General features: G+C 66.2%; 51 protein-coding genes (1 of these 51 running past the window's edge). 26 read left to right on the top strand and 25 right to left on the bottom strand.

The annotated features are described in order from the left end of the window. From tsaE to trxA, 6 genes are all read left to right on the top strand, one after another. On the top strand, positions 1–349 hold the 3' portion of the coding sequence (gene tsaE, locus AAC050_RS11550) for a tRNA (adenosine(37)-N6)-threonylcarbamoyltransferase complex ATPase subunit type 1 TsaE (protein WP_339915238.1). Its footprint begins 122 nt before the window's first position; 349 of the gene's 471 nt are visible here — the last part of the coding sequence; its start codon lies off the left edge, out of view; its stop codon occupies positions 347–349. After that, positions 342–1,430, top strand: coding sequence for an N-acetylmuramate/N-acetylglucosamine kinase AmgK (gene amgK / locus AAC050_RS11545; RefSeq protein WP_339915237.1), 1,089 nt, complete (start codon positions 342–344; stop codon positions 1,428–1,430). The genes tsaE and amgK overlap by 8 nt, the downstream gene beginning before the upstream one ends. Continuing rightward, a complete protein-coding gene (gene murU, locus AAC050_RS11540; protein ID WP_339915236.1) occupies positions 1,427–2,143 on the top strand; it encodes an N-acetylmuramate alpha-1-phosphate uridylyltransferase MurU in 717 nt (238 codons plus the stop codon). Before amgK ends, murU begins: the two co-directional genes overlap by 4 nt. Positions 2,144–2,195: 52 nt before the next feature. Then, positions 2,196–5,264, top strand: a complete 3,069-nt coding sequence (gene addB / locus AAC050_RS11535) for a double-strand break repair protein AddB (protein WP_339915235.1) — start codon at positions 2,196–2,198, stop codon at positions 5,262–5,264. After that, positions 5,261–8,749 (top strand): double-strand break repair helicase AddA, encoded by a 3,489-nt coding sequence (addA, locus tag AAC050_RS11530; protein ID WP_339915234.1) that lies wholly within the window; start codon positions 5,261–5,263, stop codon positions 8,747–8,749. The genes addB and addA overlap by 4 nt, the downstream gene beginning before the upstream one ends. 106 nt (positions 8,750–8,855) lie before the next feature. Beyond that, positions 8,856–9,185 (top strand): thioredoxin, encoded by a 330-nt coding sequence (trxA, locus tag AAC050_RS11525; RefSeq protein ID WP_339915233.1) that lies wholly within the window; start codon positions 8,856–8,858, stop codon positions 9,183–9,185. 70 nt (positions 9,186–9,255) lie between these two features. Here trxA and AAC050_RS11520 read toward each other — a convergent pair whose 3' ends face one another. The 11 genes from AAC050_RS11520 to AAC050_RS11470 all read right to left on the bottom strand — a co-directional run bounded on the left by AAC050_RS11520 (position 9,256) and on the right by AAC050_RS11470 (position 18,271). Continuing rightward, positions 9,256–10,542 (bottom strand): folylpolyglutamate synthase/dihydrofolate synthase family protein, encoded by a 1,287-nt coding sequence (locus AAC050_RS11520; protein WP_339915232.1) that lies wholly within the window; start codon positions 10,540–10,542, stop codon positions 9,256–9,258. Between the two features lie 8 nt (positions 10,543–10,550). Continuing rightward, positions 10,551–11,456, bottom strand: a complete 906-nt coding sequence (locus tag AAC050_RS11515; protein WP_339915231.1) for an acetyl-CoA carboxylase carboxyltransferase subunit beta — start codon at positions 11,454–11,456, stop codon at positions 10,551–10,553. A 10-nt stretch (positions 11,457–11,466) separates the two neighbouring features. Then, positions 11,467–12,297: a tryptophan synthase subunit alpha gene (gene trpA, locus AAC050_RS11510; protein ID WP_339915230.1), complete on the bottom strand. Its 831-nt coding sequence runs from the start codon at positions 12,295–12,297 to the stop codon at positions 11,467–11,469. Further along, positions 12,294–12,725, bottom strand: a complete 432-nt coding sequence (locus tag AAC050_RS11505; protein ID WP_339915229.1) for a hypothetical protein — start codon at positions 12,723–12,725, stop codon at positions 12,294–12,296. The genes trpA and AAC050_RS11505 overlap by 4 nt, the downstream gene beginning before the upstream one ends. A gap of 18 nt (positions 12,726–12,743) precedes the next feature. Then, positions 12,744–13,958 (bottom strand): tryptophan synthase subunit beta, encoded by a 1,215-nt coding sequence (trpB, locus tag AAC050_RS11500; RefSeq protein WP_339915228.1) that lies wholly within the window; start codon positions 13,956–13,958, stop codon positions 12,744–12,746. A 38-nt stretch (positions 13,959–13,996) separates the two neighbouring features. After that, the gene (locus tag AAC050_RS11495) at positions 13,997–14,626 is read right to left on the bottom strand and encodes a phosphoribosylanthranilate isomerase (RefSeq protein ID WP_339915227.1); all 630 of its coding nucleotides are present in this window, start codon (positions 14,624–14,626) and stop codon (positions 13,997–13,999) included. After that, positions 14,623–15,036: a type II toxin-antitoxin system VapC family toxin gene (locus AAC050_RS11490; protein ID WP_339915226.1), complete on the bottom strand. Its 414-nt coding sequence runs from the start codon at positions 15,034–15,036 to the stop codon at positions 14,623–14,625. Before AAC050_RS11490 ends, AAC050_RS11495 begins: the two co-directional genes overlap by 4 nt. Next, complete coding sequence (locus AAC050_RS11485) at positions 15,033–15,278, bottom strand: type II toxin-antitoxin system prevent-host-death family antitoxin (protein ID WP_339915225.1); 246 nt, start codon at positions 15,276–15,278, stop codon at positions 15,033–15,035. The genes AAC050_RS11490 and AAC050_RS11485 overlap by 4 nt, the downstream gene beginning before the upstream one ends. Before the next feature lie 36 nt (positions 15,279–15,314). Further along, positions 15,315–16,004, bottom strand: a complete 690-nt coding sequence (locus tag AAC050_RS11480; RefSeq protein WP_339915224.1) for a pseudouridine synthase — start codon at positions 16,002–16,004, stop codon at positions 15,315–15,317. A 77-nt stretch (positions 16,005–16,081) separates the two neighbouring features. Beyond that, positions 16,082–16,984: a methyltransferase gene (locus tag AAC050_RS11475; protein WP_339915223.1), complete on the bottom strand. Its 903-nt coding sequence runs from the start codon at positions 16,982–16,984 to the stop codon at positions 16,082–16,084. 99 nt (positions 16,985–17,083) lie between these two features. After that, entirely contained in the window at positions 17,084–18,271 is a 1,188-nt protein-coding gene (locus tag AAC050_RS11470) for an acetyl-CoA C-acetyltransferase (RefSeq protein WP_339915222.1), read from the bottom strand. Between the two features lie 151 nt (positions 18,272–18,422). On the opposite strand from AAC050_RS11470, the gene AAC050_RS11465 reads away from it, so the two are divergent. The 3 genes from AAC050_RS11465 to AAC050_RS11455 all read left to right on the top strand — a co-directional run bounded on the left by AAC050_RS11465 (position 18,423) and on the right by AAC050_RS11455 (position 20,197). After that, complete coding sequence (locus AAC050_RS11465) at positions 18,423–19,130, top strand: hemolysin III family protein (RefSeq protein WP_339915221.1); 708 nt, start codon at positions 18,423–18,425, stop codon at positions 19,128–19,130. Positions 19,131–19,223: 93 nt separating this feature from the next. Further along, a complete protein-coding gene (gene phaR / locus AAC050_RS11460) occupies positions 19,224–19,841 on the top strand; it encodes a polyhydroxyalkanoate synthesis repressor PhaR (RefSeq protein WP_339915220.1) in 618 nt (205 codons plus the stop codon). Continuing rightward, a complete protein-coding gene (locus AAC050_RS11455; RefSeq protein WP_339915219.1) occupies positions 19,838–20,197 on the top strand; it encodes a hypothetical protein in 360 nt (119 codons plus the stop codon). Before phaR ends, AAC050_RS11455 begins: the two co-directional genes overlap by 4 nt. A 147-nt stretch (positions 20,198–20,344) precedes the next feature. On the opposite strand, the gene AAC050_RS11450 is transcribed toward AAC050_RS11455, so the two are convergent. Next, positions 20,345–20,770: a hypothetical protein gene (locus AAC050_RS11450; protein WP_339915218.1), complete on the bottom strand. Its 426-nt coding sequence runs from the start codon at positions 20,768–20,770 to the stop codon at positions 20,345–20,347. Between the two features lie 101 nt (positions 20,771–20,871). Then, positions 20,872–21,612, bottom strand: a complete 741-nt coding sequence (locus AAC050_RS11445; protein WP_339915217.1) for a glycosyltransferase family 2 protein — start codon at positions 21,610–21,612, stop codon at positions 20,872–20,874. A gap of 123 nt (positions 21,613–21,735) precedes the next feature. Between AAC050_RS11445 and AAC050_RS11440 the strand changes: the two genes are divergently transcribed. The 3 genes from AAC050_RS11440 (at position 21,736) to AAC050_RS11430 (ending at position 25,525) form a co-directional block, all read left to right on the top strand. Next, the gene (locus AAC050_RS11440; RefSeq protein ID WP_339915216.1) at positions 21,736–23,415 is read left to right on the top strand and encodes a glycosyltransferase family 39 protein; all 1,680 of its coding nucleotides are present in this window, start codon (positions 21,736–21,738) and stop codon (positions 23,413–23,415) included. Further along, complete coding sequence (locus tag AAC050_RS11435) at positions 23,412–24,326, top strand: hydroxymethylglutaryl-CoA lyase (protein WP_339915215.1); 915 nt, start codon at positions 23,412–23,414, stop codon at positions 24,324–24,326. The genes AAC050_RS11440 and AAC050_RS11435 overlap by 4 nt, the downstream gene beginning before the upstream one ends. 113 nt (positions 24,327–24,439) lie before the next feature. Next, positions 24,440–25,525, top strand: coding sequence for a glycosyltransferase family 1 protein (locus AAC050_RS11430; protein ID WP_339915265.1), 1,086 nt, complete (start codon positions 24,440–24,442; stop codon positions 25,523–25,525). Positions 25,526–25,607: 82 nt separating this feature from the next. Here the strand turns inward: AAC050_RS11430 and AAC050_RS11425 are convergent, their stop codons facing one another. The 6 genes from AAC050_RS11425 to AAC050_RS11400 form a co-directional block, all read right to left on the bottom strand. Continuing rightward, on the bottom strand, positions 25,608–26,825 hold the full coding sequence (locus AAC050_RS11425) for a porin (RefSeq protein WP_339915214.1): 1,218 nt from the start codon (positions 26,823–26,825) through the stop codon (positions 25,608–25,610). Positions 26,826–27,078: 253 nt separating this feature from the next. Continuing rightward, on the bottom strand, positions 27,079–28,137 hold the full coding sequence (locus tag AAC050_RS11420) for a substrate-binding domain-containing protein (RefSeq protein ID WP_339915213.1): 1,059 nt from the start codon (positions 28,135–28,137) through the stop codon (positions 27,079–27,081). 78 nt (positions 28,138–28,215) lie between these two features. Continuing rightward, positions 28,216–28,959, bottom strand: a complete 744-nt coding sequence (gene phnE / locus AAC050_RS11415) for a phosphonate ABC transporter, permease protein PhnE (RefSeq protein ID WP_339915264.1) — start codon at positions 28,957–28,959, stop codon at positions 28,216–28,218. A gap of 98 nt (positions 28,960–29,057) precedes the next feature. Further along, positions 29,058–30,062 carry a phosphate/phosphite/phosphonate ABC transporter substrate-binding protein gene (gene phnD / locus AAC050_RS11410; protein WP_339915212.1) on the bottom strand — a complete coding sequence of 335 codons (1,005 nt, stop codon included), beginning with the start codon at positions 30,060–30,062 and terminating at the stop codon, positions 29,058–29,060. Then, the gene (gene phnC, locus AAC050_RS11405; RefSeq protein ID WP_339915211.1) at positions 30,059–30,856 is read right to left on the bottom strand and encodes a phosphonate ABC transporter ATP-binding protein; all 798 of its coding nucleotides are present in this window, start codon (positions 30,854–30,856) and stop codon (positions 30,059–30,061) included. Before phnC ends, phnD begins: the two co-directional genes overlap by 4 nt. Before the next feature lie 108 nt (positions 30,857–30,964). Continuing rightward, positions 30,965–32,194, bottom strand: coding sequence for a DUF2254 domain-containing protein (locus tag AAC050_RS11400; RefSeq protein ID WP_339915210.1), 1,230 nt, complete (start codon positions 32,192–32,194; stop codon positions 30,965–30,967). A 235-nt stretch (positions 32,195–32,429) separates the two neighbouring features. On the opposite strand from AAC050_RS11400, the gene AAC050_RS11395 reads away from it, so the two are divergent. The 4 genes from AAC050_RS11395 to AAC050_RS11380 all read left to right on the top strand — a co-directional run bounded on the left by AAC050_RS11395 (position 32,430) and on the right by AAC050_RS11380 (position 36,299). Beyond that, the gene (locus tag AAC050_RS11395) at positions 32,430–33,692 is read left to right on the top strand and encodes a type III PLP-dependent enzyme (protein WP_339915209.1); all 1,263 of its coding nucleotides are present in this window, start codon (positions 32,430–32,432) and stop codon (positions 33,690–33,692) included. Between the two features lie 117 nt (positions 33,693–33,809). Next, a complete protein-coding gene (locus AAC050_RS11390) occupies positions 33,810–34,865 on the top strand; it encodes a deoxyhypusine synthase (protein ID WP_339915208.1) in 1,056 nt (351 codons plus the stop codon). A 178-nt stretch (positions 34,866–35,043) separates the two neighbouring features. Further along, entirely contained in the window at positions 35,044–35,499 is a 456-nt protein-coding gene (locus AAC050_RS11385; RefSeq protein WP_339915207.1) for a hypothetical protein, read from the top strand. Continuing rightward, positions 35,499–36,299: a PA-phosphatase gene (locus tag AAC050_RS11380; RefSeq protein ID WP_339915263.1), complete on the top strand. Its 801-nt coding sequence runs from the start codon at positions 35,499–35,501 to the stop codon at positions 36,297–36,299. The genes AAC050_RS11385 and AAC050_RS11380 overlap by 1 nt, the downstream gene beginning before the upstream one ends. 7 nt (positions 36,300–36,306) lie before the next feature. On the opposite strand, the gene aguB is transcribed toward AAC050_RS11380, so the two are convergent. The 5 genes from aguB to AAC050_RS11355 all read right to left on the bottom strand — a co-directional run bounded on the left by aguB (position 36,307) and on the right by AAC050_RS11355 (position 42,741). Further along, the gene (gene aguB / locus AAC050_RS11375; protein WP_339915206.1) at positions 36,307–37,176 is read right to left on the bottom strand and encodes an N-carbamoylputrescine amidase; all 870 of its coding nucleotides are present in this window, start codon (positions 37,174–37,176) and stop codon (positions 36,307–36,309) included. After that, positions 37,176–38,186, bottom strand: a complete 1,011-nt coding sequence (locus tag AAC050_RS11370; RefSeq protein ID WP_339915205.1) for an agmatine deiminase family protein — start codon at positions 38,184–38,186, stop codon at positions 37,176–37,178. The genes aguB and AAC050_RS11370 overlap by 1 nt, the downstream gene beginning before the upstream one ends. A 164-nt stretch (positions 38,187–38,350) precedes the next feature. Further along, positions 38,351–40,714, bottom strand: a complete 2,364-nt coding sequence (locus AAC050_RS11365; protein ID WP_339915204.1) for a TonB-dependent receptor — start codon at positions 40,712–40,714, stop codon at positions 38,351–38,353. A gap of 158 nt (positions 40,715–40,872) precedes the next feature. Continuing rightward, complete coding sequence (gene msrA, locus AAC050_RS11360) at positions 40,873–41,514, bottom strand: peptide-methionine (S)-S-oxide reductase MsrA (RefSeq protein WP_339915203.1); 642 nt, start codon at positions 41,512–41,514, stop codon at positions 40,873–40,875. A 69-nt stretch (positions 41,515–41,583) separates the two neighbouring features. Next, on the bottom strand, positions 41,584–42,741 hold the full coding sequence (locus tag AAC050_RS11355) for a capsular biosynthesis protein (protein WP_339915202.1): 1,158 nt from the start codon (positions 42,739–42,741) through the stop codon (positions 41,584–41,586). A 248-nt stretch (positions 42,742–42,989) separates the two neighbouring features. On the opposite strand from AAC050_RS11355, the gene AAC050_RS11350 reads away from it, so the two are divergent. From AAC050_RS11350 to AAC050_RS11330, 5 genes are read left to right on the top strand one after another with little or no spacing between them, the layout of a single operon-like run. Continuing rightward, a complete protein-coding gene (locus AAC050_RS11350; RefSeq protein WP_339915201.1) occupies positions 42,990–43,829 on the top strand; it encodes an ABC transporter permease in 840 nt (279 codons plus the stop codon). Between the two features lie 27 nt (positions 43,830–43,856). After that, on the top strand, positions 43,857–45,023 hold the full coding sequence (locus AAC050_RS11345; protein ID WP_339915200.1) for a chain-length determining protein: 1,167 nt from the start codon (positions 43,857–43,859) through the stop codon (positions 45,021–45,023). Further along, the gene (locus AAC050_RS11340; protein ID WP_339915199.1) at positions 45,023–45,694 is read left to right on the top strand and encodes an ABC transporter ATP-binding protein; all 672 of its coding nucleotides are present in this window, start codon (positions 45,023–45,025) and stop codon (positions 45,692–45,694) included. The genes AAC050_RS11345 and AAC050_RS11340 overlap by 1 nt, the downstream gene beginning before the upstream one ends. Before the next feature lie 8 nt (positions 45,695–45,702). Continuing rightward, positions 45,703–46,119 (top strand): hypothetical protein, encoded by a 417-nt coding sequence (locus AAC050_RS11335; protein ID WP_339915198.1) that lies wholly within the window; start codon positions 45,703–45,705, stop codon positions 46,117–46,119. Positions 46,120–46,147: 28 nt separating this feature from the next. Continuing rightward, positions 46,148–48,487 (top strand): glycosyltransferase, encoded by a 2,340-nt coding sequence (locus AAC050_RS11330; protein WP_339915197.1) that lies wholly within the window; start codon positions 46,148–46,150, stop codon positions 48,485–48,487. A 33-nt stretch (positions 48,488–48,520) separates the two neighbouring features. On the opposite strand, the gene AAC050_RS11325 is transcribed toward AAC050_RS11330, so the two are convergent. After that, the gene (locus tag AAC050_RS11325; RefSeq protein WP_339915196.1) at positions 48,521–52,462 is read right to left on the bottom strand and encodes a M10 family metallopeptidase C-terminal domain-containing protein; all 3,942 of its coding nucleotides are present in this window, start codon (positions 52,460–52,462) and stop codon (positions 48,521–48,523) included. 210 nt (positions 52,463–52,672) lie between these two features. Here AAC050_RS11325 and argB point away from each other — a divergent pair, with 210 nt between their 5' ends. The 5 genes from argB to AAC050_RS11300 all read left to right on the top strand — a co-directional run bounded on the left by argB (position 52,673) and on the right by AAC050_RS11300 (position 57,611). Beyond that, on the top strand, positions 52,673–53,596 hold the full coding sequence (argB, locus tag AAC050_RS11320) for an acetylglutamate kinase (protein ID WP_339915195.1): 924 nt from the start codon (positions 52,673–52,675) through the stop codon (positions 53,594–53,596). Further along, the gene (locus tag AAC050_RS11315; RefSeq protein ID WP_339915194.1) at positions 53,593–54,306 is read left to right on the top strand and encodes a pyrimidine 5'-nucleotidase; all 714 of its coding nucleotides are present in this window, start codon (positions 53,593–53,595) and stop codon (positions 54,304–54,306) included. The genes argB and AAC050_RS11315 overlap by 4 nt, the downstream gene beginning before the upstream one ends. Then, complete coding sequence (gene dapD, locus AAC050_RS11310) at positions 54,303–55,175, top strand: 2,3,4,5-tetrahydropyridine-2,6-dicarboxylate N-succinyltransferase (RefSeq protein ID WP_339915193.1); 873 nt, start codon at positions 54,303–54,305, stop codon at positions 55,173–55,175. The genes AAC050_RS11315 and dapD overlap by 4 nt, the downstream gene beginning before the upstream one ends. A 51-nt stretch (positions 55,176–55,226) precedes the next feature. After that, positions 55,227–57,095 (top strand): DNA helicase RecQ, encoded by a 1,869-nt coding sequence (gene recQ / locus AAC050_RS11305; protein WP_339915192.1) that lies wholly within the window; start codon positions 55,227–55,229, stop codon positions 57,093–57,095. Positions 57,096–57,170: 75 nt separating this feature from the next. Then, positions 57,171–57,611 carry a surface-adhesin E family protein gene (locus tag AAC050_RS11300; protein WP_339915191.1) on the top strand — a complete coding sequence of 147 codons (441 nt, stop codon included), beginning with the start codon at positions 57,171–57,173 and terminating at the stop codon, positions 57,609–57,611. The last annotated feature ends 60 nt before the right edge of the window (positions 57,612–57,671 follow it).

Genomic DNA, 57,671 nt, shown 5'->3' with positions numbered 1-57,671 from the left:
GGCCCGCGGTCTGATCCGGGCCCTGACCACGCCGGACGAGGACGTGCCCTCGCCCACCTTCACCCTGGTCCAGTTCTACGACAGCGATCCGCCGGTGGCTCATTTCGACCTCTACCGCCTGACCCGGCCCGACGAGGCCTTCGAGATCGGTCTGGACGAGGCGCTGGACGAGGGTTGTGCCCTGATCGAATGGCCCGAACGGCTCGGCGAGGATCCCGCCCGCCAGCTGGGCCCCGACCGCCTGACCATCACCCTGTCCGAACAGAACCTCGACGGTGTCGACGGTCGCCTTGCGACCGTTTCCGGCGCAGGCTCATGGGAAGCCAAGCTCACCGATGTCCATGTCTGACCGCGAACACCAGCGTCTCGACTTCCTCAAGGCGTCCGGCCTCGCGGCTGCCGCGCGCGCGCCCCTGCCCGGCGACGCCTCGACCCGCCGCTACGAGCGGCTGACCACCCCGACCGGCACCTCGCTGATGCTGATGGACCAGCCGCCCGCCGCCGAGAGCGCACCGTGCGATCCCGCATGGTCGCCGGAGCGCCGTCGGGCCGAGGGGTGGAACGCCGTGGCCCGGCTGTCGGCCGGTCGCATCGAGGCCTTCGCCGCCGTCGCCGCCCATCTGCGCTCTCTGGATCTGTCGGCTCCTGACATCATTGCCCTCGACGCCCCCGCCGGTCTGGCTGTGCTCGAGGATTTCGGCGACGACCTGTTCGCCCACGCTATCGACCGGGGCATCGACGAGGCCCCCCTCTATCTGACCGCCGTCGAGACCCTGGCCCGCATCCATGCCGCCCCGACCCCGGACGTCCTGAAAGGTCCCGCCGGGGACTGGCCGTTGTTGCCCTATGACGAGACCGCCCTGCAGGGCGGGGCCGATCTGTTCGTCGACTGGCTGCCGAAACTCGATCCGGCCCTGACATTCGACAGCGCCACCGTGGCCGGATGGCATGCCGCCTGGGCCCCGGTCGTCGCCGCCGGAGCTGCCGGGGCCACGGTCATGGCCCACCGCGACTATCACGCCGAGAACCTGATCTGGCTGCCGGGGCGCGCCGGTCCGGCCCGGGCCGGGATGATCGATTTCCAGGACTCTGTCCGTGCCCATCCCTCCTGGGACCTGCACTCCCTGCTGCAGGACGCGCGCCGCGATGTCTCGCCCGCCCTCGAGCGACTGGCACTGGACCACTATTTCGCCCTGCGCCCTGAGGTCGACCGCGCCCCCTTCATGCAGGCCTATGCCGGTCTGGCGGCCCTGAACGAGGCTCGCATCCTCGGCATTTTCGCCCGGCTGATCGCTCGCGACGGCAAGCCCCGCTACCGCGCCTTCATGCCGCGCATGTGGGCCCATCTGAACGCCAATCTGAAGGCCCCCGGACTGGACGGCGTCGCCGCCTGGTTCGACCGCCACGTGCCGGAGGCCAGCCGCCGATGACCGCTCCCACCACGGCCATGGTCCTCGCCGCCGGCCTCGGCACCCGCATGCGCCCGCTGACCAACGACCGACCCAAGGCGATGGTCGAGTTGGCCGGACAATCCCTGATCGACCATGTACTGGACCGGCTGGCCGGAGCCGGGATCGACCGGGCCGTGGTCAATGTTCACTGGTTCGCCGACCGGCTGGAAGCGCATCTGGCGGTACGCGGACGCGGCCCGGCCATCGTCATCTCCGACGAGCGCGCCGACCTGCTGGAGACCGGTGGCGGGCTGAAGAAGGCCGCCCCCCTGCTCGGCCCCGATCCGGTGTTCGTGGCCAATATCGACAGTGTCTGGACCGACAACGGCGACGCCCTGGGCGATCTGGCCCGATTGTGGGACCCGGCACGGATGGACGCGGTCCTGCTGCTGGCCCGGCGCGAGGGATCGATCGGCTTCGAGGGCGGCGGCGACTTCTTCCTCGCCGACGACGGCCGCCTGACCTTCCGCGGCGACGCGGCTGAAGCGCCCTTCGCCTATATGGGCGTGCACATCACCCGGCCCGACTATGCCGACGCCGGCCCCGACGGACCCTTCTCCCTCAGTCCGCTGTGGCGTGCCTCGGCCGCTGCCGGCCGGCTGTTCGGCTGCGTGCTGGACGGCGACTGGATGCATGTCGGCGACCCGCAGGCCCGCGACGCCGCCGAGGCCAAACTGGCTGGAACGGCATGATGATCGCGCGCCTCAAACAGGGAGACGCCGCGCGTCGACCGATAGGCGCACCATGACCGCCGCCTTTGATCCCTTCGCCCCTGCCGGGCCCCGCTGGTACGCGATCCCCGCGCACCGGCCCTTTCTCGAGGATCTGGCCGCCGGGGTTCTGGCCTGGCTGGGCGAGCATCCGCCCGAGACCCTGTCCGACGCCACCATCCTGCTGCCCAACCGCCGCGCTGCCCGCGCCTTCACCACGGCCCTGTCGCGGCTCGGTGGTGACCGTCCCGTGCTGCTGCCCCAGGTCCGCCCCCTCGGCGATCTGGAAGAGGACGAGGCCCCCTTCGCCCCCGGCGAACTGGGCCTGGACCTGCCCCCGGCCATCAACCCGCTGGCCCGGCGCTTCGAGTTGGCGCGTCTCGTCGCAGCCCACGACCCCCGGGCAGCGACCTCGCCCCTGCATGCGTTGGAAATGGCTGACGCTCTCGGCGCATTCCTCGACTCCTGCCAGATCGAGGAAGTTTCCGACCTCGGCCTCGTCTCCAGCCTCGCCGGGGCCGATCTGGCCCAGCACTGGATTGAATCCGCCGCCTTCCTGGCCATCGCCGTAGACCAGTGGCCCGCCCGCCTGGCCACGCTGGGCCTGATGGATCCCGCCGCGCGCCGCACCGCCCTTCTGCGCCGGCTCGCCGAGACCTGGGATTCCCGGCCGCCGACCCACCCCCTGATCGTGGCCGGGTCGACCGGCACGGCCCCGGCGGCGGCGGCCGTTATCGGTGCCGCCGCCCGCGCCCCGCAGGGTTGCGTCGTCCTGCCCGGACTGGACCTGGACCTGTCACTCGATGCCTGGAACGCGGTGGACGAACAGCATCCCCAGGGGGCGTTGAAACGGCTCCTGGAACGGCACGACATTGCCCGCGACCGGGTGTCGGTCTGGGGACCGGACGGGGCCGCCGAGCCCTCGGCCCGCCGTCGCCTGATCGCCGAGGCCCTGACCCCGCCCAAGGCGACCGCCGACTGGCGCGACACCATAGACGCCATGGCCCGTGAGCCGGGCAACCCTGTCGTCGAGGGTCTCGATGGCCTGACTCTGATCTCGGCCCGCGCCGAGGAAGAGGCTGCCGCCGTCGCCGCCGTCCTGATGCGAGAGGCACTGGAGACGTCGGGCAAGACCACCGCCCTGGTCACCCCCGACCCTCTGTTCGCCCGCCGCGTTCAGGCCCGGTTATCGCGCTGGGGCCTGGAGGCCGACTCCTCGGCCGGCTCGCCCCTGTCGATCACGCCGGTCGGCGTCCTGCTGGCCCTGATGGCCGATTTGGTCGGGGAACCGTTCAGTGGCGCGACCCTGCTGGCCCTGCTCAAACATCCCGTGGTCCGTCTCGGTCTCGACGACCGCGCCCTGGCCGATCAGACACGGATGCTGGAGCTGCACGGCCTGCGCGGTCCCCACCCCGCCGGCTGGGCTGCCATCGAACGTCACTTGGCGCGCGCGCGCCTTCCCCGTTTCGAGCGTCCCCGCTCCGATGCCTGGCTGACCCAGATCGACGAGGGCGAGGCCCTGCTGACCCCGCTACGCGCCGCTCTGGATCCGTGGCTGGAGCTGTTCGCCGCAGGCCCGACGGCTGTCGACGCTGCCGCGACCGCCATGGTCCACGCCATCGAGCGAGTGGCCAGCGACAAGAGCGGTGCCACCGATGGTGCCTGGCGCGGGGCCGAAGGCGAGGCGGCGGCGCGGATGCTGTCCGGCCTGATCGCCGACGGGGCCAGCCTGCAGCCACTGTCGGGCCCGGACTTCGCCCGCCTGATTTCCGGCCTGCTGGCCAACGAGGTCGTGCGAACAGGCGGGGCGGCCCATCCACGCCTTTTCATCCTCGGGGCCATCGAAGCGCGGCTGGCTCGCGCGGACCGCATGATTCTGGCCGGTATGGAGGAGGGCGTCTGGCCGCGCGGCGCGCCGATCGACCCCTTCCTGTCGCGCCCGATGCGCAAGACCCTGGGCCTGCCCCCGCCCGAGCGCCGCATCGGTCTGTCGGCCCACGACTTCGCCCAGTCGGCCTGCGCCCCTGAAGTCATTCTGCTGCACACAGAGCGGCGCGGCGGCCAGCCCTCGGTCAAGTCACGCTGGCTGTGGCGGCTGGAAACCCTGGTCGGTGGTGCCGGCCACGCCCTGCCCGGCCGTGCCGATATCCTGGCCATGGCCCGCGCGCTCGACGCTGCCGAGGTCACCCCGCCTCCGTCCCTGCTGCCCGCGCCCCGCCCGGCCCCGATTCCGCCTGTGCACCTGCGCCCCCGCCGCCTGTCGGTGACACGGATCGAGGAATGGGTGCGCGACCCCTACGCCACCTATGCCCGCTTCATCCTCGGACTGGAGGCCCTGCCCCGCCCCGACGAACGTGTCGACGCCCGGCTGCGTGGCACCGCCATCCACGCTGCCCTGGAACAGTTTGCCGTGACCTGGCCGACGCTGGCCCCCGCCACGGCCGAGGAGACCTTCATCGACCTGTATCTGGATCAGTTGCGCGACGGCGGCATGCCGGACGCCGCTCTCGCCCGCGAGGTTGTGCTGGCCCGCAACGTCGCCGCCTGGGCCGTCGGATTCGAGACACAAAGGCGGGCCGACGGGGCTGTCATCCTGATCGAACAGCGCGGCGTCATGGAGATCGACGCCCCGCGCGAACCGTTCCGCCTCAGCGCTCGCGCGGACCGGCTGGAGTTGCACGACGGCATGCTGACCGTGATGGACTTCAAGACCGGCATGGCACCGAGCTGGAAACAGGTCCGCACCGGTTTCTCGCCCCAGCTTTCCCTGACTGCCGCCATCGCCCGCGCAGGCGGCTTTCCCGGCCTCGGCACACCGGAGCCGGGGCAACTGCTCTATGTCACGGTGACGGGACGCCGTCCGCCCGCGACCGAGGTCGACCGCAGCGGCGACGCCCAGAAAAAGGACGCCCAACCGATCGCCACCACCATCGACGACGCCGTGGAGGGGCTGAACCGCCTGATTGCGACCTATGAACAGGCCGATCAGGCCTATGTCTCGCGCGCGGCACCGCAGTTCGCCCAGCGCGCTTTTTCTGACTATGACCACTTGGCGCGGGTGCGCGAATGGTCCGTAGCCGACGAAGCGGAGGGCCCGGAATGACCACCGCCCAGGCCCGCGCCGCCGATCCCGCCATCAATGCCTTCGTCATGGCCAACGCCGGCTCGGGCAAGACCACCACCCTGGTCGATCGGGTGGCGCGCCTGCTGCTGGACGGGTCCAAGCCCGACGCCATCCTGTGCCTGACCTTCACCAAGGCTGCGGCGGCCGAAATGCAGCGCCGCCTTTACCAGCGCCTCGGGGCCTGGGCCGTGGCCACCGATGATGCGCTGCGCGAGGACCTCGGCAAGCTCGAGGCCCGCTCGCCCGCAGCCTATGACCGCGCCGGTCTGTCGCGAGCCCGCGCGCTGTTCGCCCGCGCGCTGGAGACTCCCGGCGGGTTGAAGATCCAGACCATCCACGCCTTCTGCGAACAGCTGCTGCGCCGGTTCCCGATTGAAGCCGGGGTATCGCCCGGCTTCCGCGTCATCGACGACACAGAGGCGACCGCCGTCTCGGCCATCGCCCGCGAGGCCCTGGCCCGCGCCTCGTTGAGCGAGGCCTGGCCGGCCCTGTCCGATGCTTATGCGGCCATGAGCGAGACCCTGCATCATGAGGCCTTCGAGGCTATGTTCGGCGTGTTCGAGGCAAGGCGTGCGGCCCTCGCGGCCTATGTCGAACACGCCGAAAACGAGGGCGGCCTCGCCGATTTCGTCGCGCGCTCGGTCGGTTTCGAGGATGCCGCCGAGGCCGACGCCGAGACCCTCGAGGCCGAGGCTGCCGACCCGGCCGCGATCGACGCGGACCGTTGGCTGTGGGCCGCCGGTGCCCTCGACCGCGCCAAGGCCGCAGGCGACCGGGACAAGGCGCGCCAGATCCACAACTTCATTGAGACCGTCCGCTTGGGCGAGGGCCGTTTCACCGACCTCACCGCCATCCTTCTGACCAAGGAAGGCTCCGCAGCGGCCTGGTGCGTCAGGAGCGCGGCGGTGAAGGCGGAACCCGGCCTGTCAGACTGGCTGGTAGAGCAGCAGGACCGGGTGGTCGCAGCGGCCCAGCGCCTGCGCGCGGCCCATGTCGCCACAGAGACGATCCACGCCCTGACTCTGGCCGGGACCTATGCCCAGGCCTATGCGGCGGCCAAGACCGCGACCGGCGCGCTCGACTTCGCCGATCTGATCGCCCGCGCCCGCGCCCTGTTGACCGACGGTCCCGGTGCGGCCTGGGTGCTGTACAAGCTGGACGGCGGCGTCGATCACCTGCTGATCGACGAGGCCCAGGACACCTCGCCAGAGCAGTGGGCCATCGCCCGCGCCCTGACCGAGGAATTCTTCGCCGGTGCGGGGGCGCGTGAGGACGGTCGCGAACGCACCATCTTCGTCGTCGGCGATGAGAAACAGTCGATCTTTTCTTTCCAGGGCGCGGCACCGGAGCGGCTGCTGGCCGAAAGCCAGACCTATCGCCGTCTGGCCGAGGCCGCCGGACGGTCCTTCGAAACGGTCGAACTGCTGCAATCCTGGCGCTCGACACCCGAGGTGCTGGCTTTCGTCGACCAGGTCTTTGCCGTGCCCGACCACGCCCGCGCGCTAAGCCCGGGCCGGGGCGAGATCGGCGATCGGGTCGATGTCGTCGTGCGCCACACAGCCGGACGGGCCGACGGCCCCGGTAGCGTGGATCTGTGGCCTGAAGAAAAGGAGGATCCCGCCGAGGACCGCCGCGCCTGGGACGACCCTCTGGACGCCGGAGCCGGTCAGGGAGCGCGCCGCCGGGTGGCCGAGAGGATCGTCGCCGAGGTCCGGGACATCGTGGAGTCGGGCCAGGGCGTCCACGCCAAGAACGCAACCGACCGCACCGCCTGGCGGCCCGCCGACTGGGGCGACGTGCTGATCCTCGTCAAGAAACGCGGCCCGATGTTCGAGGAGATCCTGCGTGCCCTGAAACGGTCCGGCGTCCCTGTCGCGGGGGCCGACCGGCTGAAACTGGCCGAACATCCGGTGTTCGAGGACCTGCTGGCCCTCGGCCGTGCGGCCCTCTACCCCGAGGATGATCTGACGCTGGCGGGCCTGCTGCGCAGCCCCTTGTGTGATGTCAATGAACAGGGGCTGTTCGACCTGGCCCAGGGCCGTGCCGGAACGTTGTGGCGCGCCCTCACAGCCCGCGCGGACGAGCGGCCGGAATGGACGGCGGCGCGCATTTTGGTGCGATGGTTCCGGGCCGAGTCCCGGGTCCGCACACCCTTCGATCTCTACGCCCGCCTGCTGAACCATCGCGACGCGCGCGGGCTGACGGTGCGCCAGCGCTTCATGACCCGGCTGGGTGGCGAGGCGGCCGACGCCCTCGATGCCTTCCTCGATCAGGCGCGGACGGCCGAGGGGCGCGGCGTCACCGACCTGGAGCGGTTCTGCGCCGATCTGGCGGCCATCGACCAGACGGTCAAACGCGAGATGGACGAGCCACGCGGCGAGGTCCGGGTCATGACCGCCCACTCGTCCAAAGGGCTGGAGGCCCCCATCGTCATCCTGCCGGACACCATCTTCGCCGAGCCCAAGGGCGACGCCCTGCTGGAAACCGCCGATGGCGGCTTCCTGTGGTGCGGTGCATCCGAGCGCGACTGCGATGCGTCGGCGCTGGCCCGCGAAGCGCGCAAGACGCGCAACGAAGAGGAGTCGCTGCGCCTGCTCTATGTCGGCCTGACCCGCGCGCGCGACCGGCTGATCATCGGCGGCCGGATCGCCTCGAATCGCAAGATCGAGAACGCCCGCGCCTGGTGGGGCCCGGTGTTCGACGCCTTTGGCGGCCTTGACGGAGTGCGGGAAATCGAGACGGCTTCCGGCCCGGCCCGTCGTTTCGGCGCGAACCCTGTCCGTCTGGCCCGCCCGGCCATTACGACCTCCGTCGCAGCCGCGCTGCCCGCCTGGTTGACCACGGAACCGGCACGTGAGGACGCGGACCGGCGTTTGGTACCCTCGCGCATGGACGAGACCGTGCGCATCCCCGCTCCCTCGCCCCTGGCCACAACCGCCGGACCGGGCGCACCGCTGGGCCGGTTCCGCCGCGGCGACCTGATCCACCGGCTGCTGGAGCGCCTGCCCGAGATCGACCCGGCCGCCCGGCCCGATGCCGCCGTGCGCATGCTGGCCCGCGAACCCGATCTCGACGCGGCCCAGCGCGAGGACATGATCGCCGCCGCCTTCAGAGTGCTGGACGATGCCCGTTTCGCGCCTGTTTTCGGCCCCGGCTCGCGCCCCGAGGTGGCTCTGAGCGGTTCGGCCCCCGCCCTGCCGCCAGGCGTATCCATCTCCGGCCGGATCGACCGGCTGGTCATCACCCCCGACCGCGTCCTTGTGGTCGACTACAAGACCAACCGCCCGGCCCCGGACCGGATCGAGGCCGCCGACCCTGCCTATGTGCTGCAGCTGGCCGTCTATGTCGCCGTGCTGAAGCGTCTGTACCCTGACCGCACGGTCGAGGCGGCCCTGGTCTGGACCGACGGACCGAAGCTGATGCCGGTTCCACAGGCCCTGATGGACAGGGCCCTGACCGTTTGACGTTGAATTCCGCAGGAATCGCCCCACATCTGCGGCAACAGACGATCATTCCGATCACGCCCCAACCCCGCGCCGGTTCCGTACCGGTGCAGCAGGAGACTTCCCCATGGCCACCGTAAAGGTCACCGACGCCAGCTTCGACGCCGATGTGCTGAAGTCGTCCGTCCCCGTCCTGGTCGACTTCTGGGCCGAATGGTGCGGCCCCTGCAAACAGATCGGCCCCGCGCTGGAACAGATCGGCGACGAACTGGCCGGCAAGGTTGTGATCGCCAAGGTCAATATCGACGATTCGCCGATGATCCCGTCCAAGCTGGGCGTGAAGGGTATCCCGACCCTGATGCTGTTCCGCGACGGCCAGATGGCCTCAATGAAGGTCGGGGCCATGCCCAAGGGCAAGATCGTCGAATGGCTGGCCGAAGCCGGCATCTCTGCTTGATTTCCCAAGGCCCCTCCCTTGCGGAGGGGCCGCCGGCCTCAAGTAGCCCGAAGGGCGATAGGCCCAGCAACTATGCCGGCCAGGTCTCGCGGCTCGCGCCCAGCACCTCGCCCGCGAGATAAAGCGAGCCGCAGATCACCACCCGTTCCGCGCCCAGCCGTAGCGCTAGATCCAGCGCTGCCCCGACCGACCCCGTCGCCGTGGCCCCCAGCCCGTGGCCTCGGGCCACGGTTGCCAGCGCCTCGGGGTCGGCGGCCGCCCCTTCGAAGCCCACGGTGAAGACGTGGGCCCCGGTGTCCTTCAGCGCCTCGAAGAAGCCGCCGGAATCCTTGTTGGCCAGCATGCCGACGATCAAGGCCAGCGGACGCGGCGCGCGCACCTGCCGGGCCGTCAACGTATCGGCCAGGGCCCGCGCCGCATGGGGGTTATGCCCCCCATCCAGCCAGAGTTCGGCATCCACCGATCGCGCCGTCTCGCCATAGGGACCCATCGTCAGCCGCTGCATCCGCCCCGGCCAGCGCGCCGTGCGCAGCCCTTCGGCAATAGCCGCCTCGGGCAGGTCCAGCTCCAGCGCCACAGCCACGGCCAGCCCGGCATTGTCGATCTGGTGCGGCCCGCTCAGGGCCGGGGCCGGCAGGTCCAGAAACCGCTCCTGATCCTGATAGGACAGCCCGCCGCGATCGGCCCAGGCGTCGAACGCCTCTCCCATGACCGTCAACGGCACCCGCACGCCCGCGGCCGCTACTGCGATCGCGGCCATCACCGCCTCGGACTGGCGCGCGATCAACCCCCGCGCCCCAGCCTTGAGAATACCCGCCTTCTCTCCGGCGATAACCGCCAGATCGGTGCCGAGGAATTCCGCATGGTCGAGCGCGACCGGGGTGACCACACTCAGCAACGGTCGCTCGATAACATTGGTGGCGTCCAGCGATCCTCCCAGCCCGACCTCGATCAGGGCCAGGTCGGCGGGCACCCCGGCCATGGCCACAAAGGCCGCCGCCGTCGTCGCCTCGAACACCGTGGCCCCGATTCCGTGCGCCGCCCCGGCCGCCTCGACCCGGTCCAGCGCCGCGTTCAGGGTCGCGTCATCGATCAGGGTCCCGGCCAGGCGGATGCGTTCGTTGAATCGCACCAGATGCGGCGACGTATAGACATGGACTCGCAATCCCGCCGCTTCGGCCATGGCCCGCAGCAAGGCCACAGTGGAACCCTTGCCGTTAGTTCCGGCCACGTGGATCACCGGTGGCAGGGCGTCCTGCGGATCGCCCAGGGCCGCGCACAGGGCCCGCATCCGGTCCAGTGACAGGTCGATCTTCTGCGGATGTCGGGCCAGCAACCGGGCCGAAATCGGATCCATGACCGCGCCTAGGCGGCCCGGCGCTTGCCGTCCATCAGCATGGACAGAACCTGACCCAGCACCGTCGGCAGTTCGGCGCGGGCGACGACCCGGTCGACCATACCCTTTTGCTGAAGGTATTCAGCGCGCTGGAAACCCGGTGGCAGCTTCTCGCGGATGGTGGCCTCGATCACCCGGGGCCCGGCAAAGCCGATCAGGGCGTCGGGCTCGGCCAGATGCACGTCGCCCAGCATGGCATAGCTGGCGGTGACCCCGCCGGTGGTCGGGTCGGTCAGGACCACGACGAAGGGCAGTTGCGCTGCCTTCAGCTCCTGCACCGCCAGGGTGGTGCGCGCCATCTGCATCAGGCTGAGCGCGCCCTCCTGCATCCGGGCCCCACCGGCGGCGGTGAAACAGACCATCGGCACCTTGCGTTCGATCGCAGCCCGGGCGGCGGCGATAAAGCCTTCGCCGGCGGCCATGCCCAGCGACCCGCCCATGAAGGCGAAATCCTGCACGATGGCCACGGCCGGGGTGCCGTCGATCTGACCGTAGCCAATCGACATCACATCACGCGTGCCCACGGCCTTGCGCGCCGCGGCCAGCCGCTCGCGATAAGGTTTGCCGTCGCTGAATTTCAGCGGGTCTTCCTCGACCTCGGGGCTGTCGATCTTCTCATAGTCGCCGTCGTCAAACGTATAGGCCAGCCGCTTGGCCGCACCGATGCGCATATGGCGACCGGACGGGGTCACCCACAGGGCGGTCTCCAGATCCGGGCGATACAGCATCTCGCCGCTGTCGGGGTCCTTGACCCACAGGCCGTCGGGCGTGTCGCGCCGGCTGACGATCTTGCGTACGCCGGGGGCGAAGCGTGACAGCCAGCCACCGCGGCGTTCGGGCGGAGTCTTGATCGGGGGCGTATTCTTGTCGGCCATGAGGGTGTCTCTAGACCGTTTCCGTCGCGCGTGCAGCCCTGACCGCATCACCCAGCGACTTGACCCGGGTCAGCACGCGGTCGCGGGGCGACTCTCCGGCCTCCAGGGCCGCGGCCACCTCGTCGACAAGCACCGAGCCGACCACCACCGCATCGGCGACGCGGGCGATCTCGGCGGCCCGCTCCGGCGTGCGTACGCCGAAACCCACCGCCACCGGCAGGCCCGACGCCTTGCGCACCCGCTCGACGGCGGGAGCCACCGACAGGGCCTGGGCTTCCTTGACCCCGGTCACCCCGGCCACCGAGACGTAATAGACGAAGCCCGAGGTGCGCCGGGCGATGATCTTCAGCCGCGCGTCGTCCGAGGTCGGGGTCGCCAGACGGATCAGTGACACCTTGTGGGCGTCCAGCGCATCCGACAGCGGATCAGCCTCTTCCGGCGGGCAGTCGACCACGATCAGGCCATCGACACCGCTGGCCGCCGCGTCGCGCGCGAAGGCATCATAGCCGTAGCTCTCGATCGGATTCAGATAGCCCATCAGGATCAGCGGCGTATCGGCATCGCCGGCACGGAAGTCCCGCGCCAGGTCCAGCGTTCCCTTCAGGGTCAGCCCGGCCTTGAGGCCCCGGATCGCCGCCTTCTGGATCGGCGGGCCCTCGGCCATCGGATCGCTGAACGGAAAACCCAGTTCGATGAGGTCGGCCCCGGCGGCGGGCAGACCGCGCAGGATCTCCAGCGAGTCCTCGCGGCTTGGGTCGCCAGCCATCACATAGGCGACGAACCCGGCCCGGCCCTCGGCCTTCAGCGCGGCGAAACGGGCATCGATACGGACGGTGGTCACTGCGCCGGCGCTCCGGCATCCGGAGCCGTGCACACATTGCCCGGGATGGTGGCGAAGCCGAGATAGGCAATCGACTCGGGCACGGTCGGACGGGTGGTGTCATAGAAGGCGATCATCTGGATGCCGTCGCAGCCACCGGCCTCGCGCCGGCGCACCATCACCAGACGGTTATTCTCGCCGCTGGCCGGCAGCCAGCCCCGCTCCTCGAAATGAGCCACATAGGCGTCGGCCAGAGCGCCCACACTGCCCAGCGGAGCGCTGACACAGAAGGCCTTGCCGGCCAGGTCGTGCAGATTGCCGCAATCGGAGGCCAGGGTGGCCCCGGCCAGGATCGGCGTATCCGCCACCGGTCCCCCCTGGGCCTGGGCCAGAACCGGACCGGTCAGGCCCAGCGACAACAGGGCCGTCAGTGCAAGAATGGTTTTCATGATCAGATTTCCGGAGCTCTAGAGCTCGACTCCCAGATGTTCGGCTACCGCGAAGATGTCCTTGTCGCCACGGCCGCACAGATTCACCACCACATCGCCGCCCTTGCCGACCTCGGCCGCGATCTCGCCGATCCGGGCCAGGGCATGACTGGGCTCCAGCGCCGGAATGATCCCCTCCAGCTTTGAGCACAGCTGGAAGGCTTCCAGCGCCTCGGCGTCGGTGGTGGCACGATATTCGGCGCGGCCAATATCCTTCAACCAGGCGTGTTCCGGTCCGATCCCCGGATAATCAAGGCCGGCCGAAATCGAATGGCCTTCCAGAATCTGGCCGTCGTCGTCCTGCAGCAGATAGGTGCGGTTGCCGTGCAGCACGCCCGGCCGGCCGCCCTGCAGGCTGGCGGCATGGTCCGGCCCGTCCAGCCCGCGCCCGGCCGCCTCGACCCCGATCAGTCGCACGCTCGCGTCGTCGATGAAGGGATGGAACAGGCCGATGGCGTTCGACCCGCCGCCGATGGCTGCGACACAGGCGTCGGGCAGCTTGCCGCGCCGCACCTGCATCTGCACCTTGGTCTCCTTGCCGATCACCGCCTGGAAGTCGCGCACCATAGCCGGATAGGGATGGGGCCCGGCGGCGGTACCGATCAGGTAGTAGGTGTCCTCGACATTGGTGACCCAGTCGCGCATCGCCTCGTTCATCGCGTCCTTCAGCGTCGCCCGGCCGCTGGTCACCGGTACCACCTCGGCGCCCAGCAGCTTCATGCGGAACACATTCGGTGACTGCCGCTGCACGTCGGTCGCGCCCATATAGACCACGCATTTCAGGCCGAAGCGGGCGCAGACGGTGGCCGTGGCCACCCCGTGCTGGCCGGCCCCGGTCTCGGCGATGATCCGCGTCTTGCCCATCCGCATGGCCAGCAGGATCTGGCCCATGCAGTTGTTGATCTTGTGCGCGCCGGTGTGATTCAGCTCGTCGCGCTTGAACCAGATGTCGGCGGTTCCGTAGTGGGCGCTCAGTCGCTCGGCCAGATACAGGGGGCTGGGCCGACCCACATAGTGGGTCAGGAAGTCGTCCAGCTCGGCCTGAAACGTCGGGTCAGCCTGGGCCGCCGCATAGGCCGCGGTCAGCTCATGCACCAGCGGCATCAGGGTCTCGGCTACAAACCGGCCCCCGTAGGGACCGAAGCGCCCCTCGGCGTCGGGCAGGGCATAGGCATTGGGCAGGATGGCGTTCACAGGCGTTTCTCTCGCGGGGAGGCGTCGGAAATGGGGCGTCACACGGCTTTGAGAAAGGCCGCGATCCGGTCCGTGTCCTTAACACCGGGCGCACTTTCCACACCAGAGGACACATCGACCATCGGGGCCCCGCTGATGGCCACGGCCTCAGCGACATTGTCCGGCGTCAGGCCCCCGGCCAGAAACCACGGTCTGGCGAACGATCGCCCAGCCAGCAGCGACCAGTCGAACCGGGCCCCAACCCCGCCCGGCAGGTCCGCACCCGCAGGGGGACGGGCATCGAACATCAGGTGGTCGACTACCGGCTCCCAGGCCGCAGCCGCCGCGATGTCGGCAGCGTTGGACACGGCCAGGGCGCGGATGATCCCGGCCCCGGTCAGCTCGCGCACCCGCATCGCCCGCTCCGGCGTCTCGCGTCCGTGCAACTGGATCAGCTCCGGTTTCAGGATCAGGGCGATCTCGGTCAGTCGGGCGTCGTCGGCATCGACGGTCACCGCCACCACCTTCGCCCGCCCCCGGGCGCGCGCGAACAGGGTCGCCGCGTGCAAGGGTTCGAGGTGGCGCGGGCTTTTCGCAAACACCACCGCGCCGACGAAGGTCGCCCCGCCGTCCAGCGCGGCGTCGAGGGTGTCGGGCGTGGTCAGGCCACAGATCTTGACGTCGGTCATGGCTGGATCACCTCTATACCGATGCCAACAGCTGAAGCGGCCAATCGTTGGTCATAGGTCGCCAGCGTCATCCGGAACCGCTCGGTCAGGGCGACATGGAGTGCATCCGGCGTGCGGAGCAGAGGATCAAAGCGGATCAGAGCCCTTGCCGCCTGGACGTCGTCACTCCCCACGTCGAGCAGCCGGACTCCCTGGGCCAACCAACGATCCAGCCCCTCTTCCGCCGTTTCTCTTTCGTCGGGATCAAGGCGACCTGTCCGCTGGTGATGGGAAAGGGCTGAACTGAATTCCGCTACGGTCCACTGTGACAGGCAGATGTCCGGATCGGTCGCCAGCCAAGCGTCGAGACGCGGGCTCGTGGCCTCAACGACGAAGATGGGCACGACGACACTGGCGTCGAGATAGATCACCGGGAGCGCTCGTTTCGCATCTCCTCAAGCGCCGCGACCGTATCGGTCGGCCCCTTCTTTGGCAGGACGCGTCGTCGCTTTAGCTCTTCAACGTCGATCCTGAACGGCCTGGCCGGCTCGCGCGCCACCACGTCGGCGACGACCTTGCCTCGCCGCGTGATCGAGACAGGTTCGCCCCGTTCGGCGGCGGCGAGCACTTTCGAGAAATTGTTCTTGGCCTCGGCAACAGAGTAGCTGGACATACACCTAAGATAGCCATCCAGGTGGCCATCGTCCAGTCAGGCAAAGATTTGCTCGACCTCGGTCTCGTCCAGAAGCCGCCACTCACCGGGGACCAGATCGTCCGGCAGGGTCAGGCCGCCCAGACGTTCCCGGTGCAAGGCCTCGACGTGGTTACCGGCGGCGGCGAACATGCGCCGCACCATGTGATAGCGGCCCTCGGTCACCGTCAGCCGCGCCTCGGTCGGCGACAGGACTTCCAGCTCGGCCGGGGCCAGCGGCTTGTTCTCACCCTCCAGCACCAGACCTCCGGCCGCGAACAGGGCCTGTTCGGTCCCGGCCAGCGGCCGCGCCAGCGTCGCATGATAGACCTTGGCCACATGGCGGCGCGGCGAGATCACCCGGTGCAGCAGGTCACCGTCGTCGGTCAGCAGCAGCAGGCCCGAGGTCTGTTTGTCCAGCCGTCCGATGGTCGAGATGGCCGGGTCGCGATGCCGCCAGCGCGACGGCAGCACGTCATAGACCAGCGCCCCCTCCTCCTTGCGCGAACAGGTCATGCCCAGCGGCTTGTTCAGCAGCAGCACCACCCCGGGCGGCGGATCGACCGGCCGGCCGTCGATCATCATCCGCTGCGGCAGGTCGCGGGTCACCGGAATGCGTTTCGACACATCGACCAGATCGACCCCGTCCAGCACAATGCCCCCGGCCTTGCCCAGCCGCGCCATCTCGCTGCGCGAGCCGTAACCCATCCCGCCCAGCAGCTTGTCGACGCGACTTGTTGGTGGGCTAACGCGCTTCGCGCTACTTGAGCCCGCGGCAGGGGTCTTCACTTCACCGCCTCGAACAATTTGTAGCCGCCCCGGTCGGCGACCATCGCCACCCGTTTGAAGGCGGTGTTCAGTTCGGCCTCATAGGGCAGGTGGCGGTTGGCCACGATCCAGGCCACGCCCCCCTTGTGCAGCAGGGCGGCGGCCTTCTGGATGAAGGCCTGGCCCAGACGCTTGTCCTCGGTGCCGCCGTCGTGGAAGGGCGGATTGCTGACCACGAAGTCCAGATCCCCGGCCGCGTCCAGATTGCGGGCATCGACCCAGTCGAAGGTCACACGCGGATCAACGACGTTCTTCTGCGCCGCCTCGATCGCCCGCCGGTCCAGGTCGACCAGCTTAAGGCTGGTCACGGTCGCAGAGCGCAGCACCACCGTGGCCAGTGCGCCGTAGCCGCAGCCCAGGTCCACGCCGTCACCCTTCATCGGCGACAGGTGTTCGGCCAGCAGGGCCGTGCCCGCATCGACCCGGTCCCAGGCGAAGATGCCCGGCTGCGACCAGGCCTCCAGCCCCTCGACCTGACGCGGCGCTCCAGCAGCAATGGCCTCGTCGATTCCGGTCAGGGTTTCGGGACGGATCACCACGCAGCGGCGGTGATGGGCCTTGGAGCTCTCGGCCAGGTCGACGCCGAAGGCCTTCAACTCCTTGTTCAACCGCGAGCCGCCCTTGTCCTTGGCCGCCATCACATCCAGCCGCCCGCCGACCTTCAGCGCCCGCAGGGCCAGGGCCAGCAGATAGCGCCGCTCCAGCACCCCCGGCGGGGCATAGATCATGGCCGTGTCCACGGACTTCGGCGCGAAGCTTTCCAGCGCCGTCGAACCGGGGATCAGCGGCGAGGTCTGGACCGCGGCCCCCGGCGGATCGAAGACCAGCGGGGGGCGGCCATGGAGAATATCTGTCGTCATCGCGTCGCCTTAGCCCCTTCCGCCCAATTCGCGAAGCCGGGCCCTCCCGCCGTCGCGTCGAAGGGGGCTTCGGGAGCCTGTGGTCCGCAGGAGTGACCGTCAGACGCGTTCGACGCACATAGCCACGCCCATGCCGCCGCCGACGCACAGGGTCGCCAGACCCTTCTTGGCGTCCCGTCGCTTCATCTCATGCAACAGGGTGGTCAGGATCCGGGCACCGGACGCGCCGATCGGATGGCCGATGGCGATGGCCCCGCCGTTGACGTTGACCTTGGCGGGATCAAATCCCATCCCGCGCTTGACGCACAGGCTCTGGGCCGCGAAGGCCTCATTGGATTCGATCAGGTCCAGATCGGCGACGGTCCAGCCGGCCTTTTCCAGTGCCTTGCGCGAGGCCGGGATCGGACCCGTGCCCATGATCGCCGGATCGACGCCAGCCGTAGCCCAGGACACGATCCGCGCCAGCGGCTCCAGCCCGCGGGTTTTCGCCTCATCGGCGCTCATCAGCACCAGGGCCGCGGCCCCATCGTTCAGCCCCGAGGCGTTTCCGGCGGTAACCGAACCTTCCCTGGAAAAGGCCGGGCGCAGCGCCTCCATCGCCTCCACCGTCGCGCCGTGACGGATGTATTCGTCCTTGTCGACAGTGACCTCGCCCTTTCGGGTGGAGATCACCACCGGAACGATCTCGGCATCGAAGCGCCCGGCCTTCTGGGCCGCCTCGGCCTTGTTCTGCGAACCGACGGCAAAGACGTCCTGCGCCTCGCGGGTAATGTGGTTCTGATCGGCCACGTTCTCGGCCGTCTGGCCCATGTGATAGCCGTTGAAGGCATCCCACAGCCCGTCCTTGATCATGGTGTCGATGAAGGCCAGGGCACCCATCTTCTGGCCATTGCGCAGATGCGCCGCGTGGGGGGCCTGGCTCATGCTCTCCTGACCACCGGCGACGACGATCCGCGCATCGCCCAGCGCGATCTGCTGATAGGCCAGCGCCACCGCCCGCAGGCCCGAGCCGCAGATCTGGTTCAGGGTCCAGGCCGAGACCTCCATCGGGATGTCCGCCCCCATCGAGGCCTGCCGCGCCGGCCCCTGGCCCGTCGCCGCCTGCAGCACATGACCCAGGATCACCTCATCGACGTCCGCGGGATCGACACTCGCCCGTTCCAGCGCCGCTCGAATAGCGATTTCGCCCAACTTGGACGCCGGCAGGCTGGCCAGGGCTCCGAGAAACGAGCCGACAGGTGTGCGGGCAGCGGAAACAATCACCACGTCGATACGGGCTTCAGTCATCTGGCGAACCTTCTGGCGAATTCGGGTGCGTGGCGTTTCTGCCGCATTCAAGCCCTTTCGTCACGCCGCATGATGCCCGTTCAGCAGATAGTCATCCCGCCGCGCAATGATGGTCTGGAACGATGTGGGGCCCGACCGGGTTAGAAAAACCATGCGGAAGAGACTGAAAAACCTGGCGCGCCGGCTCTGCACCCCCGATGCGCTCGACATGGCTGAACACTATCAGTCCCGCGCCGAGCGATTGGCGGATCTGTGGGTCCATGTCGTCGGTCTCGGCCTTGCAGCCGCCGGCGGCGTGGTCCTGGCCCTGCTGGCAGCCTGGTACGGCGGCATCGGAACGACCCTCGCCACCGCAGTTTACGCCCTGTGTCTGATCGGCATGCTGGCCGCCTCAACGGTCTACAACCTGGCCCAGCCGGGCGCGGCCAGGCCGGTGCTGCGGCGGCTCGACGAGGCCGCCATCTTCCTGATGATCGCCGGCAGCTATACGCCCTTTACGACCCAGCGGTTCGAGGGCGGCTGGGCCGTCGGCTTCACCCTGGTGGTCTGGCTGATCGCCTTCGCCGGGGTCGCCGCCAAATTGGTGGCCCCCCGCGTTTCGGATGCCTTCTGGAGCGCCGTCTATGCCCTGTTCGGCTGGCTCGCGGTGATCGCCCTCAAGCCGATGATGGACACCGTCCATCCGATCGCCCTGATCCTGCTGGTGATCGGAGGACTGATCTACACTGCCGGCGTCTTCGTCTTCATCAGCCCGCAGGTGAAGTTCCGCCGGGCGATCTGGCATGGCTTTGTCGTCGCCGGGGCCGGCGTCCACTGGGCTGCCATTCTGGTGGGGGTCGTTCTGGCTCCGGCGACCTGACCGTGCCTGCCGAATGGGTCGACGGCGAAGGGACTGGCGTCAGCCCTCGCGCTGCGGGATAGTGCGGCATTGCAACAAAGGCGGGTTCGAGGCGTGGCCGAGAAAAAGTCCAACAGCGGTAAAGGCAAGGATGGCGAAACCGTCATCATCAAGAAATACGCCAACAGGCGGCTCTACGACACCTCCTCCAGCGCCTATGTCACGCTTGAGGACCTGGCGCGCATGGTCCGTGAAGGCACGGATTTCGTCGTCTATGACGCCAAGAGCAACGAGGATCTGACCCGCCAGATTCTGACCCAGATCATCTTCGAGGAGGAAAGCCGGGGCGAGGCGCTGCTACCGGTCCAATTCCTGCGCCAGCTGATCGGCTTCTACGGCGGCCAGATGCAAGGCGTCCTGCCCAGCTATCTGGAAATGTCGCTGGATTCCTTCACCCGCCAGCAGGAACAGCTGCGCGGCCAATTCAGCCGGACCTTCGGGGCCGCGCCGGGCGTCGGTCTGCTGGATGAGGCGGTCAAGCGCAACATGGCCATGTTCGAACAGGCCATGAAGGTCTGGCCGGGCTTTTCCGGAAGCAATCCGGCCGCGGCCCGTCCGCCGCAGTCGTCCGCGCCTTCGGCCACCCCGGATCCGCTGTCGGAAATGCGTCAGCAGATGGATGAGATGCGGGCCCAGCTGGACCATCTGGCAGGCGGCAAGGGCACACCGTGACCGACGGCATCCGTCCCGTCAGCGCAGTTGAACGGCGGGAGCGTCGCGCCGCCGAACGCCGCGCCGCCGAACGCCGGGCCAGCTCGACATCCCGCGAACTGGTTCCCCTGGGCGAGGCGGCCGATCATGCCCCCGGAACCGAAGAGACCCCGGCAAGACCTGCCCCCAAGCCGGGAGCCGAAACCGGTGCGGCCGCCTTTGCCGCGCAGATGATTGGACAAACCGGTCAGCGCAAGGGCCTGAAGGGCGGCCCCCCCGTTCTGGGCGCGGCCCGCTCGACCTATCTGGGCACCGAATATTCGGGCGCGAAAGAGCGCCGCCCCGGGGCCGGCAAGAGCAAGCGCACCGACGTCTGACCTGATCACGCCTGGCGGCACAGTCCTTGCTGGGAACGGGGTTCATTCCCGTTTTCCGGACAGCGTCTCATGTTTTCGATCCTCAGCCTCACGACCCGCATCATTGACGTCACGGTCGTCGCCCTGATCTTCACCGCCTTCAGCTGATCAGCCGCCGCTGAAATCGAGATCCTTGCGGGCCGAGATAATGGTGACGATGAAGCCCGCCAGAACGTCCAGCATGACCATCACCACGATCAGGAAGAAGGTCGAGGTGGCGAAGCCCTTCACCAGCAGAAACTCGACCAGACATCCTACGAACAGGATCATCGACAGGGCGTGATTGACGATTGCGACCTTCTGGCTCGAGGTCGACTTCAGCAGTTCGAAGAACAGCAGGATCAGGGCGAGAAACAGAATCAGATCGCCGACTCCGACCGTCCAGCTCGCACCCGACGCCATCGGAATCGAAAACAACGGGTCGCGAAGGAGCGCATCAGCGGCAGCGACCCCCGACCCGTCCATCATGCCCGACAGCACCACGATATTGTAGATCACCACCGGGATCAGCAGCAGGGGCAGAGCGATCAGCATGTTTCAATCCTCGACGGGTCGCCGGTCGAACGGCCGGGCTGGTTAACGAGGAATACCCCCGTTCGCTCCATACGGCTACGCTGGTTCGCCTCAGAGGCGAGTCAGTCAGCCTGGAATTCACTGACCGCCCCCGGCTGACGGGAGCGGGATTTCAGCCACATCACCCCGAGAAGGTCCGACACCGACGCCATCAACCGCCCCCAGTTGGTGTATTTTGATTGCCCCGTCTCACGGTGACGATGATCGACGTCGAGATAACGGTTCTCATAGCCCTCCCGGATCATCAGGGCCGGTAGATAGCGATGGATGTGATCGAAGTAGGGCAGTCGCAGGAAGGCATCGCGACGAAACGCCTTCAGCCCGCAACCAGTGTCGTCGGCATCGTCGCCGAGCAGTTTCTTGCGGATACGGTTGGCCCAGAGTGACGCCTGGCGCTTGGCGGTGGAATCCTGTCGTTTGGCGCGACGCCCACCGACCATGGCAACGGTGGAAGGGGCCGCGAGCAAGGCGTCGACCAGCCCGGGCGCGTCGGCCGGCGGATTCTGACCGTCGCCGTCCAGGGTGACGATGATCGCGCCCCGCGCCGCGAGAACCCCGCTGCGTACCGCGCGGCTCTGTCCGGCGTTCCCGGCATGGCTGAGAACGCGCAGGGTCGGCAGTTCCGCCATCAGGCCCCGCAGTTCCGACAGGGTCGAGTCGCGACTGGCGTCGTCCACAAAGATCATTTCATAGGACCGCCCGGCGAAGGCGGTAGCGATCTCGCGCGCCAGGGGGCCGGCAGCACCGGCCTCATCATGCACCGGCACAACGACCGAGATTTCCGGGGTGTTCGTAGATGTCATGACCGTTCTCTAGCCGAGTTCCCGGCTGAACGGGAGCCGCTTGCTGATGCCCCCGTGGCTGTTGGCGCAGCGGTGCGATCAGGACGGCTGACGTTCACCAAATCACCGTGATAGAAAGACGACATGACGCGCCCGAACCTGGACCACTATATCGCCGGCTGGCGCGGACCGCTGTTCGCGGCCCTTCTGGCCCTTGCGGCCGGCCTGCCCGGTCTGCTGCTTATGCCGCCGCTGGACCGGGACGAGAGCCGTTACGCCCAGGCCACATCGCAGATGCTGGAGAGCGGAGACTTCATCGATATTCGCTTCCAGGACGAACCGCGCTGGAAGAAACCCGTGGGCATCTACTGGATGCAGGCCATGGCAGTAGCCGTCACCTCGAGCGTCGAAAACCGCGACATCGCCCCCTATCGCATCCCGTCGATACTGGGCGCGATGCTGGCTGCAGCCGCCTGCGCCTGGACCGGGATGGCCCTGTTCGGTCAGAGAGCGGGATTTCTGGCCGGAGCCATGCTCGGCGCGACCTTCCTGCTGTCCAGCGAGGCGGGGATAGCCAAGACGGATGCCATGCTGTGCGGGGCCGTCACCCTGTCCATGGCTGCGCTGGCGCGACTCTATATGGCGACACGGGCCGGTGAAGCCCCGCCACGACTGCACAAATTACTGTTCTGGGCAGGACTGGGCCTGTCGATCCTGATCAAGGGGCCGATCGGCCTGATTGTCGTCGTTCCGGCGATAATTGCCCTGTCCGTCTGGGATCGCGACCTGACATGGTTGCGACGTCTGGGCTGGGGCTGGGGTCTGCCGCTGGTCGCCCTGATCGTCGGCCCCTGGGCCATCGCCATCACCATTGCCACGGACGGCGGCTTCTGGCGCGAGGCCATCGGCAACGACCTGGGATCCAAGCTGACCGGAGCCCAGGAAAGTCACGGCGGATGGCCCGGCATGTATCTGATGCTGGCCCCCCTGCTGCTGTTCCCGATCACCCTGATGCTGCCGGCCGCCCTGTCGACAGGCTGGCACCGGCGGGCCGAGCCCGCTGTGCGGTTCATGGTGTGCTGGCTGGTTCCGGCCTGGCTGATCTTCGAAATCGCCCCGACCAAACTGTGGCACTATACCTTGCCGACATTCGGGGCCATCGCCCTGCTGGCGGCAGCGGCCCTGACCCGCCCCATAGGTCTGGTTTCCAGGCGCGCCGGGGCCTTGCTGGCCCTGTTCGGTGGCACCCTTATCATCGGGATCACCGTCTACGGACTGACAGAGTTCGGCACCACTACGGCCCAGACCTGGGCCACGCTGACCATCGTCTTCACTGCCGGCGCAGCGGCGATCGGTGCCTTCTTGCTGCTGAATCGTGCGGCCGTGTCCTCCGTGCTGATCTCGATCCTGCTGGGCGTGGTCGCCCACGCGGCCCTCGCGGGCACAATTCGTCAGCTGCGTCCCCTGTCCGTCGCCCCACGACTTGAGGCGGCTCTGGAGACGGCCGGTCTGCATCCACGCCAGGGACGCACGCCCGGGCCGGTGGCCATCACCCGCTTCCATGAACCGAGCTTCGTCTTCCTGACCGGCCGCGACACCCAGTTAACCGATGCCGATGGTGCGGCACAGGCGCTGGCCGAAGGCCGTCCCGCCATAGTCGAGGACCACGATGCCGATGCCTTCCGCCAGGCCAGCGCCAGACTGGGCGTAACCGGCCGCGCCGTGGGAACCGTGAGCGGCTACAACTATTCCAGCGGCGATGACGTCAACCTGACGGTCTATGCTCCCCCGGGCACGTCATTGCCCCAGAAGGCCGAACGATGAGCCGCCACATCACCATCGTCGAGGTTGGCCCCCGCGACGGACTGCAGAACGAGCAGACCGTGCTGGAGCCGGCCGTTCGGGTTGAGCTGGTGCACAGGCTGGAGGCGGCAGGAGCCCGGCGAATCGAGGTCGCCTCCTTCGTTCACCCAAAATACGTACCGCAGATGGCCGGTGCAGAAGAGGTCATGTCCCTGTTGCCGCACCAGGCCAGGCGAAGCCGCATCGGACTGGTACTGAACCCCAGGGGCTATGATCGCGCGCTGGGAACGACCGTGGACGAGGTCAATGTCGCCATGTCCGCCACCGATGGTTTCGGTCTCAAGAACCAGGGCCTGACCGTCGACGCCCAGGTCAGCATGCTGGAAGAAATCGTGGCGCAGCGACATAATGCCGGCGGCCAGCCGGGCGCGGCGGCGTCCCTGTCAGCCACAATTTCCTGTGTCTGGGGATGCCCTTTCGACGGCGAGGTTTCCGATCGCCAGGTTACGGACCTGGTCGCGCGGATCGCCGGCCTCGGCATCGAGGAAATTGCTCTGGCCGACACCATAGGAGCCGGCGACCCCTGGGCGGTCACCCGCAAGGTGGAGGCCGCCCGCAAGGTCGCGCCGGATGCCCGTCTGCGACTGCATTTCCATGACACACGCAACACCGGCCTCGCCAACGCCTATGCCGGGGTCGAGGCGGGGATCGATGTGCTGGACGCATCGGTCGGGGGAATCGGCGGTTGTCCGTTTGCCCCCGGCGCGACCGGCAATACGGCCACTGAGGACCTGGTCTATATGCTGGAGCGCGCGGGCTTCACGACCGACTACGACCTGGACGCTCTGATCGCCACTGCCGGCTGGATCGGGGACAGGATCGGACGGCCCACACCTTCGGCACTCAGTCGGGCGGGCAGGTTTCCGCGCTAGGTGTGGTGTCCGTTTCAACGCGAGGCGCGAGATCGCACAGGCAGTCTCGCCTTCATCACAAAGAACGGCTAAGGCTGTCCGCCTCGCTGATGGTGAAAGTTCGCCGCCTGTCCATGCGCATTGTTCTGGCCACCGACGCCTGGGAACCCCAGGTCAACGGCGTCGTCCGCACCCTGACCCTGACCGTGGCCGAATGCCGCGCCATGGGGCATGAGGTCGAGGTCATTCGCCCCGATCAATTCAAGACCATCCCCTGCCCGACCTATCCGGAAATCCGGCTGGCCCTGGGTGCGGAAGAAGAAATTCGTGAGCGGCTTCGCCAGTTCGAACCGGAAGCGGTTCACATTGCCACCGAGGGCCCGATCGGCATCGCTACACGGCGTATCTGCGTCGAATGGAAACTGCCCTTCACAACCAGCTACCACACCAAATTTCCGGAATATGTCTCGGCCCGTTTCCCGATCCCGGTCCAGGTCGGCTACGCCTATATGAAATGGTTTCATAAGCCGTCCGGACGCTTGATGGTCGCGACGCCGACCCTGCGCGACGAGCTGGAGGCGCACGGCTTTCGCAATGTCTCGCCCTGGTCACGTGGCGTCGACACCGAACTGTTCAATCCTGACCTGCCGCGGATCTATGACGAACTGGGTGGTGCCGACTGGCCGCGCCCCTTCTTCCTAAACGTGGGGCGGATCGCCGTCGAAAAGAACATCGAGGACTTTCTGGCCCTCGACCTGCCGGGCACCAAGATCGTGGTCGGCGACGGCCCGGCCCGGGCTGATCTTGAGGCCCGCTATCCCGAGGCAAAATTCCTCGGTTCGCGCTTCAATGAAGAACTGGCGCGCTGTTTCCGCGACGCGGATGTCTTCGTCTTCCCGAGCTGGACCGATACCTTCGGTCTGGTGATCCTGGAGGCGATGGCCACCGGCACGCCGGTCGCGGCCTTCCCCGCCCACGGCCCGATCGACATCATCCCCGGATCGAATGCCGGTGCCATCGACAAGGACCTGCGCAAGGCTTGTCTGGCCTGTCTCGAGCTCGACCGGGCGGATGTCCGCGCCTATGCCGAAAAATTCAGCTGGCGGGCTTCAGCCGAACAATTCATCGAGAATTTGCAGCCCTACCCCGAACCCGAACGTGGTCGGTTCTGGCGGCGTCTGCGGCGCCTTGCCCGGCTCCGACGCAAGATCGCAGCCTGACATCCGGAATTGGAAGACCCCGAACGGCAAGCCGTCCGGGGTCCTGATCCAGGCTATGTGAACCGAGGCAATCCCGGCCGGTTCAGAAGTCGAACTGGCCGCGGAACTGCAGGGTCTGGACATTGACATCTGCGGTCGCCACCTGGGCGTCATTCCTGGCGTCGGAATAGTTGGCCAGAAAGCGCACATAGGGGAATGGATACCAGGTCGCGCCCACCGTCACGGCAGAATACCGGCCCGCTGTCGCCACCCCTGCAAAATCAGTCAGATCGGCATTGTCGTAACGCACGCCCAGCTCGACCGCACCCGGTCCACCCTCGGTTACCGGGCGACGGATCTTGACCCGGCCGAACTCGCCGTCTGCAGCGTCATATTTGCGCTGTTCGCCGGTCGGGAAGAACGACGCCATCACATAATAGGCCCGGGCGTTGGCCTGTCCGCCGCCGGTCAGATCGGCGTTGACACCGGCCCATTCACCCTGGACCGAGACGTTGCGCCAGACGCCGGCTGCTTCAAGACCGTAGGTCGAGTCCTTGTCACCGGCACCGAGAGCAGAAGACCCTGCGTCGGTGTAGCGGTTGCCGAAATTGGTGTTGTTGCGAACCCGGTAGCGGAACGCCGAGTCATCGCGACGGTCGCGGACCCGACCCCAGGCTCCAAGGTGAATCTTTACATCATCGGTGACGACAGGGGCGAAATGCGCGCGAACAAATGCACCGGCCTGCTCCTTGCCACCCACGGAGGGATCATTGATCGAATCCCCATGGACGCCTCCGGTCAGCGACCAATTGGCACCCCCGGTTCGCGCCGAAAGGGTCATGACCCGACCCGCGTCGATCAGGTCATTGAACGGACCCCGCTCCATAAAGGTGGTGTAGCGCGACGAGGTCAGGTTCTCGAGCGAGAGACTCTTGTAATTGCCAACCTTGACGGCGGTGTATTCACTCGGCGACCAGGTGAGCGCCAGATCATCCCAGTTGGCCGAACCATTGCCGATGCTGGCCTCGGCAACATAGGACCACTGATCCGTCCAGGTACCCTGCACGCCCAGCCGGGCCGTGCGCAGGCGGCTTTCCGCAGCACTGGTATCCGGGCCCAGGGCCGGATTCACATCCTGAGCCACATAATCGAAATAGACGCGGCCGCGCGGCTTGAAGGTGAACTCCCCCCACTGGAACTGTGGGGCCCCTTTCCAGGTGATGGTAGTGGCCGGTGCCACCTCCTGAGCCTGGCTGGTTCCCGCAGCGAACAGACAGGTGAGGATGGCGACCGTACTCGCCGTCAGAATGTGGTGTCGCATAGAGTCGAATCCTTCGTGGTTACAGCCCCACCGACAGGTCTCTGTCGGGCATGAGAGCCATCTACCGGGAGGGTGCGACGGTTTTTTCCCACTCTCGCAACGGCTTGATGAGGATCGAGTGACGCTTGTTCGACAGGCCGATCTCATTCGCACGACGATCATCCGGCAGTTTGATGACAACGACGAAACCGGAACGAAAAACGCCGCGACCTGAAGGTCGCGGCGTTTGACAAAAATCATCCGGATAGTCGGTTTAGTGGGGCGCAGTCATGACCGTCATCTGGCTGGCGATGGCCCGCTGGTTCGCCAGTTCGGCGACCGGCAGGGGTACCAGGCCGCGATCCTGCAGATAACCACCCCGTCCCGCCGAGGCGTCCGACATGAACTCCTGCACGAACTCGGCGAGCCCGGGCGTCACACCGATATGGGCCTTCTTGACATAGATATAGAGGCTCCGGGCCAGCGGGTAGGAACCGTCGGCGATGGTATCGGCCGTCGGCGCGATACCGTTGATGGTTTCAGCCTTTACCGTGTCCTTGTTCTGCTCGAGAAACGAGAAGCCGAACACACCCAGAGAGCCCGGCGTACGCGCCAGGGTCTGGACGATGGCATTGTCATTCTCACCGGCGTCGATCCAGGCACCATCCTCACGCAAGGTATGAGCCAGGGTTTCGAAACGGTCCTTGTCGGCGGCCTTGACCGCGGCCAGAGCCGGAATCAGGGCAGCACCGGGGGCCATGCCCAGCTCGAGCAGGGCGTCCCGCGTGCCCGAAGTCGGCGGCGGGCCGTAGACCTGAATGCGCTGGTTCGGCAGGGCCGGATTGACCATGTTCCAGGTCGTCGCCGGATTGGCAATAAAGCCGTCGCCGCCGGGCACTTCCTTGGCCAAGCCCTGATACAGGTCCTGAAGGCGGAAGTTGAAGCCGTTGCCGTCACGCGCGGTAGCGATGACGATGCCGTCGAAGCCAATCTTCAGCTCAACGATGTCGGTGACGCCGTTCTTCTGGCACAACGCATACTCCGACGCCTTCATCGGCCGGGAAGCATCGGCGATGTCAGGCGTATCGGGCCCTACCCCCTGGCAGAAGGCCTGCATGCCGCCGCCGGTCCCCAGCGATTCCACCCGCGGTGCGGCACCGCCGGACGAACGTGAAAAATTCTCGGCCACGCGGGTGGCAAAAGGGAAAACGGTTGAGGACCCTGCGGCCCAGATGCCCGACCTGGCACCCTGTCCCCCTCCCGAGCCGTCACCGCATCCTGCAAGAAGGACAAGAGCCAGGGCCGAGGCGGCCGTGATTAGTTTCGACGTCATGATCTGCTCTCCAAACGTGGCGTTTCGAGGAAGCTTAAATCAGAGAAGTATGACGGTGAGTGCGAACCTTTGTGACAGTCAGAGCAAGCGTTTGCGCATGATCTGCGACAGGGTGTCGATCAGGGTCACCGCCACAACGATGACGATGGCAATGGCCGAGACCTGCCCGAATTTGAACCCCTGCATGCTTTCGAACAGGAGTTGTCCAATACCGCCGGCACCGATCAGACCCAGCACCGTCGCGGCGCGACTATTGGATTCGAACCGGTAAAGGGCGAACGAGGTCCACAACGGTGCCACCTGGGGAATCACGCCCCAGACAATCTCGTGCAGGGGCGCAGCACCGGTGGCGCGGACGCCCTCGACGGGCCCCTTATCGATCGACTCGACAGCCTCCGAGAACAGCTTGGCCAGGACCCCACCGGTATTCAGTGCCAGCGCCAGCACCCCGGCAAGAGGGCCGAGACCCACGGCGACGATGAACAGGGTGGCGATCACAAGGTCAGGGATCGACCGCAACAGATCCATCACCCGGCGTACCGGCCAGACGATCCAACCCGGCGCGATGTTGCGCGCGGCCGCAAGCCCCAGGGGCACGGCGATAAAGACGGCGATGAAGGTGCCCCACAGGGCGATCTGCACCGTCAGCCACATCAGACCGACAAGGTGCTGCCACTCGCTGAAATCAGGGTGCAGAAGCTCCCGGCCGTAGGTCTGGATGTTATCTGAATTCGTAATCAGTTTCGGCAGGTTGACCATATCGACCTTGTCGAAACTGATCACCAGGGCAAAGGCCACGCCGCCCCACAGGAGCACGTCCATCACCCAGGCCGAAAAGGATTTCGCCGGCGGACGGGGCACCGGCCCCGCCGTTCCATCGGACGGGAAACCCGGGGTTGGTGCCGTTTTCGGTGTCTCGCTCAAGGCTGAACCTCGCGCTTGGCCCGCAACGTGGCGAGGGCGCGCTCGGCGGTGGCCGCAGCGGCCTGATCGCCCTTGGACCGGGCTTCAGTCATCTGCTGATCGGCCACCATCTCGCGAACCGGGTCCAGATAGCTGTCGTCGGCCGCGCGGAACATAGAATAGTTCAGGGTCGCCAGGACCTGACGCTGCCGCTCGGCCTCAGCCCCCTCGCCCTGACCATAGGTCAGGAAGAAGCTGCGAATTTTCTCTTTCAGCACCGGATCAAGATCATCGCGGATGACGATCCCGGACTCCGGGATCGGCGGCGAGGTCCAGATGTCTTCCAGCTGCGCAGCCAGGTGCGGGTTCTCGCGCATCATAAAGATGCTGTTGACCGTATTGGAGGTCGCCGCATCAACCACCCCGGTCGCCACGGCGAAGGCATTGGCCTGGTGGCTGGCCGAACGCATCGTCTTGAAGCATTGGCCGGGAACGATACCGCGTGGATTGAACAGAAAGGTCATGGGTGCCAGCGTGCCCGAGGTCGACTGGGCGTCACCCATGCCGAAGTCATATTTCTTGCCGCAGGCCAGAATGGACTCGAGGGTGATACCGGACCCCTTCCTGACGATCAGGGTCGACTGATAGCTGTCGCGCCCTTCGGGGTCGACGATACGGGCGATGACCTCGCCATGGGCACGGTCCACCGCCTCAAGGGCCGGCTTGGCGGAAAACCAGGCGACCTGGGTCTGGTTGAAGCGCATCGCCTCAATCAGAATATTGTAGTTGCCCGCGAAAAACGGCTTCACGGGAACGCCGATGGCTTTGGACATGTCGTCCAGCAGCGGCTGCCACAACGGGCCCGACGACGCCTGCCCCTCTGCCGACAGAATCGAGAAGGTGATTTCAGTCGGTGCCCCGGAAGCCTTCTCGGGGCCCTTGCCGCAGGAGCCCAGTCCGACCGCCAGCGCGGCCACAGTGGCAACGGCGATCAAACGACGGGTAAACAGGGGGCTGGTCATACCTTGGCTTCCCAGAACGCGTCCTCGAATTCGGGACCGTAGATTTCGATCAGGCGGGCCGTGTCGAGTCCCGAGGTCGGGCCATCATAAACGACCTTGCCGGCTTGCAGGGCGACGACCCGGTCACAATAGCGGATCGCATAATCGACCTGGTGCAGGGTGACGATCACGCCAAGCCCGTCACGCCGGTTCAGCTCGACCAGCAATTCCATGACCTTGCGGGCGGACACCGGGTCGAGCGAAGCGACCGGCTCATCCGCCAGAACGGCCTGGGCCCCCTGAACCAGGGCGCGGGCGATGGCACCGCGCTGCTGCTGGCCACCGGAGAGGGTATTGGCCCGCTGGCTGGCATAGTCAGAGACCCCTACCCGATGCAGGGCTGCCATGGCCCGTGCCTTGTCAGTCGACGGCCATGCGCCGAGAAACCCGCGCCAGCCCGGAAGGCGTCCGAGCGCGCCCAGCATGACATTGGAAAACAGACTCAGTCGCCCGACGAGATTGAACTGCTGGAAAATCATGCCCAGCTTGCTGCGCGCAGCCCGAACCTGTCCAGTCAGACGACCGTTCTTCTGGACGACTTCTCCAAACACCGTGATCGTGCCCTTGCCGGGATCAATCGTCTGCATTCCGGTGATGGAACGCAGCAGCGTGGATTTGCCCGAACCCGACGGTCCGATCAGGGCGACCATTTCTCCGGCGGCGACCTCAATGGACACGCCATTGAGAGCCTTTCTGGAACCGAAGGTCTTCGACACATCACGCACAGATGCGACGGCGGCGGCGGATGAGCTCATGGACTCGCTGATGGCGGTTACAGGGCTTCGCCGGATGGCGCTTCAAACGCATTTCGGCAAGTCTTAATGACACGTTCCCGGCGATTTCGTCCAGAGAGACGACCCGGGTCAGGCGACGGCCGCCTTCAGCCGGGCCCGATCGTGTGGAGAGTCCAGGGCCGCCATCGACCGTTTCAGGGCCTCTCTTGCCAGTGTGGCCGCGAGCACGCCAAGCGGCCCCTCCAGGTTCGCCAGCGAGCGTAGCGCCTGCTGCAGACTGATTGCGACCAACAAATCGCCGGCACCGAAGCGGATCAGGGGACCGAAAACGTCATCCAGCATCCCGGCCTCCGACAGGACCGGCGCATACAGACGGTCCTTCTCCACACTCGATTCAACCGCCTCCTGCCCGGACTGCCATCCGTCCATCAGCCGAACAGCAGCCGTCGCGATCTCGACAGCCGTGCCGGGATCATTAACGCCCGGAGACAGGGCCTTGCCCGCGATCTCTCCCAGTACCGCCAGACCAAAACGTGGGTCCTGATCGAAGGATCGGGTGCGCCCCAGGGAAAAGGCCTTGTCGAACCGTTCGCGCACGGCGTCATCGACGGTTGAACCGCCCAGGCGACACAGGACTTCGCCGCGACGCACGAAATCGCCGGGCATGGCCACCACCTCGACGTCGAGACCGGCATCCCCGGCCATCCGCTGCAATCGCTCCGGATCGACATTCTGGACATAGCCGGTTTGAGGACTGGCAACCGCCACCGCCTGAACGCCCAGCCGCCCCGTCCGGCCACCCAGGCTGGGCCGGGCGACGCATTCATCCATCGCCCGCCGGGTCCGCTCCTCGACCAGTTCGATCATGTGGCTGAGCCGCGCCAGCCGGGACAGGCGGTTGATCCAGGCCAACAGACGAAACGCGACCAGACCGACCACGACCAGGCTGATCAGGAAAAGCACCGCCCGGCCTGCGGCGGCATAATAGTGGGCATTGATCGCCGTGACCCCGACGATGGCGTACAGAAAAGCCCCCACAAAGGTGGCCAGCGACTTCTGGGTCGCCTCGTCGCCGGTGACGAGGGATGCGACCCGGGGCGTAGCCGCCGTCGACACCGCCGTATAGGCCGTCACCATGGCCCCGAGCGAAAAGGTCGCGACCGCCAGCAGGCTGGACGCCAGAATGGTGAGAACCTGTTCGACGGAGTCGCCCCCGAAACGGTCGGCCAGCGCCTCGGGTACCCAGGGGGCCGCGACCACGGCTGCCAACGCGGCAATCACGCCGAACACAGCATAAAGGCCTGCCCGGAACCAAAGCTCCCGGGTCGTCTGTCGCCAGAGAAACCGCCACCGATTCATTAGTCTGTCCCCGCCCGGCCACCGATCCATCCAGCGGCGTCCATGCACCTCAAACGCCACAAGACACCCAAGGTTCTGACCCGAATAAAAACCCGTCCCACGGCGGGTGTCATGAAATCGCCCCTTTACATTAACGCCACACGACCCTAAATCGCGGCTTCCGGCGGACCCCGTAGGTCTAACGTTGCGCTGCTAACGCCGGTCTGGGTTTAACAATTACAGGGGTTTACGTGAATTGCGCACGTATCCATTTCCCCTGGACCTGGTCCGCGAGCGGTCCCCCGAGCGTCCCGTCGCCCTTGTGCGGCCGCGTTCGGTTTCCGTAGCGGCGCGCTGGTTCCAGGACAATCTGAAAGCTGACGTCTTCTATGCGGTGAAGGCAAATCCTTCGCGCTGGGTCATCGAGACCCTGGTCGCGGAAGGCGTCAACGCGTTCGACGTCGCCTCTCTCGCAGAGATCGAGCTGGTGCGTTCGGTCAGCCCTGACGCGCGCCTGGCCTTCATGCATCCGATCAAGAGTCGCACGGCCATCACCCGGGCCTATTTCGACCTGGGTGTGCGGACCTTTGCACTCGACAGCCACGATGAGCTGCAGAAGATCCTCGACGCCACAGGCGGTGCTCAGGATCTGAACCTGATGGTGCGGATGGCGGTCTCGGCTGATGGTGCCGCCTACAGCCTGTCCGGCAAGTTCGGCGTTGCGCCGGACCAGGCCCCGGCCCTGCTGCTGGCGACCCGGCAGGCTGTCGTCGACGGTCTGATGGGAGTCAGCTTCCACGTCGGCTCGCAATGCATGCGTCCCAGCGCCTATCAGGCAGCCATGGCCCAGGTGGGTCGCGCCATTTCGCGGGCGGGCGTGTTCGTCGACATCGTCGATGTCGGCGGCGGCTTTCCCTCGGTCTATCCGGGCATGGTTCCGCCGGACATGAGCGAATACGCCGACGCCATCCATCGCGGCTTCAACGAAATGCCGGTGTCGGAAACCACGGAACTGTGGTGCGAGCCCGGTCGGGCCCTGGTTGCGGAATCCTCTTCAGTTCTGTGCCGCGTCGACCTGCGCAAGGGCGACGCCCTGTATCTGAACGACGGCAGCTATGGCTCGCTGTTCGACGCGACGCATTCGCGCTGGCCCTTCCCGGTCAAGCTGGTGCGGGACGCCGAGGCCTCGAGCGACCTGAAGGCCTTCCAGTTCTACGGCCCGACCTGCGATTCGATCGACCATATGCCGGGTCCATTCTGGTTGCCGGCCGATATCCGTGAAGGCGACTTCATCGAGATTGGCATGCTGGGGGCCTATGGCGTCGCCATGTCGACCGGTTTCAACGGCTATGGCGAGCATGAGCTGGCCATGGTCGAGGATGCCCCGATGGCCTCGCTCTACGGCCTCGCGCCCCGCTCCATCCCGACCGTGCGCACCACGGCTGAAGAACAGGCTCGCAAGATCGTTCGCCTGTCGCGCCCCAAGGGCAAGGCCGGCGTGCGCAAGCGCAAACGCTGACTTCCGGGCTGACGCGAAAGCGCCTCTCCGCTATTCAATAAGGCAGCGGCCCGTCGCTCCGTCCGGGCTGCTGCGTGTTTTCACGACGGGCGCTCAAACCAAAGGGAAACCCGCGAGATGACCGCACCCGTTCCGTCCAATACCAAGGCCCAGCTGCTCCAGAACACCGTCGAGCACATCGACATCACCAGCTTTGACGCCCGGCCCATCGTCGACGCGATGCGCAAGATGAGCTTCTCCAGCCGCGACACGGCCCGCGCCGCCGATATCTTCTCGATGGCGATCGAGGACAAGGACTGCTCGCCGTGGCTGATCCTGGCCGGCTCGACCTCGGCCGGTGGCTGCATGCATGTGTACCGCGACATGGTGAAATACGGCATGATCGACGCCGTGGTCGCCACCGGGGCCTCGATCGTCGACATGGATTTCTTCGAGGCCCTGGGCTTCAAACACTACCAGGCCGCCGGCGAGGTGGACGACAACGTCCTGCGCGACAACTACATCGACCGGATCTACGACACCTATATCGACGAGGAAGAGCTCCAGAACTGCGACCACACCATTCTGGAGATCTGCAACCGGCTGGAACCGCGGGCCTATTCCAGCCGCGAGTTTATCTGGGAAATGGGGAAATGGCTGAGCGAGGGCAACGCCAAGAAGCCTGGCTCGCTGATCCAGACGGCCTATGAGGAAGGTGTGCCGATCTTCTGCCCGGCCTTCGTCGACTCCTCGGCCGGGTTCGGCCTGGTCAAACACCAGAAGGAGCGGATCGCCGCCAAACAACCCTATCTGATGATCGACGCCGTGGCCGACTTCCGCGAGCTGACCGACATCAAGATCGCCGCAGGCGTCACCGGCCTGTTCATGGTCGGCGGCGGCGTGCCCAAGAATTTCGCCCAGGACACGGTCGTCTGCGCCGAAATTCTCGGCGTCGAGGCTGAAATGCATCGCTACGCGGTCCAGATCACCGTGGCCGATGTGCGTGACGGGGCCTGTTCGTCCTCAACGCTCAAGGAGGCCGCCTCCTGGGGCAAGGTCCAGACCACCCATGAGCAGATGGTCTTCGCCGAAGCGACGACCGTGGTGCCGCTGATCGGGTCGGACGCCTGGCACCGCGGTGCCTGGAAAAACCGCGACAAGCGTCGCTGGGCCAAATTGTTCGACAAGGCCTGATCCGCGTCAAACCGACAGCCTTCCGGACGACACTCCAGACACCGTACACCAAGGTCGGGCCAGGACTCCCGGCCCTGTTGCCCGAGCCGACAGGCCCGGGCGCAAACCGCCTTGTCGTTGCCGCATCCTTGGGTCACGGTGAGCTCACAGGCAGAACAGTCCCGGGAACGTATACGGAATGAAGCGCAGCATGGCAGTGGTCATCCTGGCGATGACGACAGCGCTCGCAGGCTGTGGGAACGGCGAGGCGGCGATTGATCGTCCCGACGCCGACACGACTCCGCACGCGGCCCCATTGAACCGCCACACGGTCACTCGCTCCGGAACGCCCGAATATGCCGCCGTCTTTCCTGGCGGACAGGTGTCAGGCACGCCGACCCTGTCGAACGGCCCGACCGGTCCCGGCGGTATCGTCTCCTTTACCACCCACGCCGACCCGGCGACCGTCGTCGCCCACTACCAGCGACAGGCCGAAGCGGCCGGACTGGCCTCTGTCATGGCCATGAACCAGAGTGGCGCACGCGCCTACGGGGCTGCGGCCGCGGATGGCAGCGGTGCCAGCCTGCAGGTTGTCGCTGACCCTGTCGATGACGGAACGACCGCGGTTCAACTGACCTGGAGTGCCGGGCGGTGATGTCCCTGCGCGGGGCGGCGGTTGCCGTGCCCGCGCTGCTGGCCTGCGCCTGCGCCAGTGCTCCGACCCCGGTGACCGAACCCGTGGCCGCTCCGACAGGCTACCTTGCGAGCGTCGACGTGAACCGCCTGGCCGACGCCGTCACCCCGGCACCGGAACCCGGCTCGGCCGTCGATCAGGCTGATCGCGCCCGATCACAGGCCTTGAGCGAACTGGAGGGTGGTGATCGCTGGCTGATGGCCATTGCCCATGCCGAATTGCGACCGCCCCTCGCCGCCCAGCATTTTGACTGTGCCATCGGAACCCGTCTGTACAGCGCCTCAAGCCCGGTCCTGACCCGGCTGATGACCCGGCTTCAGCTTGATATCGGTGCCGCCGCGGCAATCGCGCGGGAGCGAAATGTCCGGTCCCGCCCGGCAGCCGTCGATCCGGACCGGCGCGTGTGCCTGCGCCTGACCGAGGCCACGCGGACTGCGTCCTCCTATCCGTCAGCCGCCGCCGCTGTCGCCGCCGCCTATGGTGAAACCTTCGCCGCCCTCGCCCCTGATCGCGCGGCCGCAGCGCGCGCCAGCGGCCATGAGGTCGCCTTCAGCCCCGCTGTCTGTGCTCTGAACTGGCCGTCTGACGTCGAGGCCGGCGAGGATCTCGGTCGTGAGGCCTACACAGCCGCGGCCGCAACGCCGGCCTTCCAGGCCGATCTGGAACTCGCCCGGGCGGAAGTGGCCGTGGCCCGGTCCACCGGCCTGACCAACCCCGGCTGCGCTGCCGAGCGCCTGGTTTTTTCGTCGTCGCAGCCCTGAACGAGCCTCAGGCCGGTCGCGGCGCGACCAGGGAGCCGTACAGGTCGGTCCGGCGATCACGGAAAAAGCCCCAGGCGGCCCGGTGACGATCAAGGAAGTCCAGGTCGAAGGTATGCACCAGGGCCCCCTCCTCCTTTCGATCGAAGCTCTCGACCAGGTCGCCGCGATGATCAGCGATAAAGGATGAGCCGTAGAAGTCCTGACCCGTCCCGGTGACCTGCTCGTGGCCAATACGGTTGGCCCCGACCACAGGCACCACATTCGATACGGCGTGACCCTGCATGGCACGCTGCCAGGGCAGGGCAGTGTCCAGCTCACTGTCATGCGGCTCGGACCCGATGGCGGTCGGATACATCAGCACCTCGGCCCCCATCAGCATCATGGCCCGGGCGGTCTCGGGGTACCACTGGTCCCAACAGATGCCGACGCCGACCCGGCCAAAGCGGGTGTTCCAGACCTTGAAGCCCGTATCCCCCGGGCGGAAATAATATTTTTCCTGATAGCCCGGACCGTCGGGAATATGGCTCTTGCGATAGACGCCCATCGGCGAGCCGTCGGCGTCCAGCATGACCATGGAATTATAGTAGTGCGGGCCCTCGCGCTCGAAGATCGACACCGGAATGGCCACCCCCAGTTCGGCGGCGACCGGGGCCAGAGCGGTAACGCAGGGGTGTTCGCGCCACGGATGGGCGGTGGCGAACCAGTGCTCCTCCTGGGTGACACAGAAATAGGGACCCTGGAACAGTTCGGACGGCAGGATCACCTGCGCGCCCCGCGATGCCGCCCCACGGACCAGATCGATGGTCCTGGCGATGTTCGCGTCCATGTCCTCGCCATAGGCGGTTTGCAGGGCGGCGACGGAGATTGTGCGGGCCATCAGGCAGGCTCCTGCTGGGTGATGCAGTGGAAGGACCCGCCGCCGGTGAGAATGGCGGTCGAGGGCAGAAGGATGATCTCGCGATCCGGATATACGGTCGCCAGGGCCTGACCGGCCAGGTCAGCGGCCCGGGCGTCCCCATAGGTGGGGACGATGATCGCTCCGTTGGCGATGAGGAAATTCATGTGGCTGGCCGGAACCGGCCGCTCATCCTCGTCGGGAACGAAGCCCGGGGACGGGATGCGCAGCACCCGGATCGCCCCGCCGTCCGCGTCGATCATCTGCGACAGGGCCCGGGCCGTGGCGTCATAGACTTCGTCATTAGGATCGTTGCGGCCCCAGGCGACCGGACAGGCGACCACGCCCGGCGCAACGAAGCGAGCGAGGTTGTCGACGTGACCGTCGGTATGATCGTTCAACAGTCCGTCGCCGAGCCACAGCACCTTGCGGGCACCGAGCGCCTGACCGAGGGCCGTCGCGGCGGCGGCCTCGGTCCAGCCCGGATTTCGATTGGGATTCAGCAGGCACTGGCGTGTGGTCAGGACCGTACCGGCACCGTCATGGTCAAGCGCCCCGCCCTCGAGGATGAAGTCGTGACGGATCAGGGCCACGCCCGATGCGGTCGCGATCTGGCCGGCGACCTCGTCATCGTACGGGAAGTCGTATTTCCCGCCCCAGCCATTGAAGCGGAAGGCATTGGCCGTCATCGCCCCCGGACCGAAGACCGGGCCGGTGTCCCTGAGCCAGATATCGCCGAACCGGCCGGCGACGATTTCCACGCCGGCCACCCCGGCAAACCGGGCACGAGCATCACCCAGCGCCGCCTCATTTCCGATCAGCAATTTGACCTGCTCGCGGCCCGGGCCGGCCAGGGCCCGCACCAGGGCCTCGACCTCATCCCGGGCCGGGTCGAGGTGACCCTCCCACAGCTCGGCATGGCTGGGCCAGCCGACCCACATGACGCGGTGCGGAGCCCATTCGGCGGGGATCGGTTGGAGCGTGGGGGTCATGGCGACGACGGACATCCTGATACGGGCACGACAGGCTAGCCGCGCCAGATAGACACGGCGACCCCCGAGTTCAACTCAGGGTGCGGGAGTCCGGGTCCCTCAATGACAAAAGGGGCGAACCGTCTCCGGTCCGCCCCCCTCATTCGTCGACTGACAGACCGTGTTTAGAAAGCGGTCCGCAGGGTCATCATGGCCGTGCGCGGAGCACCCAGCTGATACGAGGCGTTGCCGGTGGTCCGGGTCGAGATGTCACCCAGATAGGCTTCGTCGAACAGGTTGGTGACATTCAGCTGCACCCACCAGTTCGGCGCACCGATAGCGGTGAAGGTGTAACGCATGTCCAGATCCCAGACGGTGTAGCTCGGAGCGACTTCCAGATTGTCGTCGGTCGCAAAACGCTCGCCGACATATTTGCCCTGGAGGCCCATATCCCAGTTGCCGACCGAATAGTCGGCACGCAGGGCGTACTGCCACTTCGGCGTTTCCACCAGTTCCTTGCCGGCGGTAGCGATGAACTGCGGAACTCCCAGGATCACACCATCCGGCAGGTCGTCCTTGACCTCGCTGTCGGTGTACGAAACCGAACCGTACAGGCTGAAATTCTCGAACGGCGAGAACCCGACCTGACCGTCGAAGCCCTGCAGCATCACATCGCCGACGTTACGGGTCAGGAAGATGCCGGCCGCTTCGTCAAAGGTGCGAACGATGCGGTTCGTGTAGTCCGTATGCCACAAAGCGAACGAAGCGATCAGACCCGCCGTCTGGTAGCGATAGCCCAGGTCGTAGGAGTTGGTCGTTTCCGGAGCCGGATTGACGTCGAACCGGTCGTACAGGTCATCGGTTCGCGGAGCCGAAAAGCCCTCGGCATAGCTGGCGTACAGGGACTGGTTTTCTGCGAAGCGCCAAGTGGCACCGGCGTTCGGCAGCACGGCTTCGTATTTCTTGTCGAACGAACGCGGCCGGCCATAGCGATTGCTCGCGCTGGAGTTCAGCGCCGAAGCGGGGAACTGAACCGTACCGTCGGGGTTGGTGACGGTCGGCGTCTGGGTGGTGCAATAGGCGTTGAAGGTATCGCGTTGATAGCAGTAGTTGTTCAGCTCACGGCTGAAGAATGGTGCACGCAGACCCAGCGAAATGCTGATCGTATCGGCCATGAACGAGCCACGATATTCGGCCGAAATCTGGTTCAGTTCGGCGTAGGACAGACGGTCACGACGACGCAGGATGGTGCCGTCCGGCAACGACACCGGGGTACCGTCGCGGCCCGCAAACGGGTTTTCCGGACGACCGCCGGGCTGGATATAGCCAACTTCGCCGGTCTGACGGTGACGACCGTAGTCGTAAGTGTAGGCGAGACGGAAGGTATTGTCCTCGTTCGGACGCCAGACCAGCGAGCTGGTCACACCATAGCGATGAGTGTTGGTGGTATTGGGACGATACAGGGTGACGGTGTCGAGGATGTCGCCGTCGCCGTTCAGATCCACACCGGCAGCGCCGGAGTTCCCACGCAGCTGCAGGTCCGTTTCACGCCAGTTGCTGGTGCCGCCGCCGTTGGCCAGAACGTACTGGAACGAGGGGTCGATCGTCAGGGTCAGCTGATCCGACAGGGTGAAACGCGACGACCCGCGGATATTGCCCGTGTTGGACGGATTGATGCTGGTGTAGGACGAGTCCACGGAGTTGACGACGTTAAAGGCGTTGCCGGCGTTGAAGTCGGCCAGCGAGACCCGACGGGTGAAGCTGTTGCGGTTGCGGTTGTAATGGCCGGTCAGGGCGAGGAAGTCACCGTTGTCGCCCAGAGACTGGTACAGACGACCGTTGTACTGGGTCTTCTTGATGCCGCCCGGGTCCTTGAAGTGATTGTAGTCCGTGCTGGAATAGGCCAGCCAGGCTTCCGTGCCCCAGGGACCGAACGCGCCGGTGTCCATCATCAGGAACAGGCGGCGGTACTCTTCCTCGCCGATCGACGGCTGGGCGATGATACCGAATTCGTCGCGGGTACGACGGGTGATATAGTTGACGGTGCCGCCGGTCGCCGAGGCCGTGGGGCTGTCGACGTCGGTCGTGCCGAGGTTGACGTTGGCACGCTCGATCAGCTCGGGGTCGAGCTGCTGGTTCGAATAGATGGCGTAGTTGCCGGTGTCATTGAGCGGGATACCATCGGCGGTCAGCGAGACGCGCGCGGCGTCGAAACCGCGGATGGTCAGGTCACCGCCGGCCGAACCGTAGGCGTCATTATTGGTGAAATTCACGCCGGGGATCAGATTGATCGAATTCAGGATCGACTGACCGGCCGGTTGGGTCTGGATATACTCCTCAGTGATCGAGGCGCGTGACTTGGAAGCGTTCTCGGCGACAATGGCACCGTCGAGCGTCAACGGCCCACGACGACCCTGAACAACAATATCATCAAGCTTGGTCGCTTCGAAGGCCGCCGTACCCGACGACTGGGCCGAAGCCGCACCGGCGGCCAGAAGGCCACTGAACAGGGCGGTCGTCGCCCAGAACACGCGTTTGCGGTTCATCATTTTCATCTTTCCCCAGATGGTGAAGGCACCAAGGCCCGCGGCAGGCGCTGGCCTGTCAATACAATGTTCATCTAAGGCCGCAGTCCGAAGCTGCGACGACAGTCGTGTGACGGTGATGTGACAGGCGAGAAAGGTGGCCGGAAGGCCACACCTTCTGATCACTCCGGACCGGGTGCCCGACCCCAGACGGCCTGAAGTCGCGCCGCCCGTCCGCAGAAACGGCTGTAGCCTGCGTAACGAACGGGATTTAGCCGAGCGAAATCCTGATGTTCGCGTTCTGCCGGCCAGAACCTGACCGCATCGCGGACCGGCGTTACAAAGCGCGCCGGGGCCAGCCGCGCGACGGCAGCACGGCGGGACGCCTCGGCCACAGGCTTCTGGGCGGCGTTGGCGAACACCGCCGTCGCATAGGACGGGCCCCGATCGCAGAACTGGCCGTCGGGGTCGGTCGGATCGATGGTCAGCCAAAACCGATCCACCAATTGACGGTAGCTGATCTGCACCGGATCAAAGGTAACCCGGACCGCCTCCACATGGCCGGTCCCGCCACGAACCACCTGATTGTAGGTCGGATAGCGAGCCGTGCCGCCGGTAAACCCCGACACCGCTGAAATCACCCCCGGCATATGTTCGAAATTGGCCTCGGTCGACCAGAAGCAGCCACCGGCAAAGACCGCCGTCTCGCGTCGACCGCTGTCCTGGGGTGAGGGGGCGGGCGCACTTTCGGCGGGGTCGCTTCCCGAACAGGCAGCGATAACGAGAACCAGCAGGACGGGAAGCAGACGACGGCGATGGAACATCAGGGGGCCTGCGTGGTTGCCGGGCGAACAGCGCCTTCATATCCATACGTCAGAGAACGGCGTCCGGTTTCAACCGGCCGCAAAAACTTCGGCCAGACGGGCCGCGGTGTCGCGAACGGCTCCGGGGGCATGGTAGCTGCCGTTGATCTGGGTTTGGACGATGACAGTAGCGCGAAAGCGCCGGAACAGGTCCGCGTCGGGCGGCTCGGGGGCCTTCCAGAAAGCATCGAGGGCCTGCTGGTCCGTCAGGCCTTCGAAATCGAAAAAGGCGTCACCCAATACCCTGACCGGGGTGCCGAACCCCAGGGCCGACAGGGCAGCGCTGGAATTGTTGACCACCATGCCGCGCGACGCCCGGCACAGATCCGCCAGATTGCCGCCGTCGATGAAATCGACCCGGCCATCCAGACCGCGCTCGATGGTCAACGACCGGGTAACCCGGCGCAGATCCAGCAGACCCGGATCCAGCGGATGGTTCTTGACCACCAGTCGGGCATCCGCCGGAGCATGGCGAACGAAACTGCTCATCACCTCGGCGAGGAAGGCCGTATTGTCGGGCAGCGACGAATAGCGCAGCAACTGGGTGTCCCCCTCACGCTGCAGACAGACCAGAAAAAATGGGCCCCGCGCAGCGATGGTGCCGCTGTCCGCCTCCCGAACGGGTCTGAGCAGGCCGGCAAGGTAGCGGCGGATGTGACCGGCGCACTGAAGCCAGGCCGGGGCCGTATAGGCGGGTGCATAGCGGGGAAACAGAATCCGGCCCGGAACCTGGACCAGATGGTGCAGGCTGATGTTGATCACATGGTGCGGCAGAATTCGCCCGACCGATCGCGGCACCGGCCCCTCGGGGACCGCCACCGAATAGGCTGAACGATCTCTTGGCAGGCGGCTGGCGGCGTTCACCCCGCCCCGCTCGACCGTGACCCAGTCGGGGCGAAAATAGCCGTTCTCGAGCACCCAGAGCCGGGCGGACATCGTCGGGGCCAGAGCCACAACCGCCCGGTTGTAGGGACCGCCCTCGCCAAAAATGACGACGTCGGTAAAATTCGGCACCAGTTCAGCCAGTCGCTGCGGCCAGGCCCCGGCATTTCCGCGATAGGCCAGCCCTTCCCGGCGACGCCACGACAACAGATCACCGGCATTGAAAATCATGCGCGCCACCCCGGCTCCGCGTTCCGTCAACGCGTCCGCCAGGACACCGGCGAACGGCCCGAAGGGTATCGTCACAATCAGAAAACGCCTGCAGGCGAGAGGGCGGGGAACGGGACCGGTCCGGATCAGGGAGGGGTCGGACCTGGCATGCAATATTCCGTCCTTTCCCAGGCTGATGACTCCGGGCGGCGCGGCCCGAACGGACAAGCCTAAGGCCCTGTGTTCAAGATTGGCAAGCGGACCCGCCCGTCTCGTCGCCGCGGCCTCGGGACGACACACCCGGGGGCCGGATCATCGCGCTGGCTTCACCGGTCAGCTCCGGTATGATCGCCCGTGTTCGCTGTCTCACAGGCCACCGCCACCATGACCATGACCGGTTCCTGACCATGAGTGCGGGCTTCCTCCCACAACATTCCCGCATTGTCGGTGCCTTGATGATGCGGGAGCTGATCACCCGCTATGGCCGTGAAGGCCTGGGGTTCCTGTGGCTGATCGGTGAGCCGCTGATGTTCTGCCTCGGCGTTCTGCTGATGTGGCACATCATCAAACCGGACTATGAGCACGGCGTGCGACTGGGGCCGTTCGTGATGACCGGCTATATGGCCCTGCTGCTGATGCGGCACCAGATTTCGTACAGCCTGGCTGCGGTCCAGGCGAACGTCGGCCTGCTGCATCATCGCCAGATAACGATCCTGCACCTCTATATCGCGCGCAATCTGCTGGAGTTCGGCGGCGCTACCGGGGCTTTCATCATCGTCTACGCCTTCCTGATGGCACTGGGTGAGGTGTCGGCACCGCATGACTGGCTCCTTCTGTACGGGGGCTGGCTGCTGCTCGGCTGGATGGCGATGGGACTGGCGATCACCCTCAGTGCCCTGGCCCTGAGGTTTGAGGTTATGGAGCGGATCGTGCCGTTGCTGACCTATGCCCTGATCCCGATTTCAGGCGTTTTCTTCATGGTGTCGTGGATACCGGCCGCCTACCAGGACGCCTATCTACTGTTGCCGTTTCCTCATCCGGTCGAGATGATCCGGGCTGGTGTGTTCGGCGAATTCGTGGCTACCCGTTACGCGCCACTCTACGCCCTGGCCTGGGGTGCCATATTCAATTTCACCGGCATGATCCTGCTGGCCGGGGCCAAGGACCGTATCGATGCCGAATAGGACCGCGACCCAGGACACCTGCCGGACATGAGCGAACCCCGCCTCGATTATCTGGGCCCGCTGCCGGGCACAGAGCCGCACGTAACCGGACCCGGCCTCCGGCAATGGCTGCAAAGGCACTGGCCTTTTCTGCTGATCGTGGTCGTGCCGACCGTGCTGGCCGCGATCTACTACCTGCTGATCGCCGCACCCAGATATGTGTCGGAGGCCCGTTTCATCGTGCGGGCTCCGGCCCAGGCCCAACCCTCGGCCCTCGGCATGGCCCTGCTGGGCGCCGGCCTGCCCGGTGCCCAGACCGACGCCTTCGCGGTCCATGAATACATTCGCTCGCGCGACGGCCTGAAGGATCTGGGAACACGATACGATGTCGCCTCCCTGTTGGGGCCACCCGGAGTCGACGTCCTGTCTCGTTACCCGCGCCCATGGGAAAGCCGGTCGTTCGAGGGACTGCACCGCGGCTATCAGCGCTTCGTCACCGTGGGCTATGATTCCACCACCGGGATCAGCACCCTCCGCGTCGAGGCCTTTCGCCCCCGGGACGCCCAGGGGCTGGCCGAGACCTTGCTGCAAGGCGGCGAACGACTGGTCAACCGGCTCAATGTCCGGGCCCGGGCGGATGCCGTCGCCGCCGCCGAGCAATCCCGGGCCGAGGCCCGCGCCCGCCTGACTGCGTCCCAGCAACGGCTGGTCGCCTTCCGCAACCGTGAACGTTTCATCGACCCCGTCCGCACGGCGACGGAGGGCGGACAGCTGATCGGTGAATTGATGGCCACGGTCGCGGCCCTGAAGGCGGAGCGTTCGCAACTGGCCGCCGAAGCGCCCCAGAGCCCCCGATTACCGGGCTTCGACAGCCGCATCGCCGCCTTTGAACGTCAGATTGAGATCGAACGTGCCAAGATCGCCGGCAATGCGGGGTCGCTGGCTCCACGGGTCAGCGCCTATGAAGATCTGGTGCAGGAGCGTGAATTCGCCGGCGAACAACTCGCCGAAGCCTCGGCGGCCCTTGTTGTCGCCCAGCAGGAGGCCCGGCGTCAGACCCTGTATCTGGAACGTATCGTCAGCCCGAACCGCCCGGACGAGGCGCGACAACCCCGCCGCTGGCTGGCCATACTGACCGTCCTGGCCAGTACCCTGCTGGTCTACGGTATCGGCTGGCTGGTCTGGGCCGGAGTTCGCGAACACAGGCAGGGCTGATGACGGACGTGGAACCGGCGGGACTCCGGGTCGAGGGGCTGGGCAAGACCTGGCGGCGCGCCACGCAGCCGGTGTTTTCGGGCCTGGGGTTTGAACTCGCCCGATCGGGACGGCTGGCTGTGCTGGGACGGAACGGTCAAGGCAAGTCGACGCTGATCAAGATTCTCGGCGGCGTCCTGCCGGCGGGTGAGGGCCAGATCGACTGGCGGATGACGTCATCCTGGCCCATCGGTTTCGGCGGTGGTTTCCAGGGCAGCCTTTCGGGACTGGACAACATCCGCTTCCTGGCGCGGCTCTACCGGCGTGACTTTCATGAGCTGCTGGACCGGGTCGACGACTTTGCCGAGCTGGGCTCCGCCCTGCGATCACCGGTCAAACACTATTCATCCGGCATGCGTGCACGTCTCGCCTTCGGCCTGTCCCTGGCCATCGAATTCGACTGCTATCTGATCGACGAACTGGTCGCCGTGGGGGATGCTCGCTTCCAGCAGAAATGCCAGACGGCGCTGTTCGAGCACCGCGCCCAACGCGCCTTCATCATGGCCTCGCACGACGTCCATCTGGTCGCCACCCATTGCCAGCAGGCGCTGGTGATCGAAGGCGGCAAGGCCAAGTTGTTCGACGACGTCGGTGAGGCGGTCGAAATCTACACCTGGCTGCGCGCCGCATGAGTCCGCGTTTGGGAATCGGGAGTGAGGCCGGCCAGAATCCGTCGCTTCACTGGCTTCCGGAACGCTTCACCCTGGACCCGCGCCGGACCGCGGTCGGCGAGACGCCGTTCATGCTGGACGTCACCGGACCGCCACGGCCACTGGTATTCGGCCCCTATGTCGACCTGGAACCGGGAGTCTGGCGGGCCCGGGTGCGGTTCACCGTCGATGAGACAGCCTGCAAACATCATTACCGGCTGGAATGGGGCAGCCTGACCGACTTTGCCAGCCACGCCTTCGTGCCCGGTCGCCCGGGCGTGTACAATCTCGAGATCGATCATCGCTGGCAGGCGACAGCGGCCGCAGAAACGCGATTGATCCTGACCGAGGGAGCTCTGGACGGTATGCTGGAATTCCAGGGAGTGACGGTGTCGCGGCTCTCATGACCCCGACGGACATGACGATACCGGCAGGATGACGACGACTTCCGCCACAGCCCTGGTCGATGCGGCCGACGCCGCGCGGGACCGCCATGACTGGCCAGCCGCCGTCCGCGCCTATGCCGCCGCCCTGGCCGTCAATGGTGACCGGGCCGACCTGTGGGTCCAGTACGGCCACGCCCTCAAGGAGAGTGGCGACCTGGGAGGCGCGCTCAGAGCCTATCAGGCCGCCCTGGAGCGGGCCCCCGACGTCGCCGACACCCACCTGCAGCTCGGCCACGCCCTGAAGATGTCCGGGCGACGCGACGCCGCCGCCGCGGCCTATGCCCGCGCCGCGGTCCTGGACCCGGCCCACCCTGACCCGGTCAAGGAGCTGCGCGACCTGGTCCGCCACGGCCTGGTGCTCGACCCTGAGATCGTCGGGGCCGTGCGGGCCCGAACCAGCCAGACCCACCGTCGGAACACGGATGCGGAGACTCTGACCGGACACCTTGAGGCAGCGCTGAAACGGCTTGGAGCCGGCCTGAAAGCGGTCAGGGCCCTGGCTACCGGTGCAGGACGACGGCGTTCAGCCCGTCCAGCCCTGATCTTCGACACCTCCGACCTGATCGCCTATTTCCGCGACGCCCGCCTGCCGACCGGCATCCAGAGGGTCCAGATCGAGGTCATCACAGCCTTGTTGCGGGACCCACCAGCGGACGCCCACATCTCCGTCTGCGCCTTCATCGAGGACCGGGATGACTGGGTCGAGATCCCGGCCAACCTGTTTCTGGGCTTGACGACGCAGGCCCTGGCTGGTGGGGCGCTGAACGAAGCAGCCTGGCTGACTGTACGGTACGACCTGGACCTGGAAACCGGACTGGCTCCGGCGCTCGCCTTCCCCGAGGGAGCCTGGCTGATCAATCTGGGGACGTCATGGTGGCTACAGAATTATTTCCTCAAACTGCGCAATATCCGGCGACTGCGGGGGGTCCGCTACATTCCCTTCGTCCACGACATGATCCCGGTCATGGCTCCGGAACATTGCACCCCCGCCCTGACGCGGGACTTCATCAGCTGGGCCGTCGGCATCGTCGGCCACGCAGGTCACTTCCTGACCAATTCCGAGGCATCCCGCCGTGACCTTATCGCTGTCGCCAGCCGGCTGGGGCAGGCCATCGACGCCGATGATGTGCATGTCATTCGTCTGGACGCCGATTTCCGCAAGCCGGGACCGGGCACCACCGATGACGGCATCCTGCCCCGGCTGGGTTTGTGTCCAGACAGATTCGTCCTGTTCGTCTCGACCGTGGAATCGCGCAAGAATCACATCGCGGCCTTCCAGGCGTGGCGAGTGCTGATCGACCGTCACGGAGCCGGGACTATACCAACCCTGGTCTGTGTCGGGGCCCGCGGCTGGCTCAACGACGCTGTATTCGCGCTGCTGGACTCCGATCCGGTCCTGCGATCCCGGGTCATCATGGTGTCGGGCGTTTCCGACGCCGACCTCGCCGACCTCTACCGCACCTGCGCCTTCACCCTCTACCCCAGCCTGTACGAAGGTTGGGGCCTGCCGGTGACCGAAGCCCTGTGTCACGGCAAGGCGGTGCTGGCGTCCGATGCGTCGTCCCTGCCCGAGGCCGGGGGCGAGTTCGCGACCTATTTCCGTTCCGGCGATCCGGTGGACCTTTTGGCGCAGCTGGAACGGATGCTGTTCGAGCCTGACTTCCGTCAGGACCTGGAGGAACAGATCGCCCGGACGTTCCGGCCCCGGTCCTGGCGAGACCTGGGTCAGGAGATCGTCGATTGCGTGGTGCACTGGAACGAACAGTCAGGACCCGGCGAAACCGCGGCGGCCATTCCGGTGCCGCCGGTCGAACCTGGCCGCGCCTATTCGCTCGGCCGCCTCACTGCGACCCGCCTCAAGACCGGGTTGATGTCAGCCGAGATCTTCCGCACCGGCGAGGGTTGGGCCGCGCCGGACACCTGGGGGTGCTGGACGACGGGCGACGGGGCCGAGCTGGTATTTCGAATGCCACAGTCGGAGCCCGTCAGAGACTTGCGTCTGGTCATGGGGCTGCGCGGCCCGTCCCGCCACAGAGTTGACTATACGATCATGGTCGGCATGGCCGCAGTCGCCCGCGGACGACTGACCTCCGGGGAAGTGTCCTGGCTGGATGCGCGGATTCCGGCCGGGGCTATCGTCGACGGAGCCGTTCATCTCCGGATCAGCGAACCGGACACCACGGAAACGCCCACGGGGTCGATCTCGCGACACCGTCAGTCGATCGGCGTGATCGGCTTCATGCTCGACACCATCGACAGCGATCGCACGGCCACCAAGATCATCGCCGAAATCGAGACGGCCGTCCGGGCTCCCACGACGAAGTCCTGATCCACCCAAATGCGCTTGCGGGCGAACCGGACCTCAGATGGCCCAATGATCAGGAGCGGTCAGATGATGCCAGCCATCATCCGTCGAGGAGGTGGGGAAATTCTGGATGTCACCATTGTCCAGGACGGCCATGAACCGATCGGCCCAAGCCTGATGTAGCCCAAGGGCACCAAACTCAGACTCCTGCCCCAGACCGGCGTGCGTGGCAGTGTCCAGACCGGGCAGTACCTGCGGCATCAAATCGACATTCTTGCCAATAAGAAAATCGTCACCGTCCAGGCTGGACAGCAGGAGCGAACCGCGCACAAACGCGTCGCCGCCCGTCCGGGACGCCGGGATCAGAAAGCCATCGTCCTCGCCGGGGAGGATCTGGGCTCCACCGTGGTCCTTGGCAGGGTCGTCCGTGGCCATCCAGGGGGTGAGGTGGGCATCAAACAGCGGTGCCGCCGCCGGAGCCAGTACCGGGTGTTCGAGCGTCGGGACGCCATTGACCCACAGAGGCACAGTCAGCCGTACATGTTCGGCACTTTCCGAGAATTCGAGCAGCATCTGTACCCGGGTGATGCCGCCGCCGGACAGGCCGGCGTTGTAGGCAGCGATGCCGCCGGCGTCCCCGGCACGGTCCAGAGCTGTCTGGTAGACGAGATCAACGAACTGGGCATTGGACAGACTACCGAAACGGGCCACCCCTTCGGCCGAGCTGAACAGGGCCTGGGCCACCTGAAGCAGGGTCGTGCCGTTATCGAGAGCCGAGCGCCAGGCCACCAGACCCGCCTCGTCCGGCATGTGGTTCAGGATGGTGTCATAGAGCCGGGCGATGGCCAGGGTTTGATCGTCGCCGACCCAAAGACCGGCATTGAGGGTCGGGGCCGAAACGGTCAGGTGTTCGCCGGCTTCGGCCAGGGTCAGCAGCACCTGGGCTCGGGTCGTCGTCCCCGCCGTGATCGCCGCCGCATAGGCCGCGGCCTGGGTCGGGTCCCCGGCATGGTTCACCGAATTCTGGTAGATCAGGTCCACAAACTGCCGGTCGGTCAGGACGCCGAAACGCGTCACGAACTCGACCGAGGTGATGAAGCGGTTCGCCATATCGAGGGCCGTGACCCCGCTTTCCAGCGCATTCAGCTGGATCTCATAGCCAAGGGCGTCGGGCACGCGATCAAAGGCGGCGCTGTAAAGCCGCATCAATTGCGCCGCCATACTGGTGACCTCGAACGTCAGGGTACCGTCGATGAAGGACGCCGCCTCGATATTGATCAAGGTATCCGTGCCGCCGTCGAGGCCGCCACTGACGGTGGTCGAGGACGCCGTGTACCCGCGGCGCACGCCGCCATAGGCCGCCACATCATAGCCGCCGCCGCCGTCCAGGGTGTCGTTACCACCGCCGCCACGAATGATGTTGTTGGCCCCGTCGCCGGTGAGAGTGTCGTTATAGGCCGAGCCCCAGACCTCCTCGATTCCGGACAGGGTGTCATTGCCGGCTCCGCCCGAGGCGGTTCCGGTGGCCAGGTTGACGGTCACCGCCGCCCCGGCCCCCGTATAGTCAGCGACGTCCCATCCGCTTCCGCCGTTGAGCGTATCATTGCCCGAGCCGCCGACAAGAATATCGTCGCCGACCTCACCGTTCAGGGTCGAGCCGACCAGAATGATCGGAGCCACCGGCGCGCTCGGGACCGAGACGTGCAGCAGATAGGTTCCACCCGCCGCCGGCGGACCGCTCGTGAAGGTGGACCCGGTATTGGACAGCCAAAGGCCGACCTCAATGTAATAGGTGCCCGAGGCTGCAAACGTGTACGTCAGATAAGAATCCGTGCCGGTATTATCGGGACCGCCATCGTCATTATTCGCCAGCTGGGTACCGCCAGCGTCGTACAGACGAAGGGTGCTGTCAAAGCTGGCATTATCGATGTCGAAAATGACCGTATCCCCGGCCAGAACCGTCACCGCATAATATTCGACGCCGCCATGGGTCGTGGCGACGACCGTCGCGTGCGGAATGGTCGTGGAACTCACAACGTCGGTGCGCGGCAGAAGATCGTAGGAACCGGCTAGGGTTACAGCCGCGCCGATACTTCCATTGGTGGTAGCTTGGCCCTTGATGATGTCGGGCGCGCCGCCCGTCTGACCCGGCGCACCCGCATAGAGCCGGTCATTTCCACCGCCGCCATTCAGGGTGTCGATACCGCCACCGCCGCGAAGGATGTTGTTGCCACCATCGCCGGTCAGGACATCATTGTAGGCGCTGCCCCGGACCTCCTCTATCCCGGTCAATGTATCGTTGCCCGCGCCACCCGTTGCGGTCCCGGTCGCCAGATTGACGTTCACCCCGGCACCGGCACCGGTATAGTCCGCCACGTCCCAGCCATTGCCGCCGTTCAGGGCGTCATTGCCGAGGCCTCCGATCAGGATGTCGTCGCCGTCACCGCCATTCAGCGTATCGTTGCCCGAGCCCCCGTCCAGATAGTCGTTCCCGCCCAGACCGTTGATGATGTCATTGCCGCCCAGGCCACCGATAGTATCGGCAAAAGCCGTGCCGTTGATCGTTTCGCTGGTGATGTCACCGGCAACGATAATGCCACCGGTCGGGGCCGCAGCTATGGTCTGGTCGGAAAAGGCGAGAAACTCGACGTTGGTCAACGTGACGGTGTAGCCACCGCCAACGACGGTCCCTACCGCCCCGTTCCAGGTGATCGTATAGGCCGAGCGCAGGCCGCCGAAGACAACCGTGTCGATTCCCAGCCCACCGTCGATGATGTCGTTGCCGCCATTTGGCGTGATGCGATTGTTGGCAGAGTTGCCCCGGATAGTGTCATCGCCCGAGCCGCCGATGGCGTTCTCGATCACGGCCCCGACAGCAATGGCCACATTGCCGACCAGGCCGCCGACACTGGAGAAGGCTCCCTGGCGCAGGTCGATGGTCTGGGCGACGTTGTAGCCAGAGAAATCGAATGTATCGATACCGCCGGCGTCCCAGACGGCAAAAATCAGAACGCTCAGTGAGTTGACCGCGCTGAACCAGGCCTGACCTGCCGTCGAGTTGAACCCGTAGACCGTGTCGCCGGTCCGTGTGGTCGTATTGGCCCCGTACAGCCGCTGTGCGGCGGCGATATCATCCAGCAGGGGAACCGCAGAATACTGACGCGCGCCGCCCGACGTGTTGTAATTTCCGCCGGTATTGCTCTCGCTGAAATAGCTCATCACCGAGTACTGGCGAGAGTCCTCGAAATAGATGGCATCAGCCGAATAGGTGATGCTGACGCCCTCGGCCGCGTTATAGGCGGCCGGATGGCTCAGGCCGATAGCATGCCCGATTTCATGCACCAGGACCTGCTGGCCATAGGCCAGCATGACAGGAGTGGCGTTGTAGGACAGGGACGAATTGGTCCAGACATCGCCACTGGCCGAGCTGCTCGCTGCAGATCCCGGTAAATAGGCAAAGGCCGCCGCCCCTGACACTCCGCCGGAATAGTTGGAGAACAGGATGGTGGCATTGTTCGAATAGTTGGACCCGGCGTCACTGACCCGCTGAAATGTGATGTTGGCGACATCAGACCAGGCGGCCAGCGCCTGGAGGGTGGCCGTGATTTGGGTCGTGGTGAACTGGGAAAACCCCGTGGTGTCCGTCGGCATGGTTCCCGGTGCCGTATCGCGGAAGGCATAAGTCACCACAGCGAACTGACCGGGGAAACTCGACCAGCTCAAGCCCGTACGGGTGATCTGGGCCGCCGCGTCGGTTATGCTGAGTGACGGCTTGCCGTTGGTGCCGAAACCACCGCGGTCGTCCCCGTTCAACAGGGCCGACAAACCGCCACCCGTTCCATCGTTCACTGCATGAAAACGGCCGCAGCAGCCACAGATCGCGTAGCTGGAGATCGCGCCGAAATAGTCGGTGTCGGGACTGACGCTGCCCCCACCATCGCCGCCGCCTTCGACGAAACGGACAATATTGGAGCTATTTTCAGCGAAGCTGTCGAACATGGGGGAAATCCAGCACTCACAATGTGAGTCACACAGTAGAGCGAACGGGATGAACGGCAAGCTACCCACCATCTGCTCCCTTCACTAGATGGTGACCGGCAGCTGCGGGCGCATGACGGCCACGGCACCACAGCCTTGCGCACGGGTTGGGACCACCATAGGGGGTTTCACCGTGACAGGAACGATCCCGCCCGCTATCGAGCCGCCATCATGGATGAGACCGAACGCCAATCCGAGGACCGGGGCTGGGACACAGCGAAGACGCTGGCCGAGGCCCTGCCCTACATCCAGGTCTATGACCGCGAGACCGTGGTCATCAAATACGGCGGCCACGCCATGGGCGAGAGCGCCGTAGCCCGCCAATTTGCCGCCGATGTGGTGTTGCTGAAACTGATGGGGGTGAATCCCGTCGTCGTACACGGCGGTGGGCCGCAGATCAGCGCCATGCTGGAAAAGGCCGGGGTTAAATCCAGCTTCGTCGACGGCCTGCGGGTGACCGACAAGGACACGATGCAGGTCGCCGAAATGGTCCTGTCCGGTGCGGTCAACAAGGAGATCGCGCACTGGATCACCGTCGCCGGCAAGGAGGCCGACGTGCGCGGCATCGGCCTGTCGGGCAAGGACGCCGGCCTGCTGACGGTCGAGCGGACCAAACGGACCCGGCGCGACCCCGACAGTATGATCGAACATGAAGTCGATCTCGGCTTTGTCGGCGAGCCGACGAAGGTCGACGCCAAATTGATCGTGCGGCTGATCGAGAGTGACGCGGACTGGGTCCCCGTCATCGCGCCTATCGGCGTGGCCGAGGACGGACAGACCTATAACGTCAACGCCGACACCGTCGCGGGGGCGATCGCCGGGTCGCTGAACGCCAAGCGCATGCTGCTGCTGACTGACGTGCCCGGCGTGAAGGGCACGGACGGCCAGATCATCCGCCAGATGAACATCGCCGAAGCCGAGGGCCTGATCCGTGACGGAACGGCGACCGGCGGCATGATCCCCAAGCTGGAGACGGCCATTTCGGCGGTTCGGGCCGGGGTCGAGGCCGTGGTCATTCTCGACGGTCGACGGCCCCACGCCATGCTGGTCGAACTGTTCACCGAGCACGGGGCCGGAACGCTGGTGCAGGCGTGAACCCAGCCACAGCCCGCCCCGACCCCGCACCGGCCGGGACCGGCGCGGACCTGCGTCATGTTCGCAGCTGGGTCTTTGACCTCGACAACACTCTGTACCCGCCGGAAAGCCAGTTCATGAAACTGGTCGAAAAGCGCATCAACCAGTTTGTCGTGCGTACCTCGGGTCTGGCGGCAGACGCGGCCATGGTGGTGCAGAAGGGCTATCTGCGCGACTACGGCACTTCGCTGGCCGGACTGATGGCCAACTACCGTATCGATCCGCATGACTTTCTGGCCGAGGTCCATGATGTCCCTCTGGATGCCCTGGTCCCCGACCCGGGCATGCGCGTCGCCCTGCAGCGACTGGATGGACCCCGGTTGATCTTTACCAACGGCTCCCTGGCCCATGCCGAACGGGTCCTGGAACGACTCAATCTGGCCGACCTGTTCACCGACCTGTTCGCGCTGGAGGACGCCGACCTGATCCCCAAACCGGATCCACGCACCTTCGCCCGGATGACGGAACGATTCGGCATTGCCCCGACCGGTGCCGCCTTCTTCGAGGATACGACCCGAAACCTGGCTCCGGCCAAGGCGATCGGCATGACCACAGTGCTGGTCGGGGCCCACGCCTTCGATGTCGAGGCCGACTATGTCGACCATCGCACCGCCACCCTCGCCACCTTTCTCGGCACCGCCGAACTGACACCGGGAGACGCTACTCCATGACCGATCACGCCCATCTGGAAGCCGTCATCGAGGTCGCCTGGGAGGACCGGGCCCAGGTTTCCCCGGCCACCCACGGCGGGACCCGCCACGCCGTCGATCAGGCCCTGGCCCTGCTGGACTCGGGACAGGCCCGGGTCGCCTCGCGTGGCGAGGACGGCGTCTGGACCACCCATCAGTGGCTGAAAAAGGCGGTGCTGCTGTCGTTCCGGCTCAACGACAACCGGATCATGCGCGCCGGCGAGCGCGGCCCGGCCAACCCACTGTCGTCCGACCACGCCCCCGGGCTCGGTCCCTTCTGGGACAAGGTGCCGAGCAAATTCGGGGACTGGGGTGCGGCCGATTTCCAGGCTGCCGGCTTCCGGGCTGTGCCCGGGTCGATCGTGCGCCAGGGGGCCTTCATCGGCCGCAACGTGGTGCTGATGCCCAGTTTCGTGAACATCGGGGCCTTCGTCGACGAGGGCTCAATGGTCGACGCCTGGGCCACGGTCGGGTCCTGCGCCCAGATCGGCAAAAATGTGCACCTGTCCGGCGGGGCCGGGATCGGCGGGGTGCTTGAACCGCTGCAGGCCAATCCGACCATCATCGAGGACGGGTGTTTCATCGGAGCCCGGGCCGAGGTCGCTGAAGGCGTCATAGTCCGCGAAGGGGCCGTGCTGGCCATGGGGGTCTATCTGTCCGGTTCGACCCGGATCGTCGACCGCGCCACCGGCGAGGTCTTCCGTGGCGAGGTACCGGCCTATTCCGTCGTGGTTCCCGGAGCGATGCCCGATCCGAAGGGCGGGCCGTCGCTGTACTGCGCCGTCATCGTCAAACGGGTCGACGCCCAGACCCGGGTCAAGACCGGGGTCAACGAGCTGCTGCGGGATTGATCCGGCCAGAAGGCGTGTGACACCCCGGAACAGATCGGGCACAACCCGGCCATGTTCGCCGACTCGCCCACTGCCCTGCCCGCCACCGATACCGCCCTGCTGGAGACGGCCCGCGCGACGCTGGAAAAGGTCTGGGGTCACGTAGATTTCCGCGGACTGCAGGCGGATGTGGTAGCCGAGATCATGGCCGGACGTGACGTGCTGGCGGTGCTGCCGACCGGCGGGGGCAAGAGCGTCTGCTATCAGATCCCGGCCATGCTGCGTCCCGGTCTGGGGCTGGTGGTGTCGCCACTGATCGCCCTGATGACCGATCAGGTCGAGGCGCTGAAACAGCAGGGCGTGGCCGCGGCGCGGCTGGATTCCGGCGTGTCGATGGACGACCGGTCGGAGATCTGGCGTCAGGCCCGGGCCGGGGAGTTGGACCTGCTGTATGTGTCGCCCGAGGGCCTGGCCCAGCCGCATCTGATTGACCGTCTGCACGAACTGCCGCTGAGCCTGATCGCCATCGACGAGGCCCATTGCGTCAGCCAGTGGGGCCATGATTTCCGCCCCGACTACCGGACCCTGGGCCGTCTGGCCGAGCTGTTCCCGGGCGTGCCGCGCATCGCCGTGACCGCGACGGCCGACGCCCGGACCCGCGAGGACATCGTCAAATCGCTGCGGCTGGATGATGCCCAGGTCTTCGTCGACAGTTTCGCCCGGCCCAATCTGCAGCTGTCGGCCGAGCGCAAGGCGTCGGCGTCGCGGGCCCGCACCGACGCCCATGTGATCGCCCTGGTGCGTGAGCGGCGCGGCAAGTCGGGGGTGGTTTACTGCGGTTCGCGCGACGGCTGCGAACGGGTGGCCAGTGCCCTGCGCGACGCGGGGACCAATGCCATCGCCTATCACGCCGGGATGGACGCCCGGGAGCGCGACCGGCTGCTGGCGCGGTTTCTGGCCGAGGACGGGGCGGTGATGGTGGCGACCATCGCCTTCGGCATGGGGGTCGACAAGGCCGACGTGCGTTTCGTCATCCATGCGGATCCGCCAGGGTCGCTGGAGGCCTACTGGCAGGAGATCGGCCGGGCCGGACGCGACGGGGAACCGGCCGAAGGCATCACCCTGTACGGGCCGTCGGACATCGCCTGGACACTGAAGCGGCTGGACGGGCGGCCGATGGATGAGGTGGTCAAGGCGGTGCAGGTGCGCAAGGCGCGCCAGCTGTTCGCCATGCTGGACGGCGCCGTGTGCCGGCCCCAGGCGGTGCGCCGCTATTTCGGCGAGACGGATGCCGGACCGTGCGGCGTCTGCGACATCTGCGGCGATCCGCCGGCCCTGTTCGACGCCACCGTGCCGGCCCAGAAGGCGCTGGCGGCAGTGCAGCGGCTGGGCGAGCGGTTCGGGCGCAACCGGGTCATCGACCATCTGCTGGGCGGGACCAAGGATGCGCAGCCGTGGGAGACGGCCCTGTCGACCTGGGCCATCGGGGCGGACCTGTCGCGGCATAGCTGGCGCGATGTGATCGACCATCTGCTGTTCGAGGGCCTGCTGGTCGAGGACCCGAACGAGGGCAAGCCGCTGATCCGGCTGGGCGAGGCCGAAGCCGTGCGCGGCGTCTATCGCGGCGAACGGGTCATCGAGGTCCGGCAGGCTCCGGCACGGGCGAGCGCGCCGCGTGAACGGACCCGCACCGGTCGTAACGCCGCAGTCGAGGCCATGGATGCCGACGTCCGGGCCCGGTTCGAACTGCTGCGGGTCTGGCGGCGGGAGCGGGCGGCCGAACAGAAGGTGCCGCCCTATGTCATCTTCCAGGACAAGACCCTGCTGGAGATCGCCGTGGCGGAGCCGGGCAGCCTGGACGCCCTGGGCCATATCTCCGGGGTCGGGCAGACGAAGCTGGATCGTTACGGCAAGGCCGTGCTGGACGCCCTGGGAGGATAGGGCGCGGTAACGTCAGCCCTTGCCAATTTCCGCCTGAGGGCGATCATGGTGATCCATCGTTCTGGGGAGGATCCGATGAAAACCCTGTTGTCACTCGCTGCCGTCACCCTGGCGCTGGTCGCCGGGCCCGCCGCCGCCGAAAACTGGCACAAATTTTCTTACAACAGCACGGCCGCCTATCTGGCCGACGTCGACAGTATTGCCGTCGAAGGTGATGTGACCAGCATCATGGTGGCCAAGGTGCCGCGGACCGGAACCGCATCGGACTACCATTACTCGGTCGATCAATTCGTCTTCCGCTGTGCGGCACGGCAGGTGCGGTCGATTCTGAACATCGGGTACGGCGATGACGGGGCCGAGATGGACCGGTTCGACGATTCGGACGTTCCCTGGGACGATGTGGTTCGAAACAGCTATCTGGAATTCCTCAAGAATATTGCCTGCGATGGAGCCCGGTCAAGCGACAGCACATGGCCGTCGATCAGGGCCTTCGTGGACTCCGGGCGCGGCAGTTAACCGGCCCTAGATGTGAGCTCTCAATAGGTTGTCCATCCGGTCCAGGCCGGGGAAGCTGGA

The organism is uncultured Brevundimonas sp. (genome assembly GCF_963974615.1).
Lineage (GTDB): Bacteria > Pseudomonadota > Alphaproteobacteria > Caulobacterales > Caulobacteraceae > Brevundimonas.
The sequence above is the reverse complement of the archived record's forward strand: the minus strand, read 5'-3'. Positions and strand labels throughout refer to the sequence as shown.

Excerpts from the sequence above, each read along its gene's own strand:
- amgK (WP_339915237.1), top strand. The coding sequence starts at position 342 with ATGTCTGACCGCGAACACCAGCGTCTCGACTTCCTCAAGGCGTCCGGC.
- murU (WP_339915236.1), top strand. The coding sequence starts at position 1,427 with ATGACCGCTCCCACCACGGCCATGGTCCTCGCCGCCGGCCTCGGCACC.
- addB (WP_339915235.1), top strand. The coding sequence starts at position 2,196 with ATGACCGCCGCCTTTGATCCCTTCGCCCCTGCCGGGCCCCGCTGGTAC.
- addA (WP_339915234.1), top strand. The coding sequence starts at position 5,261 with ATGACCACCGCCCAGGCCCGCGCCGCCGATCCCGCCATCAATGCCTTC.
- trxA (WP_339915233.1), top strand. The coding sequence starts at position 8,856 with ATGGCCACCGTAAAGGTCACCGACGCCAGCTTCGACGCCGATGTGCTG.
- AAC050_RS11520 (WP_339915232.1), bottom strand. The coding sequence starts at position 10,542 with ATGGATCCGATTTCGGCCCGGTTGCTGGCCCGACATCCGCAGAAGATC.
- AAC050_RS11515 (WP_339915231.1), bottom strand. The coding sequence starts at position 11,456 with ATGGCCGACAAGAATACGCCCCCGATCAAGACTCCGCCCGAACGCCGC.
- AAC050_RS11505 (WP_339915229.1), bottom strand. The coding sequence starts at position 12,725 with ATGAAAACCATTCTTGCACTGACGGCCCTGTTGTCGCTGGGCCTGACC.
- AAC050_RS11495 (WP_339915227.1), bottom strand. The coding sequence starts at position 14,626 with ATGACCGACGTCAAGATCTGTGGCCTGACCACGCCCGACACCCTCGAC.
- AAC050_RS11485 (WP_339915225.1), bottom strand. The coding sequence starts at position 15,278 with ATGTCCAGCTACTCTGTTGCCGAGGCCAAGAACAATTTCTCGAAAGTG.
- AAC050_RS11480 (WP_339915224.1), bottom strand. The coding sequence starts at position 16,004 with ATGGGTTACGGCTCGCGCAGCGAGATGGCGCGGCTGGGCAAGGCCGGG.
- AAC050_RS11475 (WP_339915223.1), bottom strand. The coding sequence starts at position 16,984 with ATGACGACAGATATTCTCCATGGCCGCCCCCCGCTGGTCTTCGATCCG.
- AAC050_RS11470 (WP_339915222.1), bottom strand. The coding sequence starts at position 18,271 with ATGACTGAAGCCCGTATCGACGTGGTGATTGTTTCCGCTGCCCGCACA.
- AAC050_RS11465 (WP_339915221.1), top strand. The coding sequence starts at position 18,423 with ATGCGGAAGAGACTGAAAAACCTGGCGCGCCGGCTCTGCACCCCCGAT.
- AAC050_RS11450 (WP_339915218.1), bottom strand. The coding sequence starts at position 20,770 with ATGCTGATCGCTCTGCCCCTGCTGCTGATCCCGGTGGTGATCTACAAT.
- AAC050_RS11445 (WP_339915217.1), bottom strand. The coding sequence starts at position 21,612 with ATGACATCTACGAACACCCCGGAAATCTCGGTCGTTGTGCCGGTGCAT.
- AAC050_RS11440 (WP_339915216.1), top strand. The coding sequence starts at position 21,736 with ATGACGCGCCCGAACCTGGACCACTATATCGCCGGCTGGCGCGGACCG.
- AAC050_RS11435 (WP_339915215.1), top strand. The coding sequence starts at position 23,412 with ATGAGCCGCCACATCACCATCGTCGAGGTTGGCCCCCGCGACGGACTG.
- AAC050_RS11430 (WP_339915265.1), top strand. The coding sequence starts at position 24,440 with ATGCGCATTGTTCTGGCCACCGACGCCTGGGAACCCCAGGTCAACGGC.
- AAC050_RS11425 (WP_339915214.1), bottom strand. The coding sequence starts at position 26,825 with ATGCGACACCACATTCTGACGGCGAGTACGGTCGCCATCCTCACCTGT.
- AAC050_RS11420 (WP_339915213.1), bottom strand. The coding sequence starts at position 28,137 with ATGACGTCGAAACTAATCACGGCCGCCTCGGCCCTGGCTCTTGTCCTT.
- phnE (WP_339915264.1), bottom strand. The coding sequence starts at position 28,959 with ATGGACGTGCTCCTGTGGGGCGGCGTGGCCTTTGCCCTGGTGATCAGT.
- phnD (WP_339915212.1), bottom strand. The coding sequence starts at position 30,062 with ATGACCAGCCCCCTGTTTACCCGTCGTTTGATCGCCGTTGCCACTGTG.
- phnC (WP_339915211.1), bottom strand. The coding sequence starts at position 30,856 with ATGAGCTCATCCGCCGCCGCCGTCGCATCTGTGCGTGATGTGTCGAAG.
- AAC050_RS11400 (WP_339915210.1), bottom strand. The coding sequence starts at position 32,194 with ATGAATCGGTGGCGGTTTCTCTGGCGACAGACGACCCGGGAGCTTTGG.
- AAC050_RS11390 (WP_339915208.1), top strand. The coding sequence starts at position 33,810 with ATGACCGCACCCGTTCCGTCCAATACCAAGGCCCAGCTGCTCCAGAAC.
- AAC050_RS11385 (WP_339915207.1), top strand. The coding sequence starts at position 35,044 with ATGAAGCGCAGCATGGCAGTGGTCATCCTGGCGATGACGACAGCGCTC.
- AAC050_RS11380 (WP_339915263.1), top strand. The coding sequence starts at position 35,499 with ATGTCCCTGCGCGGGGCGGCGGTTGCCGTGCCCGCGCTGCTGGCCTGC.
- aguB (WP_339915206.1), bottom strand. The coding sequence starts at position 37,176 with ATGGCCCGCACAATCTCCGTCGCCGCCCTGCAAACCGCCTATGGCGAG.
- AAC050_RS11370 (WP_339915205.1), bottom strand. The coding sequence starts at position 38,186 with ATGACCCCCACGCTCCAACCGATCCCCGCCGAATGGGCTCCGCACCGC.
- AAC050_RS11365 (WP_339915204.1), bottom strand. The coding sequence starts at position 40,714 with ATGATGAACCGCAAACGCGTGTTCTGGGCGACGACCGCCCTGTTCAGT.
- msrA (WP_339915203.1), bottom strand. The coding sequence starts at position 41,514 with ATGTTCCATCGCCGTCGTCTGCTTCCCGTCCTGCTGGTTCTCGTTATC.
- AAC050_RS11350 (WP_339915201.1), top strand. The coding sequence starts at position 42,990 with ATGATCGCCCGTGTTCGCTGTCTCACAGGCCACCGCCACCATGACCAT.
- AAC050_RS11345 (WP_339915200.1), top strand. The coding sequence starts at position 43,857 with ATGAGCGAACCCCGCCTCGATTATCTGGGCCCGCTGCCGGGCACAGAG.
- AAC050_RS11340 (WP_339915199.1), top strand. The coding sequence starts at position 45,023 with ATGACGGACGTGGAACCGGCGGGACTCCGGGTCGAGGGGCTGGGCAAG.
- AAC050_RS11330 (WP_339915197.1), top strand. The coding sequence starts at position 46,148 with ATGACGACGACTTCCGCCACAGCCCTGGTCGATGCGGCCGACGCCGCG.
- AAC050_RS11325 (WP_339915196.1), bottom strand. The coding sequence starts at position 52,462 with ATGTTCGACAGCTTCGCTGAAAATAGCTCCAATATTGTCCGTTTCGTC.
- argB (WP_339915195.1), top strand. The coding sequence starts at position 52,673 with ATGGATGAGACCGAACGCCAATCCGAGGACCGGGGCTGGGACACAGCG.
- dapD (WP_339915193.1), top strand. The coding sequence starts at position 54,303 with ATGACCGATCACGCCCATCTGGAAGCCGTCATCGAGGTCGCCTGGGAG.
- recQ (WP_339915192.1), top strand. The coding sequence starts at position 55,227 with ATGTTCGCCGACTCGCCCACTGCCCTGCCCGCCACCGATACCGCCCTG.
- AAC050_RS11300 (WP_339915191.1), top strand. The coding sequence starts at position 57,171 with ATGAAAACCCTGTTGTCACTCGCTGCCGTCACCCTGGCGCTGGTCGCC.